At 68.2% G+C, this 51,519-nt stretch carries 36 protein-coding genes and 1 pseudogene; 23 read left to right on the forward strand and 14 right to left on the reverse strand.

Annotation, left to right across the window (positions count from 1 at the left end; translation table 11 throughout):
* The coding region (locus EDC25_RS11925; protein ID WP_425599499.1) for a DUF6998 domain-containing protein at positions 1-593 on the forward strand (593 nt) is incomplete at its 5' end.
* Between the two features lie 146 nt (positions 594-739).
* On the opposite strand, the pseudogene EDC25_RS11930 reads toward EDC25_RS11925, so the two are convergent.
* Positions 740-1,231 (reverse strand): annotated as a pseudogene (locus tag EDC25_RS11930) (NAD(P)H-dependent oxidoreductase); the annotation flags it as partial.
* 98 nt (positions 1,232-1,329) lie between these two features.
* Here EDC25_RS11930 and EDC25_RS11935 point away from each other — a divergent pair.
* From EDC25_RS11935 to arsB, 3 genes are read left to right on the forward strand one after another with little or no spacing between them, the layout of a single operon-like run.
* Positions 1,330-1,662 (forward strand): ArsR/SmtB family transcription factor, encoded by a 333-nt coding sequence (locus EDC25_RS11935; protein WP_123522991.1) that lies wholly within the window; start codon positions 1,330-1,332, stop codon positions 1,660-1,662.
* A gap of 35 nt (positions 1,663-1,697) precedes the next feature.
* A complete protein-coding gene (locus tag EDC25_RS11940; RefSeq protein ID WP_123522990.1) occupies positions 1,698-2,216 on the forward strand; it encodes an arsenate reductase ArsC in 519 nt (172 codons plus the stop codon).
* Positions 2,217-2,229: 13 nt separating this feature from the next.
* On the forward strand, positions 2,230-3,282 hold the full coding sequence (gene arsB, locus EDC25_RS11945; protein WP_123522993.1) for an ACR3 family arsenite efflux transporter: 1,053 nt from the start codon (positions 2,230-2,232) through the stop codon (positions 3,280-3,282).
* Between the two features lie 492 nt (positions 3,283-3,774).
* On the opposite strand, the gene EDC25_RS11950 is transcribed toward arsB, so the two are convergent.
* Both EDC25_RS11950 and rsgA read right to left on the reverse strand, forming a co-directional pair.
* Positions 3,775-5,025, reverse strand: a complete 1,251-nt coding sequence (locus EDC25_RS11950) for a peptidase MATCAP family protein (RefSeq protein ID WP_123522989.1) — start codon at positions 5,023-5,025, stop codon at positions 3,775-3,777.
* The gene (gene rsgA / locus EDC25_RS11955) at positions 5,022-6,089 is read right to left on the reverse strand and encodes a ribosome small subunit-dependent GTPase A (RefSeq protein WP_123522988.1); all 1,068 of its coding nucleotides are present in this window, start codon (positions 6,087-6,089) and stop codon (positions 5,022-5,024) included. Before rsgA ends, EDC25_RS11950 begins: the two co-directional genes overlap by 4 nt.
* Positions 6,090-6,282: 193 nt before the next feature.
* Here rsgA and EDC25_RS11960 point away from each other — a divergent pair, with 193 nt between their 5' ends.
* Both EDC25_RS11960 and EDC25_RS11965 read left to right on the forward strand, forming a co-directional pair.
* Entirely contained in the window at positions 6,283-7,518 is a 1,236-nt protein-coding gene (locus tag EDC25_RS11960) for an aminotransferase class I/II-fold pyridoxal phosphate-dependent enzyme (protein ID WP_123522987.1), read from the forward strand.
* A gap of 5 nt (positions 7,519-7,523) precedes the next feature.
* On the forward strand, positions 7,524-8,111 hold the full coding sequence (locus EDC25_RS11965; protein ID WP_123522986.1) for an SGNH/GDSL hydrolase family protein: 588 nt from the start codon (positions 7,524-7,526) through the stop codon (positions 8,109-8,111).
* A 121-nt stretch (positions 8,112-8,232) separates the two neighbouring features.
* On the opposite strand, the gene EDC25_RS11970 is transcribed toward EDC25_RS11965, so the two are convergent.
* From EDC25_RS11970 to EDC25_RS11980, 3 genes are all read right to left on the reverse strand, one after another.
* Positions 8,233-9,498: a heme biosynthesis HemY N-terminal domain-containing protein gene (locus EDC25_RS11970; protein WP_123522985.1), complete on the reverse strand. Its 1,266-nt coding sequence runs from the start codon at positions 9,496-9,498 to the stop codon at positions 8,233-8,235.
* Between the two features lie 2 nt (positions 9,499-9,500).
* A complete protein-coding gene (locus EDC25_RS11975) occupies positions 9,501-10,625 on the reverse strand; it encodes a coiled-coil domain-containing protein (protein ID WP_123522984.1) in 1,125 nt (374 codons plus the stop codon).
* 62 nt (positions 10,626-10,687) lie between these two features.
* Positions 10,688-11,521 carry a uroporphyrinogen-III synthase gene (locus tag EDC25_RS11980; RefSeq protein WP_123522983.1) on the reverse strand — a complete coding sequence of 278 codons (834 nt, stop codon included), beginning with the start codon at positions 11,519-11,521 and terminating at the stop codon, positions 10,688-10,690.
* Between the two features lie 40 nt (positions 11,522-11,561).
* On the opposite strand from EDC25_RS11980, the gene EDC25_RS11985 reads away from it, so the two are divergent.
* The 5 genes from EDC25_RS11985 to EDC25_RS12005 all read left to right on the forward strand — a co-directional run bounded on the left by EDC25_RS11985 (position 11,562) and on the right by EDC25_RS12005 (position 14,723).
* A complete protein-coding gene (locus EDC25_RS11985; protein ID WP_240639727.1) occupies positions 11,562-12,074 on the forward strand; it encodes a YiiD C-terminal domain-containing protein in 513 nt (170 codons plus the stop codon).
* 61 nt (positions 12,075-12,135) lie between these two features.
* A complete protein-coding gene (locus EDC25_RS11990) occupies positions 12,136-12,552 on the forward strand; it encodes a hypothetical protein (protein ID WP_123522982.1) in 417 nt (138 codons plus the stop codon).
* 75 nt (positions 12,553-12,627) lie between these two features.
* Positions 12,628-13,059: a rhodanese-like domain-containing protein gene (locus EDC25_RS11995; protein WP_123522981.1), complete on the forward strand. Its 432-nt coding sequence runs from the start codon at positions 12,628-12,630 to the stop codon at positions 13,057-13,059.
* Positions 13,060-13,204: 145 nt separating this feature from the next.
* Complete coding sequence (gene secB, locus EDC25_RS12000) at positions 13,205-13,705, forward strand: protein-export chaperone SecB (protein ID WP_123522980.1); 501 nt, start codon at positions 13,205-13,207, stop codon at positions 13,703-13,705.
* A gap of 10 nt (positions 13,706-13,715) precedes the next feature.
* Complete coding sequence (locus EDC25_RS12005) at positions 13,716-14,723, forward strand: NAD(P)H-dependent glycerol-3-phosphate dehydrogenase (protein WP_123522979.1); 1,008 nt, start codon at positions 13,716-13,718, stop codon at positions 14,721-14,723.
* Positions 14,724-14,828: 105 nt separating this feature from the next.
* Here the strand turns inward: EDC25_RS12005 and EDC25_RS12010 are convergent, their stop codons facing one another.
* Together EDC25_RS12010 and trmL are read right to left on the reverse strand one after the other, a co-directional pair.
* Entirely contained in the window at positions 14,829-15,542 is a 714-nt protein-coding gene (locus EDC25_RS12010; RefSeq protein WP_123522978.1) for an outer membrane beta-barrel protein, read from the reverse strand.
* Positions 15,543-15,632: 90 nt separating this feature from the next.
* Positions 15,633-16,097 carry a tRNA (uridine(34)/cytosine(34)/5-carboxymethylaminomethyluridine(34)-2'-O)-methyltransferase TrmL gene (gene trmL, locus EDC25_RS12015; protein ID WP_123522977.1) on the reverse strand — a complete coding sequence of 155 codons (465 nt, stop codon included), beginning with the start codon at positions 16,095-16,097 and terminating at the stop codon, positions 15,633-15,635.
* A gap of 164 nt (positions 16,098-16,261) precedes the next feature.
* Between trmL and EDC25_RS12020 the strand changes: the two genes are divergently transcribed.
* Positions 16,262-18,022: a hypothetical protein gene (locus tag EDC25_RS12020; RefSeq protein WP_123522976.1), complete on the forward strand. Its 1,761-nt coding sequence runs from the start codon at positions 16,262-16,264 to the stop codon at positions 18,020-18,022.
* Between the two features lie 21 nt (positions 18,023-18,043).
* Here EDC25_RS12020 and EDC25_RS12025 read toward each other — a convergent pair whose 3' ends face one another.
* Positions 18,044-18,739: an SDR family oxidoreductase gene (locus EDC25_RS12025; protein WP_123522975.1), complete on the reverse strand. Its 696-nt coding sequence runs from the start codon at positions 18,737-18,739 to the stop codon at positions 18,044-18,046.
* Between the two features lie 126 nt (positions 18,740-18,865).
* Between EDC25_RS12025 and EDC25_RS12030 the strand changes: the two genes are divergently transcribed.
* The 4 genes from EDC25_RS12030 (at position 18,866) to EDC25_RS12045 (ending at position 28,229) form a co-directional block, all read left to right on the forward strand.
* Complete coding sequence (locus EDC25_RS12030; RefSeq protein ID WP_240639726.1) at positions 18,866-21,673, forward strand: M16 family metallopeptidase; 2,808 nt, start codon at positions 18,866-18,868, stop codon at positions 21,671-21,673.
* A gap of 104 nt (positions 21,674-21,777) precedes the next feature.
* Positions 21,778-23,577 (forward strand): DUF1800 domain-containing protein, encoded by a 1,800-nt coding sequence (locus EDC25_RS12035; protein WP_164484178.1) that lies wholly within the window; start codon positions 21,778-21,780, stop codon positions 23,575-23,577.
* 10 nt (positions 23,578-23,587) lie between these two features.
* Positions 23,588-24,937, forward strand: coding sequence for a DUF1501 domain-containing protein (locus EDC25_RS12040; protein WP_164484176.1), 1,350 nt, complete (start codon positions 23,588-23,590; stop codon positions 24,935-24,937).
* 259 nt (positions 24,938-25,196) lie between these two features.
* A complete protein-coding gene (locus EDC25_RS12045) occupies positions 25,197-28,229 on the forward strand; it encodes a ligand-binding sensor domain-containing diguanylate cyclase (RefSeq protein WP_123522971.1) in 3,033 nt (1,010 codons plus the stop codon).
* Between the two features lie 84 nt (positions 28,230-28,313).
* Here the strand turns inward: EDC25_RS12045 and EDC25_RS12050 are convergent, their stop codons facing one another.
* Positions 28,314-28,697, reverse strand: a complete 384-nt coding sequence (locus EDC25_RS12050) for an HU family DNA-binding protein (RefSeq protein WP_123522970.1) — start codon at positions 28,695-28,697, stop codon at positions 28,314-28,316.
* Between the two features lie 243 nt (positions 28,698-28,940).
* Here EDC25_RS12050 and EDC25_RS12055 point away from each other — a divergent pair, with 243 nt between their 5' ends.
* The 3 genes from EDC25_RS12055 to EDC25_RS12065 all read left to right on the forward strand — a co-directional run bounded on the left by EDC25_RS12055 (position 28,941) and on the right by EDC25_RS12065 (position 33,499).
* Positions 28,941-29,078, forward strand: coding sequence for a DUF3096 domain-containing protein (locus tag EDC25_RS12055; protein ID WP_123522969.1), 138 nt, complete (start codon positions 28,941-28,943; stop codon positions 29,076-29,078).
* Positions 29,079-29,124: 46 nt separating this feature from the next.
* Positions 29,125-31,905 carry a bifunctional [glutamate--ammonia ligase]-adenylyl-L-tyrosine phosphorylase/[glutamate--ammonia-ligase] adenylyltransferase gene (gene glnE / locus EDC25_RS12060; protein WP_123522968.1) on the forward strand — a complete coding sequence of 927 codons (2,781 nt, stop codon included), beginning with the start codon at positions 29,125-29,127 and terminating at the stop codon, positions 31,903-31,905.
* Between the two features lie 112 nt (positions 31,906-32,017).
* Positions 32,018-33,499, forward strand: a complete 1,482-nt coding sequence (locus EDC25_RS12065) for a sigma-54-dependent transcriptional regulator (RefSeq protein WP_123522967.1) — start codon at positions 32,018-32,020, stop codon at positions 33,497-33,499.
* Positions 33,500-34,944: 1,445 nt separating this feature from the next.
* Here the strand turns inward: EDC25_RS12065 and prmC are convergent.
* From prmC to purD, 3 genes are all read right to left on the reverse strand, one after another.
* Entirely contained in the window at positions 34,945-35,799 is an 855-nt protein-coding gene (gene prmC / locus EDC25_RS12070; RefSeq protein ID WP_123522966.1) for a peptide chain release factor N(5)-glutamine methyltransferase, read from the reverse strand.
* A gap of 21 nt (positions 35,800-35,820) precedes the next feature.
* Entirely contained in the window at positions 35,821-37,533 is a 1,713-nt protein-coding gene (locus tag EDC25_RS12075) for a bifunctional sulfate adenylyltransferase/adenylylsulfate kinase (RefSeq protein ID WP_123522965.1), read from the reverse strand.
* A 140-nt stretch (positions 37,534-37,673) separates the two neighbouring features.
* Positions 37,674-38,981 carry a phosphoribosylamine--glycine ligase gene (purD, locus tag EDC25_RS12080; protein ID WP_123522964.1) on the reverse strand — a complete coding sequence of 436 codons (1,308 nt, stop codon included), beginning with the start codon at positions 38,979-38,981 and terminating at the stop codon, positions 37,674-37,676.
* 656 nt (positions 38,982-39,637) lie between these two features.
* Between purD and EDC25_RS12085 the strand changes: the two genes are divergently transcribed.
* From EDC25_RS12085 to EDC25_RS12100, 4 genes are all read left to right on the forward strand, one after another.
* Entirely contained in the window at positions 39,638-41,935 is a 2,298-nt protein-coding gene (locus EDC25_RS12085) for an NADP-dependent malic enzyme (protein ID WP_123522962.1), read from the forward strand.
* Between the two features lie 586 nt (positions 41,936-42,521).
* Positions 42,522-47,735, forward strand: a complete 5,214-nt coding sequence (locus tag EDC25_RS12090; protein WP_164484174.1) for a choice-of-anchor Q domain-containing protein — start codon at positions 42,522-42,524, stop codon at positions 47,733-47,735.
* 143 nt (positions 47,736-47,878) lie between these two features.
* On the forward strand, positions 47,879-48,070 hold the full coding sequence (locus tag EDC25_RS12095) for a hypothetical protein (RefSeq protein ID WP_123522960.1): 192 nt from the start codon (positions 47,879-47,881) through the stop codon (positions 48,068-48,070).
* 439 nt (positions 48,071-48,509) lie between these two features.
* Positions 48,510-50,330, forward strand: a complete 1,821-nt coding sequence (locus EDC25_RS12100) for a DUF885 domain-containing protein (RefSeq protein WP_123522959.1) — start codon at positions 48,510-48,512, stop codon at positions 50,328-50,330.
* A gap of 37 nt (positions 50,331-50,367) precedes the next feature.
* Here the strand turns inward: EDC25_RS12100 and EDC25_RS12105 are convergent, their stop codons facing one another.
* Entirely contained in the window at positions 50,368-51,411 is a 1,044-nt protein-coding gene (locus tag EDC25_RS12105) for a TraB/GumN family protein (RefSeq protein ID WP_123522958.1), read from the reverse strand.
* Between the last annotated feature and the right edge of the window lie 108 nt (positions 51,412-51,519).

The raw sequence follows: 51,519 nt of genomic DNA on the forward strand, positions 1-51,519 counted from the left end.
CCTCTCGTGATCCTGTGTCCGGAGACTATGCTCCTGTCTGGCTCTTCGAAGCCGTGTGGCGACGCGGGGGGAGTCCATTCGATCATTCAAGCCGACGCCGCTTCGCGGCGCGGCTTAATTCAGGCGTTAGGCCGCACAACATGATCACCGCAGACCGAATCCAAAAGCTGCATGACAAGTATCTTGAGCTGATCAGGCTTGAGACGCTGGAGTTTGGCGTAAAGCCAACTGAAGTCCGTCATTTGATCGGCCGCTTAGGCGAATTTCATTGCGCGCTACAAGTTGGTGGCAAGCTCGCACACTTGGCCAATCAACATGGCTTTGATGTTGTTTGTAGCAATGACCGTCGCATCAGCGTAAAGACCACAGCTCAAGTTTCTGGCTTCGTTTCGATCTCTAAATCAACATTGGATAGAGTCGACGACCTGATGGTGGTTCAATTTCTAGATGGCAATATTTCCACCGTTTATTTCGGCCCAGTTGGAGCTGCGGTAGCGATTTCCCGTTTCTACGAGCCGTCTGGTTGCTACGAGCTAGACATAAGCAAGGCTCGTAGACTAACGGCGGCGAGAACTGCGCAGACGGACAGGTAGTGCACCATCCAGTCTGTACTTTGGTCTGAGCACGTGAAGCGCGGCAGGCCACCCGCTACCTTTCGTTGATTCTTTGACGAGAAGACGAAGGAGTAACGAATGACCTGCCATCAACAGGATACCGAGAGCCCGTCTGCTGTGGAACTGATTTGTCCGGTTTCGTCAAACTCCTGCCACGCCTTGGGGACCGACGACTGGTTGGGGATCGTCACCATTCGCATCCACCGTCCCAGCAATCGCAAGGTGTTGACCACGTTGAATGATTGCGACCCGCCGCACACCTGCACGACCGCGAGCGTCCGTCCCTGGGTGGGACGCACGCCACCCTCTTCAAGGGGAAGCCAGTCGATCTAGTTCTTGAAGACGCCTGTGATCGCGCCGTGCCGTTCCGGCGACACCCAGACCTGACCTTCCGACCACTGCGACCAGTGGCGCAACTGCTGCACCTTCGGGTGGTCTTTGCCGACGCTGTCAAGCAGCGGAAGGCCGTGTGGATCAAAGACCCGCGTCTCGGCACCGAGGTGGCGCAGGATGCGCTCGGCCTCCAGGGCCAACTTGCGGCTGTAGGACTGCGGTCTCAAGGAGCCGTACAACAGCAGGATGCGCGGAGGTGGCGCGACTGGGTCCGCGCCAAGCATTTCATGATGGGGACCGGGCAGCAGGTCAGCGGAAATATGGGGGAGCCCCGCGAGCGAGGTGGCTTGATCTTCACATTTAATTTGACTATTCTAGTTTAATGGAAACGAATGAGGCAATCGCTGCCCTGACCGCCCTGGGCCACAGCACCCGGCTGGCCATCTTCCGGTTGCTGGTCGAGGCGGGACCCGGCGGCCGCATGGCTGGGGCCATTGCCCAGTCGTTGGCGGTTCCAGGCGCCACCCTTTCTTTCCACCTGAAGGAACTGGTCCACGCCGGCTTGATCACAGGCGAAAGCCGGGGCCGCAACATCTGTTACCGCGCCGATTTCAACGCGATGAGCGAACTGGTGTCCTACCTCACCCACAATTGCTGCGCCGGCGCGATGGACGACAGTTGTCCCCCGGCTTCAGCGACGACTTGTGGGTGCTGATTCCCCCATGCACCCAAATTTCCGGAAGTCGTTCCATGAAACGTCGTATTCTATTTTTGTGCACCGCCAACTCCGCGCGTAGCATATTGGCAGAAGCAACGCTCCGGGCCTGGGGCGGAGATCGTCTCGAGGTGTTCAGTGCCGGCAGCCGCCCGGCGGGCGTGATCAATCCCCACGCTCTCGCCCAGCTGGAGGCAGAGGGCTTCGACACGGAAGGCCTGCGAAGCAAGTCCTGGGACGAGTTCACGACTGTGGATGCACCACGGATGGACGTGGTGGTGACCGTGTGCGATTCCGCCGCAAACGAGACCTGCCCCATCGTCCTGGGCGATTTCGTGCGTACGCATTGGGGGCTTCCCGATCCCGCCGCGGTGGATGGCGATGCCGGGGCACAACGGGAGGCGTTTCGTCAGGTCCATCACATGGTCAAAGCGCGGCTGCAGGCCCTCCTCAACGTGCCCGCTGCGGCCTGGGACGACCGGCCAACGCTGAAAGTGCAGCTCGACCGCATTGGTTGCGCCCATTCCGGCGAGAGCACGACGGGCGATGTCTGAGGCTGCGCCGGGCATGGGACTGTTCGAACGCTACCTCACCATCTGGGTGGGCCTGTGCATCGTCGCAGGCACTGTCCTGGGTTACGCCATACCGGATGCTTTCGAAGTCCTCGGCCGCACGGAAGTGGCGAAGGTCAATCTCCCGGTCGCGGTTTTGATCTGGATGATGATCATCCCCATGCTGTTGAAAGTGGATTTCAGCGCCATGGGTCAAGTCGGCCGCCATTGGCGCGGCATGGGCGTCACCCTGTTCGTCAACTGGGCTGTAAAGCCGTTTTCCATGGCGCTGCTGGGTTATGTGTTCCTGCGGCATGCCTTCGCCGACTTTCTCCCGCCCGATGAGATCGACTCGTACATGGCGGGCCTGATCCTGCTCGCGGCCGCGCCTTGCACCGCGATGGTTTTCGTATGGAGCAACCTGTGTCGCGGTGATCCGAATTTCACGCTCAGCCAGGTCGCGCTCAACGACGCCATCATGGTGGTGGGTTTCGCACCGCTGGTCGGCCTGTTGTTGGGACTCTCGTCGATTGCAGTGCCTTGGGACACGCTGGCGTTGTCGGTCGGCCTGTACATCATTGTCCCGGTTGCCATAGCGGTCGTTGTGCGTCGCCGGCTGCTTGCACGTGGCGGCCAGGGCAGGCTGGAGCGGGTGCTGAAGGCACGCCTGGGACCCGTCTCGATGGCAGCCCTGCTCGCGACGTTGGTACTGCTTTTCGGTTTCCAGGGAAGGCAGATTGTCAGCCAACCGCTGATTATCCTGATCCTCGCAGTGCCGATTCTCATCCAGGTCTATTTCAATTCCGGCCTGGCCTACCTGCTCAACCGCAGACTGGGTGTTGCGCATTGTGTGGCCGGACCCTCCGCCCTGATCGGTGCAAGCAACTTCTTCGAGCTGGCGGTTGCCACGGCGGTCGCTCTGTTCGGTGTGCAATCAGGCGCAGCACTGGCCACGGTCGTGGGCGTGTTGATCGAGGTGCCGGTGATGCTGTCCGTAGTGGGAATAGTCAACCGCACTCGTCAATGGTACGAACGAACACCCCAGCGTGCGCAAGAACCATGCGCGTGATCGTATCCAGGGGATACGGTCAGGGATCGTCTGTCACCAGCCAGGGTCGGGACTCGCGCCGACATTCGTCAGCGGCGGTCCCCGGAAAACCAGTGCCGACATGCGGAGAGGCGCAGCGGCAGCCGGAGATTCCTGTGTTGTGCCCGGCGAATGCCGAGGAAAAAGAAGGTGGTCGCCGGTGCGACCCATGGATGGACCCCAATCAAGCCCCCGGGCGAAACGGGCGGCGGTGGATCGGGATATGAACGTCCGGTAGCAGCTGCCGGCCCGTGTTCCGACCACGCAGCATCCAGTCATCCTGATGTTCAGGATTTCCTTTCGGCGCGGGTCGCCCGGGGCAGGGAAAGGTTCGGGCCGGATGCGGGCAGCCAGGCAAGTTCCAGTGCTCATCTGCAGCAGCGCCCGGCCGGTCCGGAATCTGCGACCGGAATTGGCCGGGCCGACTCCGGCGCGACTCTCGAGCCGCCGCCAGGCACTCCCCTCGCGGCCGGCTCACACGCCGAGGACGATGTCCTCGGCCTGCAGGGTGTCGAGGCGGATGCGGTTGGCGAACAGCGAGAAGGCGAGCAGGCCGGCGAGGTTGCCGCTGCGTTCGGCCCAGTGCGGCAGGTAGGTCGGTGGCACCAGCCAGCCGGCCTCGAAGAACGGTTCCAGCGCCAGCACGTCGTGCAGCGCCAGCTTGCCGGCGAAGATCCAGCGCAGCAGGTTCAGGCGGCGATGCTTGAGCGCCCAGCGGAAGAAGGTGTGAACCGACAGCAGGCCGTGCAGATAGACGGTGTCCTTGCAGAAGGCGCCGCCGCCGGTGACCGGCACGCCGCGGAACACGCGCATGCTCGACGCGAAGCTGTCGACCTTGCTCTGCCCGGCGTCGCGGAAGAAGCGGTAGACCTCGACGAAGTCGGCGCCCTGGATGGCGCGGTCGATGGCCAGGATGCGCAGCGAGATGCGCTTCATGCGCCGGATGTCGATGCAGCCGGTGATCTGTTCGGCGAACGTGGCCAGTCCTTCCTGGGTGGCGGTGACGCGCGGCGAACTTTGCGCCAGGCTGCGGAAGTGTGGCTGCTCGCGCCCGTTGATCGCCGTCAGCGAATGCACCAGGACCTCGTGTTCGAGCAGCTGGCGGACATCGGCGGCGGAGAAATGACTGCCGGAGCGCAGGCGCACGCGGGTGGCGCCGGCGGCCGCCTTGGCGACCAGTTCCGGATCGAGCTGCACCTGGATGCGGTGGTGGTCGAAGACGGCATCGATGGCCGCCTGCATGCGATCGCGCGCGATCTCGGCGGGAATGACGGCGGCGCTGTCGGCGTCGTCGAGTTCGGCGTCGAGCTCGTCGGCCAGCACGATGAAGTGGCCGGCGGCATCGACGTTGGTCCAGTGGCTGCCGGGCAGCGGTTCGCCGGGCGTGCCGTACAGTCGCGCCGACAGCGAGCCGACGACCGGACTGCCCAGCGATTCGATGATCTCGGCAGCGAGGTGGTAGGCGCCGGCACTGCGGCGCAGGTAGTCGCCGACAGGATGGGTCGCGTCGGCGGCCAGTGCGATGGCATCGAGTTCGCGACGCGTGTCCGACAGGTCGATGCGCGGGTATTCGACGACGGGCAGCGTCGGCGTGGCGTCGTCGGCGCCGGCGAGGAAGGCGTTCTGCACCGAAGCCGGCCAGCTGGCCGCGGAGAGCAGGCGGATCGGCCTGGCGGCGGCAACCAGGCGCGCATCGAGGGCGGCGTAGTGTTCGAGATCGCTCACCGTCGTCCGTGCTTGTCGATGAGGCGATGGTTGAGCGCCCGCGTGAGCTGGCGCTCTTCGGCGCGGCGCAGCAGGGCATCGCGCTGCTGCGCCGCGCGCTCGCGTTCGCTTTCGAGCTTGCGGAAGTGGTCGTAGCGGTCGCGGTCGAGCGCGCCGGATTCCAGCGCGGCCTGGATCGCGCAGCCCGGTTCGGCCTGGTGCTTGCAGTCGCGGAAGCGGCAGTCGGCGGCGAGTTTCTCCAGCTCCGCGGCGAAGCCGTCGTCCTCGACCACTTCCTCGCCGGTCAGCTTCAGTTCGCGCATGCCGGGCGAGTCGATCAGGCAGCCGCCGCTGGGCAGCTTCAGCAGGGAACGCGATGTCGTGGTGTGGCGGCCGCGGCTGTCGTGTTCGCGCACGGCGCTGGTCTTCTGCCGCACCGTGCCCATGAGCGTGTTGGTCAGCGTCGACTTGCCGGCACCGGACGAGCCCAGCAGCACGCCGGTGCGGCCGGGGCCGAGCCGCGCCGTGATCGGGGCGATGGCATCGGCATCCTTGCAGTTGATCGCCAGCACCGGAATGTCCGGATGCGCCGATTCGATCTGCGCGCGCAGTGCGCCGGTGTTTTCGCAGCGGTCGGCCTTGCTGAGCACGATCACCGGCTCGATGCCGGTGCCGGCGATCAGCGCCAGGTAACGCTGCAGGCGGCGCGGGTTGAAATCGCCGTCCAGGCCCATCACGACGACGGCGAGGTCGAGGTTGGTGGCGAGGATCTGCTGCTGGTAGCGCTCGCCGGCGGCGCCGCGCTTGAGCAGGTTGCGCCGCGGCAGCAGGCGGACCAGCGCGGCCGGCGTGTGCGCAGGGTCGATGATCGTCCAGTCGCCGACCGCCGGCCGGGTCGAGACGCCGTGGCTGTCGGCGACCATGCCGCGCGGAGAATGCGCCCGGCGCGATGCCAGTCCGTCATGGACGTCGAAGCCGTTGCGGTGCTGCCCGGTGATGCGGACCAGCTGCTGGCCGGCCTCCAGGTCGGGGAACGGCTGCCCCGGTGGCCAGCCGATCGATCCAAGGTCGTGCGGCGTCGGCATCACCGGCGGTTCATGACGGTCGATGGGGGCACGGGCGGGCCTGGGCACGGAACATGGGTCAAGTGTAAGGCGATCGCCGGCCGGCGGGCAGCCGGGGTCTGGCTTCTATGCTGCGCCGGGTCGATGTCGCGGCCGTGTCGCCGCGGGGAAACGCCGCTAGACTGCGCCGATCCTGTTCCCAGCCACCGCCGACATGCCGCGACCCGTCCGCCCCAGCCGCCGACTCGACCTCGTCACCTACGACATCCGCGGCCCGCTCAGCCGGCGTGCGCGCGAGCTGGAGGCGGAAGGGCGCAACATCCTGCGGCTGAACATCGGCAACCCGGCCGCCTTCGGCTTCCGCGTGCCCGATGTGCTGCGCGAGGCGGTCGAGCGCGGCGTCGCCGACAGCGAGGCCTACTGCCACCAGCAGGGCCTGCCGCAGGCGCGCGCGGCCATCGCCGATCGCGAACGCGCCCGCGGTGCGCAGTCGGTGTCGCCGGAATCGGTGTTCATCGGCAACGGCGTCAGCGAACTGATCGACCTGGGCCTGCGCGCGCTGCTCGATCCGGGCGACGAGGTGCTGGTACCGGCGCCGGACTATCCGTTGTGGAGCGCGGCCGTGCGCCTCAACGATGGCGTGCCGGTGTATTACGACTGCGCGGTGGAAAACGGCTTCCTGCCCGATCCGCAGCGGCTGGAGTCGCGCATCGGTCCGCGCACGCGCGCGCTGGTGCTGATCAATCCGAACAATCCGACCGGTGCCGTTTATCCGCGCGGGCTTCTGGAACAACTGGTCGGGATCGCGCGCCGCCACGACCTGCTGCTGATGGCGGACGAGATCTACGACAACATCCTCTACGACGGCGCGGCGTTCACGCCGCTGGCCGAGCTGGCCGGTGCGACGCCCTGCCTCAGCTTCGGTGGGCTGTCGAAGGTCTTCCGCGCCTGCGGTTACCGGGTCGGCTGGATGAGCGTGTCCGGCAAGCCGGAATCGACGGCGATCCTGCGCGAGCGCCTGGAACTGCTGTCGGCACTGCGCCTGTGCGCCAACGTCGCCGGCCAGTACGCGATCGAGCCGGCACTGGCCGGTGAATCGAGCATCCTGGAACTGACCGCGCCGGGCGGCCGCCTGTACGAGACCCGGCGCATGCTGGTCGACCATTGCGCGCGCAGCGGGCACCTGTCGCTGGTGGCGCCGGCCGGTGCGCTGTATGCATTCCCGCGCATCGAGGTGCCGGGCATCGACGACCACACCTTCGCGCTGGCGCTGCTGGAACAGGAGTCGGTGCTGGTCGTGCCCGGACGCGGATTCAACATCGACCGTCCCGACCACCTGCGCCTGACGCTGTTGCCGGATGCCCCGGTGATGGCCGAAGTGGTTGAACGCATCGAGCGGCAGATCGCACGCATGGCCGGCGACGTGCCGGCGCCGGCGATGGTGGCCTGACGACGATGACCACCTTCCTGGCCCTCGGTGACTCGTACACCATCGGCGAGGGTGTCGATACCGCGCACACCTGGCCGCACCTGCTCGCGCAGGCCTGTGCCTGGGCTGCGCCGGAGGTGATCGCGCGCACCGGCTGGACCGCGGACGAGCTGCTGGTCGCGCTTGACGAGGCATCGCCGACCGGGCCGTTCGACATCGTCAGCGTGCTCGTCGGCGTCAACGACCAGTACCGCGACCGCGAAGTGGCCGAACACCTGCCGTACTTCAACCGCCTGCTGACCCGCGCGGTGGCGCTGGCCGACGGCGATCCGCAGCGCGTGTTCGTGGTGTCGATCCCGGACTGGGGCGCGACGCCGTTCGGCCACAACGATGACCGCGGCCCGCCCGCCATCGCCGGGTCGATCGACGCCTACAACGCCGCACAGGTCGAACTGTGTGCGCTGCGCGCCATCACGCATGTCGACATCACGCCGTTGACGCGGCGGCTCGCCGGCGACGACGCCATGCTGGTGGGCGACCGGCTGCACCCGTCCGCTGCGCAGTACGCGCGCTGGGTCGAGCTGATCGCCGCCGCCATCGCCGCGCTGCGCTGAGGCGCGGCGCGCACGCGCCGGTCGAGGCGCCAAGGACTGTCTGCATACAAGCGGCGCGCGTCCCTGCCAGCGCCTGCGCTGTCCGGATGCGCGGGTATGCGCATCCGGCAGGTCCGCGGTTTCAGTGCGCGGCGACGTCGTCCGGCAACTGCGGGAAACCGTGCTCGCCACGCTTCTCGGAGGCGGCGAACAGGCCGAGGTGGCTGGCGCGTGCGCCCCCCGCCGGCAGCGGCAGCGGTGCTTCGCCGCGGCGGCTGCGCAGGACGTTGCCGAGGGCGACGCGTGCCCTTTCGGACTGGTTCTGCCGTTCGGCGATGTCCGCCATCAGTTCCCAGGCTTCGGCATCGCTGTCCAGCGCCAGCGCATGGCCGACGAATTCCTCGGCCTGGCTGGTTTCGCCCAGCGCCAGGTGCAGGCGCGCCAGCGTCAGGTTCAGGCCAACGCTGTCCTTGTGGCCGCTGAGCCAGGCTTCCGCCTGCTTGAGCCGGCGGGCCGGGCTGGACTGGCGGATGCGGCCGTACTGGCGGATCAGGTCCTCGCTCCACTCCAGCTTGAGTTGCGTCTCGATCAGCGCCGAGGCATCGACATCGGCAAGTTCGACCGCGCGCTGCACGTAGGCGGACACCACGGAGTCGGTGCGCTTCTGGCCCCGCGGCAGCGCTTCCCAGACGCGCGTCAGTTGCGCGCCATCGGAGGCTTCGGCCAGCGCCTGCAGGATGGTGGCCAGTTCCAGCTTGGCGTAGGCCAGCCCGTCGAGCAGCTGGCAGCGGTGCAGTTCCGGCAGCAGCGCCAACGCTTCCTCGGCGCGGCGGCTCTGGCGCAAGGCTTCATGGCGTAGCAGCAATCCGTTCGGCGGCAGCGGCGAGAGCCCCTCCAGCAGCGACAGCGCGTGCGCCGGCTGTTCGTTGGCGAGCGCTTCGCGCGCGCGTTCCAGCTGCACCAGTCGATGGCCCTCGGCATCGTCGTCGAGCGCGGCGAGGTAGGCGTGTGCCTGCGCTTCATTGCCGCGCGTGTGCGCGGCCTGCGCCGCCTCCAGCAGGGCCGGGATGCGGAAGTCGCTGTCCTCGGCGGCGCGCACGAACAGCTTCTCGGCCTTGGCCCACTGTCCTTCGCGCAGGCGCAGTTCCGCCTGGGCAAAGGCGTGCCGCGAGCGCGCGCGACGACGACCGGCGAGCCAGCGCAGCGGCGCGCGCAACAGCCACCATACGAGCCAGATGGCCGCGAACAGCAGCGCCACCAGGCCGACGGCGGTGATCACCGTGGTCTCGATCACGTAGCCGCGGATGCGCAGCTGCACCACGCCCGGGTCCGCGGCCAGCCATTGCCATCCCAGTGCGCCGATCACCAGGACCGCGACGATCACGACGATGCGCAGGAACCATTTCATGCTCACGTCGAGCTCTCCTGTTCGATGCCGGCACGGTCGGCCGGGGGCATTGGATCGGGGGCGGGCAGCAGCACCGCAGGGGCACTGTCGTCCAGGCGCTGGCGCAGGAGGGCGATGTCCGGCGGCGCCGAAGTCCAGTCGATCGCCAGCAGCGGATCCAGCCGCGCCAGCAGCGCCTGCACATCGGTACCTTCGCAGCAGGCGGCGAGTGCGGCGCGGGCGGCGGTGAGGTGCACCTTCACGGCGGCACCGTCATGGCCGAGCGCGGACAGTCGCGCGCGCTGCAGCGCCGATGCGACGCCTTCGCGTCCCGCCGGCATCGCCGCAGCGATCTCGTCTTCCCGGCGGATGCTGATGAGGTTGTCGAAGCGGTCGAACTGGCGATCCCACCAGCCGCGGCCGTCATCGCGGCGCGGTGTCGGCGCCTTCGTTTCGATGATCGCGCCGGCGAACGCTTCGCTGATGCCTTCGATCTCCGCCTGCACGGCATGCCATGGCGGACGCTGCAGGGCTTCCACCTGCCGGCGGGTATCGCCAATGGCGGCGCGCAGGCCGGCGAAGCGCTGTTCGTGGGCCAGTGCCTGTTCCGCCAGGCCCAGTGCGGTGGCGGCACCGTTGCGGTCGTCGGACAGGCGCAGGCGGCTTTCGGCCAGGATCAGCAACTGCCGTGCGTCCTGTTCGCCTGAGCGCTGGCTGGATGCGCCATCGCGCGCGAGATCGGCGATCAATGCTTCGGCGCGCGCGCTGCGGTCGGCGAGGGCGAGCAGGTCTTCCTGCAGCCGCTGGCGCAGCCGCTCGCTTTCGGCGAGCTGGTCGCGCAGCGTGCCTGCCAGTTCGTTGTAGCGCGCGCCGCGGCGTTCGTTTTCGGTGATGCGGGTGTCGAGCGCATCGAGGCGCTGCAACAGGTCGGCCTCGGCGTTTTCCTCGCCACGGGAGGCGATGTGCGCCTGCCACAGCGCGACGCCCGAGGCGGCCAGTGCCAGCACGGACAGGATCAGGGCCGGTCCGCCGCGGCGGGTCGGTGCAGCTCCGGAATCACGGAAGCCCGGGTCACCGCCTGCTTCCAGGGCGGGGATGGCGGGCGTCACGTCGTCGGCCGGGAGGGTGTCGTCGTCGCGATCGCTCATGTGCGTATGCTAACCCGATAATGTGGACGCGGCTCGCGCCATGCGGTCCACTGCCGCCGCGCTCACGCTGGCGCACGAACGGCCGCGGCCCGGGCGTGGACGGCCTCGAGCAGATCCTCCGGCCGCGCCGATGTGGCGGTGGTGACATCGGTGAAACCGGCTTCGCGTGCCTGCGTCGCCAGCCGGCCGCTGGCCACCACCATGGCCGAGCGGGACGCCAGTCGTTGCCGACGCCGCGTATCCAGCTGCGCCAGCAGCGCGTCCAGCAGCGCGCCGCTGCTGGCGACCAGCAGCGGACAGTCGGTGCCGCACAGCCGCGCCAGTTCGCGCCGCGGCAGCGGCTGCGACACGCGTGCATAGACATGCAGCAGCGTGACCTTCGCCCCCCGTTCGCGAAGCGAGGGCGCCAGCAGGCCGCGTCCATCGGGCGCGCCGACGATCACCACGTGGCCCTCCAGTGGTTCGCCCAGTGCCGGCAATGCCAGCAGGCCTTCGCTGTCGTAGCGCTGGTCGGGGACCGTCGGCGCGATGCCGAGGTGCAGCAGTTCCGCGGCCGTACCCGGGCCCGGCGCGAAGACGCGGCCCGCCGCGCCGGCGCGTGCGAGGGAACCCGCCGGCGCGAACAGCGCCAGGCCGGCGCGATCGTCCTGTCGTGCGGCGATCCTCACCGCGGCAGGACTGGTGAACAGCCAGTGGCTGGCATCACCCAGGTCTTCGATCCGCCGCCCGACGTCCGGCGCGGGGCAGGCGACCAGGCGCTGCGGTGCCAGGTTGAAGGCGTCGGCGCCGGCGGCGCGCAAGGCCGCGAGCAACCGGCGCGTGCCGCGATCGCGCGGGCGCACCGTGAAGACCTGCATGCCTGCCAGTGGTTGCCCGTGGTCGCCTGTCGTATCCATTGCCGCGCATTATCGCAGCCGTGCGCGCTTGACCACGACGATGCTGCGCCGCACAGTCGCCGCCTTCGACAACTGGACGGTAGCGCCCATGACCCTGGACGAACTGAAGTCGCACCTGCTGGCCGACATCCCGCTGGCGCGCGCGATGGCGCTGGACCTCGCCGGCTGGGACGGCCGCACCTTCGTGGTGACGGCGCCGCTGGAACCCAACCGCAACGACAAGGGCTGCGCATTCGGCGGCAGCCTGGCCAGCCTGATGACGCTGGCCGGCTGGGGCGCCAGCGTGCTGCGGCTGGGCGAGCGGGCGGAAGGCGCGGAGGTGTACGTGCAGGACAGCCATATCCGTTACCTGGCGCCGGTGTGGCAGGACATCGTCATCCATGCCTTCAGCGACGACGAGGCGCCGGAAGCCTTCGCGGCCGCCTATCTCGACCGCGGTCGCGCCCGCACGCACGTGCAGGCGGAGTGCCGGCTCGTCGACGGCACCGTCGCGGCATCGCTGAGTGCGCGCTTCGTCGCCATCGATCCGAAGCGGCCGCGCCCGGCGTCCTGATCGCGGTCATCGCCACCATCTGCCAGAATCCGGCCCAGTGTCCAAACGGGGGAGAGCGTCCATGTCCAAGATCGTCCGCATCGCCGTCGTCGCGCTGTCGGCGCTGCTGAGCGCCTGTGGCGGCGTCGGCAGCGAGAAGAACAAGATGGAGGAGACGCTGTACCTCTACGCCGGCGCGGTGCGCTGGGGCGAAGTCGAACAGATCATCGCCTTCCACGATCCCAAGGTGCTGGAGGAATCGCCGCCCACGGAGCTGGAACTGGAGCGCTGGCGGCAGCTGCGTGTCACCGGCTACCGCTCTCGCGCGCGCGAACCGCAGCCCGACGGCAGCATCGTCCAGTTCGCGCAGATCGAGTTCATGAACCGGCACACCCTGACCACGTCGTCGCTGGTCGATCGCGAGGTCTGGCGCTACGACGAGGATGCCAAGCGCTGGTGGCTGGTTTCCGGGCTGCCGAACCTCGATACGCGCCAGTAGGCGCTGTCGGCGCCGTGCCCTGCGCCGCTTTTCCAGTGGCGCGGCCGGCGCGCAACCGGGATAATCGCCGGTCTTATGGATCGTTTCCCTGAATTTGTCTCCCAGAACCTGTTTCTGGTGATGGCCTTCGTCGGCCTGACCGTGTTCCTGATCGGCAGCGTGGTGTCGCGTTTCCTGCGTGGTTACAAGGAAGTGACGCCGGCGCAGCTGACCATGCTCATCAACCGCGAGAATGCCCTTGTCGTCGATCTCAGCCCGCTGGCCGATTTCGAAAAGGCGCACATTCCCGGCAGCCGCCACGTCCTGCCCAGCCAGTTCGACCCGGAAAACAAGGAACTGGCCAAGGTCAAGGATCGCCCGGTGGTCGTGGTGTGCCGGAACGGAATGTCCTCCGGCAGTGCCGCGCAGCGACTGGTGAAAGCCGGTTTCACCCGCGCCTATGCGCTGGCCGGTGGCGTCGCGCAGTGGCAGGCGGCCGAGCTGCCGCTGGTGCGCGGCAAGGCCTGAATCGTCGCCGGAGCCCTGCGGTTCCGCGATCGTTGGATCCGGCGACGTGGCCTTGATTACCGCCCCGGCCACGCCCAGATCGAAGGGTGTGGGATAATCCCGCGTCCGCAATCCGGTTTTCACGTTCCTTCAGGAGTTATCCCCGATGTCCAACGACAACCCGGCCGCCAACGGCCAGGCCGAAGCGCAGCAGGCCGCGCAGCTGTCCATCCAGAAGATCTATCTCAAGGATGCCTCGTTCGAGGTGCCCGGCTCGCCGCAGGTGTTCCAGGAGCAGGGCCAGCCTCAGTTCAAGCTTGAGCTGAGCCAGCGCGTGCAGCAGATCGGCGACACCGCCTTCGAGGTCGTGCTGGGCGTCAACCTGACCTGCGAACTGGCCGAGAAGGTCGTGTTCCTGGCCGAGATCAAGCAGGCCGGCATCTTCGTGCTGGAAGGCTTCGACGACGCGACCCGCCAGGCCGTGCTCGGCACCTACTGCCCGCAGGCGCTGTTCCCGTATGCCCGCAGCACGATAAGCGAGCTGGTGCTGGCCGGCGGCTTCCCCCCGTTCGTCCTGCAGCCGATCAACTTCGATCAGCTGTACGCCGAGCAGATGCGTCGCCGCGCCGCCGAAGGGCAGGGCGAAGGCCTGGTCGGCCACGCCTGACGATCACGACATGGCCGCGCAGCGACCGATTGCCGTTCTCGGCGCCGGTTCCTGGGGCACCGCCCTGGCGGCCTTGTTGGCAAGAAACGGTGTCGCGACCCGGTTGTGGGGTCGCGACACTGCACAGATGGCGGCGATGGCCGCCAGCGGACGCAACGCCCGCTACCTGCCGGACCTCGATCTGCCGGCATCGCTCACCTACAGCGATGACCTCGCCGCGGCGGTTGCCGACGCGCGCATCGTCCTGGTCGTCACTCCCAGCCATGCCTTCGGCGACCTGCTCGCGCGCATCGCGCCGATGCTCCCCGCCGACGCCGGCGTGGTCTGGGCGAGCAAGGGTTTCGAGCCCGGCACCGGTCGCTTCCTGCATGAAGTCGCAGCGGAGCTGCTCGGCGACCGCCATGCGCAGGCGGTGCTGACCGGACCGTCGTTCGCCCGCGAAGTGGTGCAGGGCCTGCCGACCGCCGTCACCATCCATTCCCCGGACGCCGCCTTTGCCACCGCGGTGGCGCGCGATTTCCATTCACCGACGTTCCGCGCCTACACCGGTACCGACATGCTCGGCGCTGGCCTCGGCGGCGCGATGAAGAACGTGCTGGCCGTGGCGGTCGGCGTATCCGACGGCATGGGCATGGGGCTGAACGCACGCGCCGGCCTCATCACCCGCGGCCTGGCCGAAGTGCTGCGCCTCAACAGGGCGCTGGGTGGACAGCCGGAAACCATCATGGGCCTGGCCGGACTCGGCGACCTGGTGCTGACGTGCACCGGTGACCTCTCACGCAACCGCCGCCTGGGCCTGGCACTCGGACACGGTGTCCCGCTGGACGAGGCGGTGCGCGAGATCGGCCAGGTCGTTGAAAGCCTGCAGACGGCCGAGGAAGTCATGCGCCTGGCGCGGCGCCACGACGTCGAGCTGCCGATCAGCGCGCTGGTCGAAAAGGCGTTGCGCGGTGAGATCACGCCGACCGAAGGCGTGCGCCTGCTGCTCTCGCGCGAGCAGAAACCCGAATTCCGCTGAGCGGCGCCCCGCTGGGCGGCTGAACGGCTGGTGCGCAATGCGCGCGCCTTGCCGCCCGAACCGGCGCCGGCACCGCTCGGCGAACGATGCCAGCGCGTATTCCGCTCAGTAGCTCAGGCGCGCGCCCACGAAGAGTTTGTTGTAGTCGCCGCTGAGTTCACCTTCACCGACGATGCCCCAGCCGTTGCCGAAGCGGTACTGCGCATACAGCACCGCCGACGTCGTCGAGTCGTCACGCAGCATCGGCGGGAACGCCTGCTCGTTACCGGCCACGGTGACCTTGGGATCGTCCAGGGCGACATGGCGGATCGATGCGCCCGCTTCGAAGCGCGGCGTGAAGGCCGCACGGACGCCCAGCTCGCCACTGAAGCCGTCCGTCGAGTCGATCTTGCCCGAGTCCACCGGTACCAGCGCGACGGTATTGATGCTGAAGTCGGCACTGCCGAGGCGTTCGTAGGCGACGCGGAAGAACAGGTCCGTGTTCGCCGCGACCGGCAGGTTGTAGCCGATGCCGACATTGAAGTGGTCGACGTCGTCGTCCAGGATCGCCAGTGCAGTGCCGCCCGTTGCGGGAACGACGTAGCGGCCTTCAATGGCGGTGCGGTTCCAGCCCAGGAAGACGTGCCAGTTGTCGTTGATTTCACCCGAGCCTCGGATCGCGGCGCCGGTGCCATTGTCGAGCGCACTGTTGTCCGGCGAGACGTGCTGCAGGCCGATGTCGAAATAGGACCAGCTCACGCCCGGGTTGTTGAAGGGCTGCTGCGCGAGGGCGCTGCCGGCGGAAAGGGCAAGGGTGAGGCAAAGGGTGGTGCGCATCATGTTGCGGGTCCTCGACAGTTCAGAACGCGGCCATTGTAGGGAGCGACCCAGCGCTTGCGCGGATCGGCCGGCAGGATTTTTACGCCAGGTTCATTGCCCGCCCGGGAAGCCCAGCTGCCGCCAGGCCTCGTACACCGCGACCGCCACCGAATTGGAAAGATTGAGGCTGCGGTTGCCAGGCACCAGTGGCAGGCGCAGCCGCTGGTCCGGGGGCAGGCCATCGAGGAGGTCCTCGGGCAGGCCACGGGTTTCCGGTCCGAACAGGAAGGCATCGCCGGCGGCGAACCGCGGCTGGTCATGGCGCTGCTGCCCGCGCGTGCTGAAGGCGAACAGGCGCGCCGGCGCGACCTCGTGCAGGAACGCGTCCAGGCTGTCATGGACACGCACCGGGGCGTATTCGTGGTAATCCAGCCCGGCGCGGCGCAGGCGGGCGTCGTCGAGCTCGAAACCCAGCGGCGCGACCAGGTGCAGGCGCGAGCCGGTGTTGGCGCACAGACGGATCACGTTGCCGGTATTGGGTGGAATCTCCGGCTGGAACAGGACGACGTCGAACATGCGTGGCGGTGGTCCGTGAAAGGTCGAAGCCGCGCTGACTGAACGTTGCCCGGCGGCGGCCATTGTATCCGGCAGGTTTCATCCGTCTGTTGCGTATGGGAGGCATGGCAGAACGCATCCGCGCCCTGCGATACCATCGATCCACGACTCCCAGAGGACAGTTCATGAACATCAGGTCGCCGCTTCGCCTCCTTCCCCTGGCCGCCGTCGTGGCGGCAGGCCCCGTGTTCGCGGAGCAGGCGCCGCGGGCGCAATGGGAAGCGCTTCGCCCGGAACTGCAGGTCAAGGCGTTCGCCGCGGAGCGCTGGACCCAGGCTGCCGCCACGTCGATCAACGCCGACGCGCGGATCGAACTGCTGCGCCTGCCCGAGGAGCGCATCGAAGCGGTCAAACGCGCCAATGCCGCGCCCGGCATCAAGCGCCTGCGCATCGGCGTCGAGCGTGACCTGGGCAGCGAAGTCGCCACCGGCAGTGCGTCTGCCCTGGTGTGGCGACCGGTCGCCGGTGGCTGGCAGGCCAGCGTCGAGGTGGAAGCGCCGGGCGCGGCGGCCCTGCGCGTGGCGGTCGACGTGGCCGGCCTGCCCGATGGCGCCTGGTTGCGATCCGAAGGCGACTTCGCCGGCCAGCAGGACGGCGCCGACGTCGAGCGCATGCGCGACCAGCGGGATGCGCAGGGTCGTTTCTGGACATCGACCACGACCGGCGAGCGCCAGCGCATAGAGTGGTTCGTGCCGGCCAGCACCGACGGCCTGCCGCCATCCGGCGCATCGATCGCGGGCGTGTCGCACCTGATCGTCGATCCGCACCGGGCCGGCTTCGAACTGAAGGCGCTGGGTGATTCCGGCTCCTGCAATATCGACGTGGTCTGCCGCACGAACTCGCTGGGCAATCTCTTCGTCGCCGCCAAGAACGCGGTTGCACGCATGGTCTTCCAGGATGGTGGCAGCTACACCTGCACCGGCACGCTGCTCAACGACCTCGACAACAGCACGCAGCGCAAGTGGTTCTACAGCGCCCACCACTGCATCGACTCGCAGGCGGTGGCGAGCACGCTGGAAACCTACTGGCAGTACGAAACGCCGACCTGCAACGTCGACAACAGTGGCCAGAACATCCGCGTCACCGGCGGTGCCGACTACCGGCACTCTTCCTCGAGCACCGACGCGCTGCTGCTGGAACTGCGCGGCAACCTGCCTGCCAATGCGGCGTTCGCCGGCTGGGACGCCGGTCCCCTGAGCGCCAATGACCCGGTGACGGCCATCCACCATCCCAGCGGCGACATCAAGAAAGTGACTTTCGGCCGTTACCTGCGCACGCAGGAGAACACTTCCGTCGGCGGCCAGCTGGTCACCTCGGCCTGGCGCACGACCTGGACGGAAGGCACCACCGAGGGCGGCAGCAGCGGTTCCGGTCTGTTCACCCGTGACAACGCCAGCTACTACCTGCGTGGCGGCCTGATCGGCGGCGCCGCTACCTGCGGGAATTCCGGTGGCTCTGAAGGATCCGGCAACTACGACTACTACTCGCGCCTGGACCGCGTGTATCCGTCCATCCAGCAGTTCATCGGCAGCACCGGCGGCGGTGGCGGCAACAACGGCGCCACGCGCGACTACACCGGCCAGTGGTACAACGCCAACCAGGCCCGCCGCGGCCTCAGCCTGTTCCGCCTGGACGGTGGCGGCCTGTTCTCGCTGTGGTTCCGCTATGACAGCCAGAACCGGGCGCAGTGGTACCAGCTGGAAGACATCTGGACCGGGCAGGACCGCCTCGGCGGCCGCGTCGCGCGCTTCACGCAGAATTCCGGCACGCCGACGTTCACCGGCACCTACACGCTGGTCTTCAACTCGGCGACCACCGCGACCTTCACCTACACCAACGTCGATGGCGACAGCGGCACCGTCACGCTGACCAAGGGCACGCCCTGATCGCGCGGCGGCCGGACGCCGTCACCACGGTGTCCGGCTGCCGTCATGGCCGAGCAGGCTGGCCTGGTCTTCCGGACCGGCCTGCTCGAACTGCCCGATCATTCCCGCCACCGACTCGCTGGCGTCCAGCGGTGCGCCTTCGCCACCCATGTCGGTGCGTACCCAGCCGGGACGCAGCGCGAAACACAGCACGCCCCGCGGATTGAGCGCCTGCGCGAGCAGCCGCGTCCACATGTTCAGCGCCGCCTTCGATGCGTTGTAACTGGGTGAGTTGAAGCCCTCGACGCCGCTGATGGAGCCGAGTCCCGAACTGATGTTGGCGATGCGCGCGCTTTCACCCTTCGCCAGCAGGTCGGTACAGGCCTGCGCCAGCAGCACCGGACCGATGGCGTTGGTCTGGTAGCTGCGCGCCATGGCGTCCGCATCGAGTTGGCCGTAGCGTTCGCCGCGAACCAGGATGCCGGCGTTGTTGATGAGCCGGTCGAGCCGGTCCGTGAGCAGCGCCAGCTCGTTGCGCAAGGCCTGGATGCTGGCCGGACGGCTGACATCCAGCGGCAGCAGTTTCAGCTTCGACGGCTGCTCCGCGGCGAGGTGGTTCAGTGTGAGCGCCTGGCCGGGCTGGCGGCAGGCGGCGTATACGGTGGCGCCGCGTGCGAGGTACTGGCGCGTGAACTCCAGGCCCAGGCCGCGATTGGCGCCGGTGACGAGTACCTGCATGACGGACTCCCGGCAGTGGCCCCTGCAGTCTAGCTGCAGGCGGCCTGTCCGCCGGCGTAGTGCGGCGCCGCCGCGACGGGGCGGCTATCCTTTCCGGTCCGCCTCCATGAGATGCAGACCCTCCCAATGCGAACATTGATCCTGTTTGGCGCCATGGTCGCCAGCCTCGCCCGGGCCGACACGGCCATCGACATTCCCTACCAGACCTTCAGCCTCGACAACGGGCTGCGCGTCGTCGTGCATACCGACCGCAAGGCACCGGTCGTCGCCATCAACATCTGGTACCACGTCGGTTCCAAGGACGAGCAGCCGGGCCGCACCGGCTTCGCGCACCTGTTCGAGCACCTGATGTTCCAGGGCACGGAAAACTACAACGACGAGTTCTTCAAGCCGTTCGAAATGGTCGGCGCTACCGACATGAACGGCACGACCAGCTTCGACCGCACCAACTACTTCGCCAACGTGCCGACCACGGCGTTGGACCTCGGCCTGTGGATGGCGTCCGAGCAGATGGGTCATTTCCTCGGCAGCGTCGACCAGGCGCGGCTGGACGAACAGCGCTCGGTGGTGCAGAACGAGAAGCGCCAGAGCGAGAACCAGCCCTACGGCATGGTGTGGCAGCACCTGTTGTCCTCGCTGTTCCCGGCCGGGCACCGCTATGCGCACCTGCCCATCGGTTCGATGGCCGACCTGGATGCGGCGACGCTGGATGACGTGCGCTGGTGGTTCCGTTCCTGGTATGGGCCGAACAACGCCGTCCTGGTGCTGGCCGGGGACATCGACCTGGAAACCGCGCGCACCAAGGTCACGCGCTATTTCGGCGACATTCCCGCCGGCCCGACGATGGCGCAGCCACCGGTCGACGTGCCGGCGCGCAAGGCCTCGACGCGCGCGACGCTGCCCGACCGCGTCGCCCAGACGCGCCTGTACCGCGCCTGGGTGACACCCCAGTTCGGCAGTCGCGATGAGACCCATCTCAAGCTGATCGGCGAGATCCTCGGCGGCAGTGCCGCCTCGCGCCTGGACCGCCGCCTCGTCCACCAGGAAAAGCTGGTCGACATGGTTTCGGCATTCTCTGGCGCCGACCAGCTGGCGGGGACTTTCATCATCGTCGCCGACATCAAGCGCGGCGTGGATCCGGCGCGCGTGGAAGCGGCAATCGACGAGGAGATCGAACGCCTGCGCCGGCGCGGGCCGGATCGCGCGGAACTGGATCGCGCACGCACCAGCATTCGCGCCACCTTCGTGCGCGCGATCGAGCATGTCGGCGGTTTCTCCGGCAAGGCCGACGTGCTGGCGCAGTGCACCGTGCTGACCGGCGATCCCGGCTGCTTCCGGCAGGCGCTGGCGCGGGTCCAGGGCGCGAGCAGTCGCGACCTGCGCAATGCGGCGCGCCAGTGGCTGGCTGCTGGCAGCCACACCGTTCTGGTCGAGCCCGGCGAACGTCCGGCGCAGGCCGAGGACGTCGTCAGTGGCGATCCGGGCGAACTGCCGGAGGTGGCTGCCGCCGATCCGCGCTATCGCACCGTCGCCAGCGACGTCGACCGCAGTGCCGGCCCGCCGAAGGTAGAGGTATTCCCCGACCTGGCATTCCCGACCCTGCAGCGCAGCCGCCTCGACAACGGGCTGGCCGTGGTGCTCGCGCGCCGCGAAGGCCTGCCGCTGGTGCAGATGAGCCTGGAAATCGAAGGCGGCTACAGCGCCGATGCCGGACGCAAGCCGGGGACCGCCAGCTTCACCATGAACATGCTGCCGGAAAGCGCCGGCGGTCGATCCGCCCTGGAACTGGCAGCCGCGGCGGAAAGCCTCGGTGCGCGAATCGGCAGCGGTGCTTCGCTCGACGCCGGCAACATCAGCCTGTCGGTGCTGCACGAAAACCTGGCGCCGGCGCTGACCCTCTATGCCGACGTGATCCGGCGCCCGGGCTTTTTCGTCACCGACATCGAGCGCGTGCGCGCGCAGTGGCTCGCCGGCATCGCCCAGGAAAAGACCCAGCCGGGCAGCCTGGCGATGCGCCTGTTGCCACCGTTGCTGTACGGGCGCGACCACCCCTACGGCATCCCGTTCACCGGCAGCGGCGACGAGGCGTCCATCGTCGCGCTGCAGCAGGATGACCTGATCGCGTTCCACCGCGACTGGGTGCGCCCGGACAACGCCACGCTGATCGTGGTCGGGGATATCGCAATGGACGAACTGCTGCCGCTGCTGGAGAAGCACCTGGGGGACTGGAAGGCGCCGGAAACGCCGCGGCCGCTGCTGCATCGAGGCACGGTGCCGCGACCGTCGGCGGCGCGCGTGTTCCTCGTGGACCAGCCCGGCGCGGTGCAGGCGAACATCCTCGTCGGCCAGGTGGTGCCGTCCACGGCCGATCCCTCGTCGCTGGCGTTCGACATCGGCAACGGCGTCATCGGCGGCACCTTCACCTCGCGCCTGAACATGAACCTGCGCGAGGACAAGGCCTGGTCCTACGGCGTCAGCACCGGCGCCAGCAATGCGCTCGGGCAGCGGCCCTGGATCGGCTATGCGCCGGTGCAGATCGACCGCACCGCCGAGGCCATCACCGAGATCCGTCGCGAGATCGCCGAGTTCACCGGCACCCGTCCACCTTCAAGCGGCGAAATCGCACACATCCGCACCAACCGCGTGCACCGGCTGCCGGGATCCTTCGAGACCGGCACCGCCGTTCTCGGCGCCATTGCCGCCATCGTTCGCTATGGGCGCCCGGACGACTACGTCACCTCGCTGCGCCGGCAGATCCTCGACACCAGCGACGACCAGGTCAGGGCCGCCATGTCGGTGATCGACGCGGAGGCGTTGACCTGGGTGGTCGTCGGCGACCTGGCCACCATCGAGGCGCCGGTCCGCGCCCTGGAACTGGGCGAGGTCACGGTGCTGGATGCCGACGGCCGGCCGAAAACCGCCACCGCGGAATGAGGGCCGGGCGGTTCCGGGGACGGCCCCGGAACCGCCATCGCCGTCACGGTCCGTCCCGCCGCGACTCGAGTACCATCGGGCGCTCCTGTGGGGGGAATCCAACGATGGACGGATCAAGCGTTTCAGGCGTCGCCACTTCGCGACGGCAGTTTCTTTCCGGCACGCAGGCATCGCAGGCCAAGGCGATGCGCCAGGTGCTGACACCGCCCTTCGCGGTGTATGTCCTCAACCGCCTCGGCTACGGCCCACGCCGCGGCACGCCTTTCAGCGTCGAGGCCTTCAACGCGCTGGGTGCCAACGACGACGCGCGCCTGACGGCGTTCGTCGACCAGCAGCTCAATCCCTCGACCAACCCGGCCGGTGACGTCACCGATCCCGACGTCGCCGCGCGTCTGGCGCACGAGAACTACACCACGCTCGGCAAGACCTTCGAGCAGCTGTGGCAGGACCACGAAGTCAACGGCAATCCGAGCGGCGGTCCGTATACGCGCGACCTGCCGATCCGCGAGATCGAACGCGCCGTGTTCGTGCGCGCGACCTACTCGCGCTGGGGCCTGTTCGAGCAGATGGCGGACTTCTGGCACAACCACTTCAACATCTACGGCTATGACCGCTACGCGGCGCCGACGTGGGTGAGCTGGGACCGCGACGTCATCCGTCGCAACGCGCTCGGCAACTTCCGCAGCATGCTGCAGGCGACGTTCGACTCGCCGGCGATGCTGTATTACCTCGACAACTACATCAACCGCGCGCCGAGCTTCAACGAGAACTACGCGCGCGAGATCATCGAGCTGCACACGCTGGGCTCGATCAACTACCTCGGCGCGAACCTGCAGCAGCATGAGGTGCCGGACATTCCCGCCGGCCAGCCCGGCGCGGGGTGGCCGGTCGGCTATGTCGATGCCGATGTCTATGAACTGGCGCGCGCGTTCACCGGCTGGACCTTCCATCGCGGTGCCAGCGGCGGGCCGAACACCGGCGTCGCCTACATGATCCCGGCCCAGCACGACATCGGGCAGAAAAACGTGCTCGGCCAGTTCGTCGCTGCGAACACGCCGTACGCCACCGAGCACCAGCTGTTCCTCGACCGCCTTGCCTACCATCCGGGCACGGCGCGCCATATCGCCCTGAAGCTGGCGCGGCGCTTCGTCAGCGACGCTCCGCCGCAGGAGCTGGTGGACCATGTCGCCAACGTGTTCTGGCAGAACCGCATGGCGCCGGACCAGATCCGCCTCACGCTGCGTGCGCTGCTGCTGCACGATGCCGGTCCCGGTTCGTTCCGCGATATCGGCAACTTCGGCAACAAGGTGAAGAAGCCGTTCGAGGCGGTGGTCGGCGCCTTGCGCGCGGTGAGCGCCGACTTCACCATCCGCCGCGACGACAGCGAGAGCAATTCCTTCATGGACCGCTTCCGTAGAAGCGGCCACCGGCCGTTCGACTGGCGGCCACCCGACGGTTTTCCCGACGACCGCAACTACTGGCTGGGCGGCGGTGCCTTCGTGCACGCCTGGCGCACGGTGGACTGGGTGCTGGACGAGAACACCGGCAGCAACCAGGGTGATCCGCTGGCGCCGGTGCTGGCGATCACGCAGAACGAGTTCAGCAATTCACCGGCGGAACACACGCCCAACAAACTGGCGAACTTCTGGCTGCGGCGTGCGCTGGGCTGGGCGCCGGATCCGGTCAACGGCTGGGCGGGCACGCCGCTGCACACGGCGATCCGCGATTTCATGGCGCGCAACACGGACACGGTGAGCCTGTTCAATCCCGATGTCGGCATCGGCAACGGTCCTTCCGGCAACACTGCCGGCCTGGGAACCGATGGCAGCCCGAACTACTGGCACAGCCGCCTTCGGGGCATGGTCGGCTGCATCCTGTTCAGTCCGCAGTTCATGGCCCGCTGAGGAGGACGACATGTCACAGATCACGCGTCGCGCCTTCATCAAGGGTTCCACCCTCTGCCTGACCGCACTGGGTGGCATGCGCCTGGGCCTGCATGCGCGGCGCGCGCATGCCGACTGGCAGACCGGCAATTTCTTCGTCTATGTCTACCTGCGGGGTGGCATCGACGGATTGAACATGGTGTGTCCGATCGATGGTCCGGACCGGGCGCACTACGAGATGCACCGCCCGAACATCCACCTGCGCACCACGGGTGCGACCGCGGCGCTGCCGCTGGGCAACACGCATTACGGACTGAACTTCGCCGCCACCGGGCTGCACGAGCTGTATGGCCAGGGCAGGCTTGCGATCGTGCATGGCACCGGGTTCCCGGTGGCGCAGATCACCCGTTCGCATTTCGATGCCCAGGACTACATGGAGCACGGCACGCCGGGCAGCAACACCATCGGCACCGGTTGGCTGGCGCGACACCTGCAGGCCACCGGGCAGGTGCCCGACAGCGCGATGATTCCCTCCCTGAGCGTCGCCGCCAACGCGCCGACCAGCCTGCTCGGCCGTCGCGACAACATGGTCCTGGACGATCCCAACAGCTTCCATCCCAACGCCAACAACGGCAATGTCGATGGCCAGCCGCGCTACAAGCTGTCGACGACCATGACGCTGCGCCAGCTCTACCAGGGCAACGACGACCTGCATCATGCCGGCACCGGCGCCGTGGACACCATCGAGCTGGTCGATACGCTGGGCATTTCCAGCTACACGCCGGCACCGGGCGCCAACTACCCGTCCACCGGCGTCGCGGCGACGCTCGGCAACCAGGCCAAGCTGATCGCCAACATCGCCAAGCGCGGACTGGGACTGCAGGTCGCCACGCTGGACTACGGCGGCTGGGACAGCCACGAGAACCAGGGCGACGGCACCCAGGGCGACCTCAACCAGAACCAGTACGCGAACCGCCTTGCCGGGCTGTCGGCGACGCTGCACGCGCTGTACACCGACCTCGCCGCGGCCGGGCTGCACAACCGCATGGTGCTGGTGGTGCACAGCGAATTCGGGCGCCGCGTGCGCGAGAACGCCAACCGCGGCACCGACCACGGCAGTGGCAACCCGATGCTGGTGCTGGGTGGCCGCGTGCGTGGCGGCCAGCTGTTCGGCACCTTCGGGGGCCTCGGGCCCGGCCAGCTGTACCAGAACGAGGACGTCGCCTCGACGACCGACTTCCGGCGCGTGCTGTCGGAAGTGGTGGCCGGCCACCTGGGCAATCCCGACCTGGCGTCGGTATTTCCGGGCTATGACTATCCCGGTCCGCTCGGACTGCTGCCGGGCGATCCGCTCTTCGCCAACGGATTCGACCCGGCCTGACCGCGCGCCACGGCGCCGGTTCATCACCGGCGTCGCGACCGCCCGCGCAAGGTGGATCCGGCGCCGTGCCGCGACGTCGCCGGAAGCCATGTCCGTGCGCGCTCCGCGCCACATCGCGCATGGGCACGGCGCATCCGCCGCGCGGGCTTGCGTCATCGCCGTGCTGCCGGTAAACAGGACGCTGGCAGGTGTGCTCCGGCTGCCGGCCGGGTGCGTCGTCGCCGGCGCGGGGCACCGATCGGGTGAGGGCGGTGCAGGGATGGACAAGGGGTTGCCAGGAAGGTCGCGTCACGCCTTTTTCGACAGGCGTTGCACGCTGCTGCGCCCGCTGCTGTGCCTCCTTGCGCTGCTGGCGGTTCCGGCCCATGCGGACCTCGGCGATTCCGCGCGCATTCCGCTGCATCGCTGGTCGTGGCAGACATGGAGCAGCGAAGCCGGCCTGCCGCAGATTTCCGGCAAGGCGCTGGCGCTGGATCACGAAGGCGTCATGTGGGTCGGCACCGAGAACGGCCTGGCGCGCTTCGACGGCAGCCGCTTCGAGGTCTTCACGCCGGGCAACACGCCGCAGCTGTCTTCCGCCTGGATCACGCGGTTGATGGTGGACCGCGAAGGTCGCGTCTGGATCGGCAACCTGCGCAATGTCGCCGTGTACGCCGACGGACGTTTCATCGGCAGCGACGAGCTCGGTGAAGTCTCCGCGCTGGCGCAGACCGGCGACGGTGAAGTGCTGGTCGGTGCCGGTCGGCTGTACCACGCAGGGGTCGACGGCGGACAACTGCTGCTGCAGGCGGAGGACACCGTGGGCGCGGTCAGCGCGCTGCTTGCCGCGCCCGCGCGCGGGCTGTGGATCGCCGAACGCGCCGGCTGGCTTCGCCATCGCGACGACAGCGGCGAGACCCTGCGACCGCTGCCGGCGGAACTGGCGCGGGTCACGGCCCTGGCGTGGTACGACGACACCCTGTGGCTGGGCGGCGAGGGCGGGCTTTACCGCTTCGACGGCGACCGCTTCCAGCCGGTGAACTTTGCTGCGGCGTCGCAGCCGGTGCAGGCGATGGCCATCGATCCCCGCGGCTGCCTGTGGATCGCCAGCCATGGCGATGTCTATCGCCGCCACAGCCACGGCGGCATGGAAACCGTGGCCAGCCAGGCGGCACACGCGTTTCCCTGGGTGATGGCGTTCCTGCCGACCGAAGACGGGATCTGGATGGGCAGCCTGTACCACGGCCTGCGCTACTACTGGCTGCCACCGGTGCAGCGACTCGGCCACGAAGAAGGTCTCCAGGATCCGAGCCTGTGGGCGGTGATCGCCGATGGCGACGGAATCCTGATCGGCACCGATGCCGGGGTGGCGCGCTGGGACGGCAGGCGGTTCAGGGAAGTGCTTCCGCCATCGGCGCTGCCGCATCCCGCCGCGTACAGCGTCCTTCGCGACCGCAACGGTCGCATCTGGGCGGGTACGCGGTCAGGGCTGGCCCGCTTCGATCCGGCGACCGGAAGCACGACCGGATTCGAACGTACGCGTGGCACGCAGATCAACGGGCTGCACGAGGACGACGATGGCCGTATCTGGATCGCCAGTGCAACCGGGCTGTTCCGCCATCCGGGCGGCGATGCCGGTGACATCGAGGAAGTGAACGCCAACGGCCTCCTCTCCGGTATGCGCATCCGCGCCATCGAGCGCGGCAGCGACGGGGAACTCTGGCTTGCAACCGAAAGTGGCCTGTTCGTGCTCAACGGCACGCATGCCGAACCGGTCACCGGTACCGGCATCGACGGTGCATTCGTCACCAGCGTTCGCGTGCTCGCGGACGGCAAGGTGGTCGTCGGCACCTACGACCGCGGCATCGCCGTGCGCGGGCGGGACGGGCTGTGGTCACAGCACAGCATCGCCACCGGCCTGCCCTCCGACACCGTGTTCAGCATGCACGCGCTCGGTGACGGCGTGCTGGTGAGTTATTCCAGTGGCGCCTATGGCTGGCATGTGCCGGACACCGGCCAGGCGACGCCGGCGTACCGCATGTTCGTGTACGACTTCGGCGACCGTCCTGGACGCTCGCGCATCCGCTGCTGCAATGGCGGCGGCAACGACAAGGGCACCATCCATCTCGGGGCGTTCTGGCTGCCGACGCTCAACGGACTGGTGCGCGTGCCGCTGGATATCCAGCCGATGCCGACACCGGTCGTCGATGTGCTGGACATCAACGGCCGCAAGGCCGACGCGGATGACGTGCGCCTGGCCGTGGGCGAACGGCAGCTGGCGGTCCACTTCCGCAGCATCGACTACCGCTACGGCTTCCTGCAGCAGTTCCGCTATCGCCTGCAGGGTGTCGACGCGGGCTGGATCGAAACGCCGTCGCGCGACCCGATCACCTATGCCCAGGTCCCACCGGGTCGTTTCCGCTTCGAGATGCAGGCCCGCCTGCCCTTCCGTCCCTGGGGCAAGATGGCGGCCGTGCAGATCGACGTGCCGCCAAGGTTCGTGGAAACGTGGACGTTCCGGACCCTGATGGCGATCGCCGCCATGGTGCTGCTGGCCGTGCTCATGCGCTGGCGCGAACGCAGGTTGCGCCAGCAGAAGGAGCGGCTCGAAGCGCTCATCGCCACGCGCACCGGCGAACTGGCGCAGGCCAACCGCCGCCTCGGCGAGCTCAACCAGGTCCTCAACGAGGCCAGCCTCAGCGATCCGCTGACCGGACTGGGCAACCGGCGCCACCTGCTCAATGTCGTCGCTGCGAAGCAGGAGGACGTCAGGCGGGCGTGGCAGGACGGCGCCACGTCGCCGGTGCTGGGTCTGATGGTGATCGACATCGACCACTTCAAGCAGATCAACGATGCCCTGGGGCACCTCGCCGGCGATACGGTGCTGAGCCGGATCGCGCGCTTGCTCGGTCGCCTCGTCGGTGAAGAGGACGGGCTGGCGCGCTGGGGCGGCGAGGAGTTCGTGGTGGTGACCTGCGTCGATCGCGTCGAAGACCTGCTCGACTATGCCGAGTGCCTGCGTCGCGCTGTGGAGGCCGAAGCCATCGAAGTGACGCCACAGCGGCAGGTCACCGCGTCGATCGGCGTTGCCGCATGGCCGACGGCAGCGACGCAGCTGGATCGCCATGACTGGACGGTCAGCCTGGGCCTGGCGGATTTCGCGCTCTATCGCGCAAAGGTGTCAGGTCGCAATCGCAGCGCACTGATCAAGGTGACCGGCGTGGCGCCGGAGGCGTGGCCCGAACGTCCGGATGCCGGAACGGTGCGCGAGTGGCTGGAGACGGGGCGGGCGGAACTCCATCTGCGGCCCTGAGGCGGGTCGCTTGCGCAGGCGCGCAGGTGGACAGGTGGAATCGGAATCGGCACGCCGGATCGCGTGCCGATTCCGCAGGACGACTCAGGACGCGGCGTCCTTCAGCTTCTTCAGCGGGCGGATCTTCACCTTCACCGAAGCCGGCTTCGCAGCGAACCACTGCTCTTCCTTGGTGAACGGGTTGATGCCCTTGCGGCGCGGCTTGGCCGGCACATTGACGGCGGTGATCTTCAGCAGGCCCGGCAGCGTGAAAGAGCCGGCGCCCTTCTTGTTGACCGAAGCGGCAACGGCCGATTCCAGCGACGCCATCACGGCACGCACGTCACGCGGGGCAACGCCGGAATTCTCGGCGATGTGGGCGACCAGGCCGGACTTGTTCAGCGCTTCCTTGATCGGCTTCGGCGCGGCCGGCTTGGCGGCGGCCTTCGGTGCAGCTTTCTTTTTTGCAGCTTTCTTCGTGCTTGCCATAGTTATTCCAATGCTTCTCGTAAGGGGAATTGCCTGGAGGGGTCTCTCGGCAGGTGGAATGTAGGGCAACGCAGGGGCGCAGCCAAGCCTTTTTTACCTGTTTTTCCGCGGTCGCGCCATGTTCGTCGCCGCGTGTTCCCGGGTGTTCCGCGGCGGTGTCGGCGTCGGGGCGTCGGCGGCACCCTTGCGGATCGGCCGGGCTGCGGGCAAGGTGGCGGCGAATTGCCCACGGAGCCCGCCTTCATGACCATCCACTTCGAACTGACCGCCCTGATCGCCCTGATCGCCGGCATCCTCATCCTCATCAGGCCGCGCCTGCTGAATTACGTCGTGGCCCTGTACCTGATCGTGATCGGTGTCCTCGGCCTGATCGGACGCTGATGGCCGTCGCCGCGGCGCCCGCGGCGGCGTCCGGCGGGAGGATTACATGATCGACGGGGGATGGCTGTCGGCGCGGCTGGACGCGCTGGCGGTCGATGCTACGCATCCGGCATGGCTGCCACGCCTGCTGCTGGCCAGCGATTTCGCCTTCGATACCCTGCGCCAGGTGCCCGGCGTGCTGGCGTCCCTGGAGGACCGCGTCCGCGATCCGCGGCCGCCGATGGCGCGCTGGCAGCCCGGCGAGGGCGGCATGCAGCGCGAGCTTCGCTGGTTCCGCCGCGCCGAGGGCGTGCGCCTGATCGCCCGCGACCTGCTGGATCTGGACCGTGTCGCGGAGACGCTGGCCGGCAGCAGCCGCCTTGCCGATGCCTGCATCGCGCTGGCACTGGACGATGCCGTGCAGCGGGTCTCGGCCCGGCATGGCGCCATCCGCGACGACTGCGGCTACGTGCTGCCGCCGGTGGTGTTCGCGCTCGGCAAGCTCGGTGGCGGCGAACTGAATTTCTCTTCCGACGTCGATCTGGTCTTCGCCTACAGTGGCGGTGGCCACGACAGCGACAGCGACGGCGATGCGGCGCTGGCGCCGGATGCCTGGCATGCGCGCGTCGTCCGCCACTTCGCGCAGCGCCTGGGCGAAACCGACGTTGACGGTTTCAGCCATCGCGTCGACCTGCGCCTGCGTCCGTTCGGACAGTCCGGCAAGCCCAGCCTGTCGTTCCCGGCGATGGAACAGTATTTCCAGCGCGAAGGCCGCGACTGGGAACGCTACGCCTGGCTGAAGGCGCGTGCCGTCGCCGGTGACGTCGCGGCCGGCGAACAGTTCCTGGCCTCGTTGCGGCCGTTCATCTATCGCCGCTACCTCGACTACAACGCCATCGACGCGCTGCGCGAGATGAAGGCGCAGATCGACCTGGAAGTGCAGCGCCAGGATCTCGCCGACGACATCAAGCTCGGGCGCGGTGGGATCCGCGAAGTCGAGTTCCTGGTGCAGGTCGTGCAGCTGGTCCGTGGCGGACGCGAGGCGGGCCTGCGCCAGCGCGGCCTGCTCGACGGCCTGGCGGCGTGCATGCAGGCGGGCTATGTCGGCGAGGCCGCGGGTGTCGCGCTGCGCGATGCCTATCTGTTCCTGCGCCGGCTGGAAAACCGCCTGCAGATGCTGCGTGACGCCCAGACCCAGGCGCTGCCACTTGATGCCACCGACCAGTGGCGCATCGCGACGACGCTGGGGTACGAGGACTGGTCCGGGCTGCGTGCCGAACTGGACCGCCATCGAGACCGCGTCGCCGAGGAGTTCTCGCACGTGCTGGCGCCGCGTACGCGGGCGCGCGCCGCCGATTCGATGCTGACGCTGTGGCGCGCGTTGGCGCAGGGCAGCGCCGACGCCGTGCAGGTCGAGGCGGCCGGCATCGAGGTCGGCCAGGCGCTGATGGAAAGGCTGCGTGCGCTGGCCGGCAGCCCCGGCGTCCAGGCGCTTTCAGCGCGCGCACGCACGCGACTGGACCGGCTGATGGCGGCGCTGCTCGATCGCCTGCGCGGCCGCCAGGCGCAGGACGACGAGGCGGCGCTGGCGATCATCGACCTGCTGCAGATCCTGTTGCGCCGGTCCAATTACCTCGCCCTGCTCGAACAGCAGCCGGCGGCCCTGGACCGGCTGTTCGAACTGGCGCGCGGCAGTCGCTGGCTGGTGCAGCGCCTCGTGGACCAGCCGCTGCTGCTCGATGATGTCTTCGATCCGCGTGCACCGGCGCCACCGGATTGCGCCGAGATCGCGCAGCTGCTCGCGACCGTGGCTGGCGCCGACGACCCCGAGGCGGTGCTGACAGCGCTGGGCGAGGTGCGCACCAGCCTGCGCTTCCGTCTTGGCCTGGCGACCATCGACAACCGCCTGCCGGCACCGGCGATCGCCGAACGCCTGGCGGCGATCGCGCAGGAAGTGCTGCATCGCGTCCTTGATCTCGCGCTCGTCGACGTCGTGCGTCGCCACGGCTGGCCGGCGGGCGCCGGTCCTGGGCGCAGCGGCCTGGCGCTGATCGGCTACGGCAGCCTGGGGGCGCGCGAGCTGGGATTCGCGTCCGACCTCGACCTGGTGTTCGTGTTCGACGGTGCGCTGGGCGAAGCCGAAACAGACGGCCCGTCGCCGGTCGAAGGGCAGCGCTTCTATGCGCGTGTCGTGCAGAAACTGCTCGCCTACCTGGCGGTGCCGTTGCCCGGCGGTCGCCTCTACGAGGTCGATGCACGCCTGCGGCCGGATGGCGCCAAGGGGCTGCTGGTCACCAGCCTCGATGCCTACGCCGCCTACCAGCGCGAGCGCGCGTGGACCTGGGAACAGCAGGCGCTGGTGCGCGCACGCTTCATCGCCGGCGACGCCATGCTCGGCGCCGCGTTCACGGCGACGCGCGCGCAGTGGCTGGCGCAGCCGCGTGAGCCGGAACCGCTGCGGCAGGCCGTCGCCGACATGCGCGGGCGGCTGCGCCGGGAACTGGACCGCTCTCGCGGCGACCGTTTCGATCTCAAGCAGGGCCGCGGTGGGCTGGTCGACCTGGAGTTCCTGCTGCAGTATCTGGTGCTCGCGCATTCGGCGACGCATGCCGCCTTGCTGGACTCCGGCGCCAGCGGCGACCTGATCGCCATCCTCGCCGACGCCGGTGTGCTGGCGGGCGAAGAAGGCGCCGCACTGTCCGCCGCGCACGCCAGCCTGCTGGCGGCGGCTTTGCGCCAGACGCTGGATGCGCGGCCGCGAACGGTCGTGCCCGATGCCGGCATAGAGGCGGCGCGGCGGGCGATCACCCGGGCCTGCGCGCACGCGTTCGGAGAAGGTGCGCCATGAACCGGTTTGCAGGCCGTGGTTCCCTCCAGCCGGGCCTGCGGCGTGCCCGGCTCGACGCATTCCCCGCCGGCCGGCTCGCACAACCGCGTCGGCGCGGTTACCCTACGTGGCCATGACGACACCCGCAGCACTGGTGGTTGAGGACGAAGTCGATCTGCGCGAGCTGATCGAGCTGTCGCTGGCCGGCATGGACCTGGACGTGGTCGGTGTCGGCACGCTGGCCGAAGCCCAGGAGCAGATCGGCAAACGGTCCTTCGCCCTGTGCCTGACCGACCTCAGGTTGCCCGATGGCATGAGCCTGCCGCTGGTCGAGCGCATCGGCCGCGAGCATCCGCATACGCCGGTGGCGGTGCTGACCGCCTACGGCAACGTCGAGACGGCGGTGTCGGCCCTGAAGGCCGGCGCCTTCGATTTCGTCAGCAAGCCGGTCGACATCGCCCAGCTGCGTCGCCTGGTCGAGACGGCGCTGCGCATGGCGGCCAACGGTCCGCGTGCACCGGACGCGACCACGCGCATGATCGGCTCCTCGCCGGCGATGCAGCAGGCGCGTGCCACCATCGCCAAGCTGGCGCGCAGCCAGGCGCCGGTGTACATCAGTGGCGAATCCGGCAGCGGCAAGGAACTGGCGGCGCGGCTGATCCACGACATGTCGCCGCGGGCCAGCGGACCGTTCGTGCCGGTCAACTGCGGCGCCATTCCCGCCGAACTCCTGGAAAGCGAATTCTTCGGCCACAAGCGTGGCAGTTTCACCGGCGCCAATGCCGACAAGATCGGCCTTTTCCAGGCTGCGCACGGTGGCACGCTGATGCTGGACGAAGTGGCGGACCTGCCGTTGCCGATGCAGGTGAAATTGCTGCGCGCGATCCAGGAAAAAGCGATCCGCCCGATCGGCGCGCAGGCCGAACAGCCGGTCGACGTGCGCCTGATCAGCGCCACGCACAAGAACCTGCACGAACTGGTCGAGCGCGGCGCGTTCCGCCAGGACCTGTACTACCGCATCAACGTCATCGAACTGCCGATGCCGCCGCTGCGTGAGCGCCGCGAGGACATTCCCAAGCTCGCCGCGCACATCCTCGCCAAGCTTGACCAGCAAGGTCGCGTGCGCCTCACCGAGGAAGCCGGCAAGGCGCTGCTCGAGTATCCGTTTCCCGGCAACATCCGCGAGCTGGAGAACATCCTCGAGCGCGCGATGGCCCTGTGCGACGGCAGCGCCATCGGCGTCGACGACCTGCAGCTGCCGGTGATGCGCGCGACGCCGACCTTCGAGGAGCGTGCGCCGGAACGTGTGCCCATGATGCCGCCGGCGCATGGTGGCTACGCGCATGACCCCGCGCTCGGCGCCGGCTACGGCAGCGGTGGCGGTGCCTACGCGCCGGGCATGCCGATGCCGGGTGCGCCGGCAGCCGCGCCGCCGGTCGCCGATCCCGCACCCAGCCGCGATGCGCCGCTCGAGGACTACATCGAACAGCTCGAACGCGACCGCATCCTCAAGGCGCTGGAAGCCAATCGCTACAACAAGACCAAGACCGCGCAGGCGCTCGGCATCACCTTCCGCGCGCTGCGCTACCGCCTGAAGAAACTCGGCATCGAATAACGGCTGACCCGGGTCGCGACGGCTGTCGGCCTTTCCCTGGTTCGCCAGCAGCCCGGGTCTGGGCTTGATCTGGCGTTGGAGTGGAAGGGCACTGGACACCCGCCTGCGCGGGTGTGACGGAGAGGGGGCGGTTGATTTTACGCAGGCGTCGGGTCGAGTCTCACCGCAACGCCGGCAGTGGACTTCCAGGCCCGGGCACGGCGCACCGCTCATTCTTCTGATGTAGCGCTGGTTCACCGTAACGGTATCGGGATCAACGAAGCGGTATCGCGACCAGCCGCTGTACCTCGAAGCGGGACACCGTCATGCCCGCGCAGGCGGGCAGGCGAGGAGTGCAAAGGTGCCGGACACCCGTTCGCGCGGTTCTCGCCTCAGTGTGGTGCGGAACAACACTGGACACCCGCCTGCGCGGGTGTGACGGAGAGGGGGCGGTGGATTTTCCGCAGGTGTCGTGTCGAGTCTCACCGCATCGCCGGCAGAGGACTTCCAGGCCCGGGCACGGCGCACCGCTCATTCTTCTGATGTAGCGCTGGTTCACCGTAACGGTACCGGGATCAACGAAGCGGTATCGCGACCGGCCGCTGTACCTCGAAGCGGGACACCGTCATGCCCGCGCAGGCGGGCATCCAGCGGCGAGGAGTGGAAAGGTGCCGGGCCCCCGTCTGCGCGGATCTCGCCTCCGTGTGGCGCGGAACAACACTGGACACCCGCCTGCGCGGGTGTGACGGAGAGGGGGCGGTGGATTTTCCGCAGGCGTCGGGTCGAGTCTCACCGCAACGCCGGCAGAGGACTTCCAGGCCCGGGCACGGCGCACCGCTCATTCTTCTGATGTAGCGCTGGTTCACCGTAACGGTACCGGGATCAACGAAGCGGTATCGCGACCGGCCGCTGTACCTCGATGCGGGACACCGTCATGCCCGCGCAGGCGGGCAGGCGAGGAGTGGAAAGGTGCCGGACACCCGTTCGCGCGGATCTCGCCTCCGTGTGGCGCGGAACAACACTGGACACCCGCCTGCGCGGGTGTGACGGAGAGGGGGCGGTGGATTTTCCGCAGGCGTCGGGTCGAGTCTCACCGCAACGCCGGCAGTGGACTTCCAGGCCCGGGCACGGCGCACCGCTCATTCTTCTGATGTAGCGCTGGTTCACCGTAACGGTATCGGGATCAACGAAGCGGTATCGCGACCGGCCGCTGTACCTCGAAGCGGAACACCGTCATGGCCGCGCAGGCGGGCATCCAGCGGCGAGGAGTGGAAAGGTGCCGGACCCCCGTCTGCGCGGATCTCGCCTCCGTGTGGCGCGGAGTGGAACGGTACTGGACACCCGTCCGCGCGGATGACCTCGACGTGGCTGTGGCGTGGACAACACAGGACATCCACGCCTGCGCGGGTGTGTCGGTGAGGTGGCGAGGAACAACACTGGATGCCGCCTGCGCGGTGCGCCGCGAGTCAGGGACGGGTGCGCGCGTAGCTGACGCGCTCGTGGCCGCCGAGGTCGCGGGTGCTGGCGGCGTCGACCAGTCCGGCCGCCCGCATCAGGCCGCGAACCGCCGCGCCCTGGCTGAAGCCGTGTTCCAGCAGCAGCCAGCCGCCGGGGACCAGATGCGCGGCGGCACCGGCGACGAGCACGCGGATCGCGTCGAGGCCGTCGCGGCCGGAGACCAGCGCGGACGCAGGTTCGAAGCGCAGGTCGCCTTCGCCGAGATGGGGGTCGTTGCTGGCGATGTAGGGCGGATTGCTGGCGATGGCATCGAAGCGTGTCTCGCCGGCCAGTGCCTGGTACCAGTCGCCAGGACGGAACACCACCTGCGACAGTCCCAGGCGCTCGGCATTGCCGCGCGCGACCGCGAGCGCGGCGCTGCTGGCGTCGCTGGCCAAGACGTAAGCCTGCGGGCGTTCCCGGGCAACGGACAGCGCGACGGCACCCGAGCCGGTGCCGAGATCGGCAAGGCGCGCGCCTGATCGCTGCGGCAGGCGCCGCAACACTTCCTCGACCAGCGTTTCGGTGTCGGCGCGCGGAATCAGCACGTCCGGCGTCACCTTCAGCGGCAGCGACCAGAACTCGCGCTCGCCGGTGAGGTAGGCAATGGGTTCGCCCTGCGCGCGACGCTGCAGCCAGTCCATGAAGCGCGGCAGCCAGCCCGATTCCGCCAGCGCATCGTCATGCGCACGCAACCAGGCGCGACTGCGACCGCTGGCGGCGGACAGCAGCACCTCGACATCCGCCGCGCCGTCAGCGCCTGGCAGCCGCTGGCGTCCCAGCCGTCGAAGCTCGGCTATCGTGACGGGCGTGGTGCCGGTCATGGCGCAGGCGCGGCGGGCGGCTCAGCGCAGCCAGCCGCGCGCGTCGAGCCAGTCGACGATGGCCAGCGCCTGCGTGCGCGGGTCGCCGCCGCCGGCGTCGATGCGCAGCTCGGGATTTTCCGGCGCCTCATAGGGATCCGAGATGCCGGTGAACTGCTTGATCTCGCCGCGGCGGGCCGCCGCATACAAACCCTTGCGGTCGCGTGATTCGCAGACTTCCAGGCTGGTGGCGACATGCACTTCGCAGAAACCGCCGTGCGCTTCACTCATGCGCCGCGCCTGCGCGCGTGGTCCGGCGAAGGGTGCGATCGGCGCGCAGACGGCGATGCCGCCGTGGCGGACGATTTCACCCGCCACCCAGCCGATGCGCGTGATGTTGGCGTCACGGTCCTCGCGCGAGAAGCCCAGGCCCTTGGACAGGTGCTTGCGCACCTCGTCACCGTCAAGCAGCGTCACCGGTCGGCTGGAACGCTCCAGCATGAGGCTGATCAGCGCCTGCGCCAGCGTCGACTTGCCGGCGCCGGACAGACCGGTGAAGAACACGGTGAATCCCGGTGGACGGCCGGCAGGGTGGCGCTCGCGCAGCACCTTTACGATGTCCGGGAAGGTGAACCATTCCGGGATCGCTTCCCCGGTATGCAGGCGACGGCGCAGCTCGGTGCCGGAGATGTCGCGGATCACGTCGGCGGCGGTTGCTTCGTCGGCGCCGATATAGGTGTCGCGATTTTCGGCGTAGACCATGGCCTGGAATGGCACCATCTCGATGCCCAGTTCATCGGCATGGCGCGCCAGCAGTTCCTGCGCGTCGTAGGGACCATAGAACGGCTTGCCGTGGCTGTCATTGCCAGGCCCGGCGTGGTCGCGACCGACGATGAAGTGCGTGCAGCCGTGGTTCTTGCGGATGATGGCATGCCACACCGCTTCGCGCGGGCCGCCCATGCGCATGGCCAGCGGCAGCAGGCTCAGCATCGCCAGGCCGTCGGGATAATGCGGCAGCAGCGCCTGGTAGCAGCGCACGCGTGTGTAGTGGTCGACATCGCCGGGTTTGGTCATGCCCACCACGGGATGGATCAACAGCTTCGCGCCGGTGCGTCCGGCGGCGCGCAGCGTCAGTTCGCGATGCGCGCGATGCAGCGGATTGCGGGTCTGGAACGCGACCACGCGCGACCAGCCTTCGGCCTTGAACTTCCCGCGCAGCGAGCGCGGTGTGTCGCGCAGGCCGACGAAATCGTAATGGCCGGGCAGCTGGATGCCCTCCAGCGTGCCGCCGACATAGAACGGATGGCTGCGGTCGAGCAGCTGCGCCACCGCCGGGTGGGCGCGGTCGGTGGTGCCGAAGACGGCCTGCGCTTCCGCCTCGCGTTCCGGCTGCCAGATGTCGCCGACGGTGAGGATCGCCAGCGGCGTATTGTCGGTATCGCGCAGTGCGATGCGTGCGCCCGGCTGCAGGCGGCCGGCGAAGTCTTCGCTGACGTCCAGCGTGATCGGCATCGGCCACAGCGTGCCGTCGGCCAGGCGCATGGCGCGCAGCACCGACTCGTAGTCGGCCCGGCCGAGGAAGCCGGCAAGCGGCGAAAAGCCGCCGTTGAGCAGCAGTTCCAGGTCGCAGCGCTGGCGTTCGGTCAGGTCCCAGGCCGGCAGCGACGCGGCTTCGAGGCGGAGCTGGTCGGCGCGTTCGGGCGACGCCAGCAGTTCACACAGGCGGCCGCCGTGCGGCGCCGGAAGGTCGGTCATGGGAATGTCCGGTCAGGCGAAAATGTGTGCGGCTAGTTTAGCTGCAGGCGTCCTGCGGCCACGGCCGGGCGGCGCGGCCGCGTTTCGATGGCAGACAGGCACCACCGTGCGGCGCCCGTGCCTGTGTTCGTGTGGGGCGGTCAGCGGCGCGCCAGCAGCTCGCGGTGCTCGCGGGCGATGGCGCGCCAGCCGATGTCGCGGCGCAGCTGTTTGCCGGGGAAGTGGATGCGGTCGGCGATGGCCAGCGCGTGGTCGCGGGCGGCGAGCACGGTGTCGCCGAGGGCGCAGACAGTGAGCACGCGGCCTCCGGCGGTGACGGCATTGCCCAGGCCGTCCGGGCGCGTGCCGGCGTGGAAGACCTTGCCCTGGCGCAGGTTGTCGGTGACATCGAGGCCGCCGATGACATCGCCGGTGTCGACGGTGCCGGGATAGCCGCCGGCCGCCAGCACGACGCCGACGGCCTTGCGCGGATCCCAGTCCGCCTGCACGCCGGCGAGGCGATGGTCGAGCGCGGCGTTGAGCAGTTCGACCAGATCGCTGCGCAGTCGCATCATGATCGGTTGCGTTTCCGGATCGCCGAAGCGCACGTTGAATTCCAGCACCTTCGGCGTGCCGTCGCGCATCACCATGACGCCGGCATAGAGGAAGCCGGTGAAACGGCGGCCTTCGGCGGCGAGCCCGGCCAGCGTCGGCCGGATGACCTCGTTCTCGATGCGTTCGGCGATCTCCGGCGTGACCACCGGCGCCGGCGAGTAGGCGCCCATGCCGCCGGTGTTCGGCCCGGTATCGGCCTCGCACAGCCGCTTGTGGTCCTGCGAGCTGGCCATGGCGACGAACGCCTCACCGTCGGCGACGACGATGTAGCTGGCTTCCTCGCCATCGAGGAATTCCTCGACGACAACGCGCGCGCCGGCCTCGCCGAGCACGCCTTCGAAACAGTCGTGCAGCGCGTCTTCGGCCTGCAGCAGCGTGGTGGCGACGGTGACGCCCTTGCCGGCCGCCAGTCCGTCCGCCTTCACGACGATGGGCACGCCGCGCTCGCGCACATAGGCCAGCGCCGGTTCCAGCGCATCGAAGATCGCGTAGTCGGCAGTGGGAATCCTGTGGCGGGCCAGGAAGTCCTTGCTGAAGGCCTTCGAGGCTTCCAGCTCGGCTGCGGCGGCGTCGGGACCGAAACAGCGCAGTCCGGCGGCGCGGAAACGATCGACGATGCCGGCGGCCAGCGGTGCTTCCGGCCCGACCACCGTCAGGTCGACGCCTTCTTCCCGCGCCAGCGCCAGCAGGCCGTCGAGATCGGTCGCCGCCACGGCGGCATTGCGCAGTCCGGGTTCGCGCGCGGTGCCGGCATTGCCGGGCGCGACGATGACGTCGTCCACCTGGGGCGACTGCGCCAGTTTCCAGGCCAGCGCATGTTCGCGGCCACCGCCGCCTACGACCAACACCTTCATCGGCTTCGTCCTCGCGCCCGATGGCGCATGCGGAAAACAGGGGCCTGCAGCGTGCGGCGCGACGCGCCGGTATTTTCGGCGCAGCGCCGGCCGGCGGCCACAACTTCGCCATTGTACGCCGCGAGGTCGCCGCTGCCGCCCTTCGACGATGCGGGCGCGTGGCCAGCGGCTCGCCCTGCGAACGCGGGCCCCGTTCCGGCGCGGGCGCGAGCCGCAGCCGGCGGACGTCGGCTGCGGGTCATGGATTCGCCGAGCTCACCTGTGACCGCCAGGGGCGGGGTCGACAGCCGACCGCTGGCGTATCCGCCTTCGAGATGGTGGACATCCTCGTCTGAGCTCCCACCGGGCCATTGCAGGCGCGACCGTGCCGCCCGGTCCGGTCGCCATCGCCGGCGCAGACGGGTGCGACCAGTGCAGGACATCGGGGCGGGCCGAGCGGGCCGGAACGCAAGCCGATGCAACGCCGATGTCCGTCCGTCGTGGCGCGATGGCCTCGGAAACGTGACCGGTCGCAACGCATCGCATCGAACGCAACAGCCAGGTCAGGGCGGGAACGTACGCCTGCGGCGTAGAGGCGTCGGGCTCGAAGTGACCCGCATGGTATAGTCCAGCGCCCAACGCCGACCGCCGTCGGCTACAAGCAAACGACTGATTCCATGGACAAAGCCGAGCAGCTCAAGCAGGCCGCACTGGACTATCACCGGGCCGATCCGCCGGGCAAGATCCGGGTCGCGCCGACCAAGGCACTGGTCAGCCAGCGCGATCTTTCGCTGGCCTATTCGCCGGGAGTCGCCGCCGCCTGCGAGGCGATCGTCGAGGACAGCAACGCCGCCTCGCAGATGACCGCCCGCGGCAACCTGGTCGCGGTGATCACCAACGGCACGGCGGTGCTTGGCCTCGGCGACATCGGTCCCCTGGCCGCCAAGCCGGTCATGGAAGGCAAGGGCGTGCTGTTCCAGAAGTTCGCCGGCATCGATGTCTTCGACATCGAGCTCGCCGAGCGCGATCCCGACAGGCTGGTCGATATCGTCGCCGCGCTGGAGCCGACCTTCGGCGGCATCAATCTCGAGGACATCAAGGCGCCGGAGTGCTTCATCGTCGAGCGCAAGCTGCGCGAACGCATGAAGATCCCGGTGTTCCACGACGACCAGCATGGCACCGCGATCATCGTCGGTGCCGCGGTCATGAACGCGCTGGAGGTGGTCGGCAAGGACATCGGCGCCGTGAAGCTGGCGACCGCCGGCGCCGGCGCGGCCGGCATCGCCTGCCTCGACATGCTGGTCGCGCTGGGCCTGAAGCCGGAAAACATCCTCGCCTTCGACCGCGGTGGCGTGCTGCACCATGAGCGGACCGACCTCGACCCCGACAAGCAGCGCTACGCACGCACCACCGATGCCCGCACGCTGGCCGAGATCGTCGCCGGCGCCGACGTGTTCCTGGGCCTTTCCGCCGGCGGCATCCTGACGCCGGACATGGTCGCGACCATGGCCGACAAACCGGTGATCCTCGCGCTGGCCAATCCGACGCCGGAGATCCTGCCGGAGCTGGCCCGGCAGGTCCGTCCCGACTGCATCATCGCCACCGGCCGCAGCGACTACCCGAACCAGGTCAACAACGCGCTCTGCTTCCCGTACATTTTCCGTGGCGCGCTGGATGTCGGCGCGACGACCATCAACGAGGCGATGAAGCTGGCCTGCGTGAAGGCCATCGCCGCACTGGCGCGACTGGAATCCTCGGACATCGCCGCCAGCGCCTACGGCGGCGAACCCTGCAGCTTCGGACCCGATTACCTGATCCCGCAGCCATTCGATCCGCGCCTTCTGGTCGAACTGGCGCCGGCGGTGGCGCAGGCCGCCATGGATTCGGGCATTGCCAGCCGTCCGATCGACGACATGGACGCCTACCGCGACAAGCTGTGGCAGTTCGTGTTCCGCACCGGGCTGATGATGAAGCCGGTGTTCACCGCCGCGAAGCGCGACCGCAAGCGCGTGATGTATGCCGAGGGCGAGGAAGAGGTCACCCTGCGCGCACTGCGCACCATTGTCGACGAGGGCCTGGCCTGGCCGATCCTGGTCGGTCGTCCGGCGGTCATCGAACGGCGCATCGAACGTCTCGGCCTGCGCCTGCGCGCAGGTCGCGACTTCGAGATGGTCAACATCGACGATGATCCGCGCTTCAACGAGTACTGGCAGCTCTACCATTCGATCATGCAGCGCAAGGGCGTGACGCCGGCGGTGGCCAAGGCCATCGTGCGCACCCGCGCCAGTGCGGTCGCCGCGCTCGCCCTGCGCAAGGGCGATGCCGATGCCATGATCTGCGGCCTGGTCGGCCGCTACCAGAAGCGCGTGCGCTACGTCACCGACATCCTTGGCCTGGACGAGGGCGTGCATGCGCCGGCGGCGGTCACCGCGGTGATCAACTCCAAGGGCACGTTCTTCTTCCTCGACACGCATGTGCAGGTCGACCCCGATGCGCAGCTGATCGCCGAAAGCACGCTGCTGGCGGCCGAGCGCATCCGCTGGTTCGGCATCGAGCCGAAGGTGGCGCTGCTGTCGCATTCCAACTTCGGCAGCCACGCCGACGCCAGCGCCTCGAAGATGCGCCAGGCGGCGGCGCTGTTGCGCGATCGGGCGCCGGACCTCCAGGTCGAAGGCGAGATGCACGGCGATGCGGCGGTGGACGAGGCGATCCGCGAGCGACTGTTCCCCAACTCGGTGTTGAAGGGTTCGGCCAACCTGTTCGTGATGCCGAACCTGGATGCCGCGAACATCGCGCTCAACCTGGTGCGCAGCCTCACGGACGGCGTGGTTATCGGGCCGATGCTGCTCGGCGTGCGCGGGGCCGCCCATGTACTGACGCCGTCGGCCACCGTGCGCCGCATCGTCAACATGACCGCGCTGGCCGCGGTCGATGCGCAGCAGCGCGTCAGCCAGCAACGCGCGCTGGATCTTTGAGTGGTGGGCGACAGGCTGCACGGGGCGGCGCCCTGAGCGGCCGCCCGCCAGCGGGCTGGGGCCAGGCCGGCCGATTCCCGGCCCCCGGTTCCTGTAAACCTGCGGGCGTCTGACGTATAGTCGCCACGGCATAGTCGCCAGCCTGCCGAGGGGAGTTGGGGGAGAGGCGGTCAGGTGGAACGGTCTGCGCCTCGCGCGCAACGGACCCGCATGACGCCAGACATGGGAGTGTCTGGCGGCGGTTCGCATCCAGGTCGTCCACTCGCAAGACCGACGTGCAACGTTGATACCGGGCCAGCCTTCAGCGGCAGTGCCCCGGGCTCCTGGCAGCCATTGCATGGATGCTGGCGTTCACGGCCTTGTGCCTGAAAGGCACAGGCCACTTCCCGCGAATGGGAATGCGCAAGTCATCAGTTCCGCCACCGCGGACGGCCGCTCAGGCCGTTGTCGCCCCGCTGCACGGATCCGCGCCGTGCCAAACCCCTGGACAGACGCCGCTTCCGGCCCCCGGATGCTGTGTGCTCCTGCTGCGCCGAGCGGCAACGTCGATCATCAATGTGACCGGGTTACAAGGAGGTTTCCTGCCATGAAAGTGATGTCCGAAGTCCGGGCCGGCCACGGCCTGTCATTCCTCTGGCCATGGTTCCTGATCGTGCTGGGGCTGTGCCTGGCTTTGTCCGGTGGGCGCAGCGCGAACGCGCAGTCGGTGGTCGACGAATTCCGCGTCGACAGCAATGGGCCGGTGAACGTGGTTCTCGCGCAGCCGGATGGCCAGTTGCTGGTCGGCGGCCAGTTCACGACATGGAACGGGCAGGTCCTGGGCAGCCTGGGGCGCCTGATTCCGGATGGCAGCCGCGACGCCACATTCGCCCCTGGCATTGTCGGGGAGGTGTACAGCGTCGCCCTGCAGCCGGATGGCAAGGTGCTGGCGGCGGGCGCCTTTACCCAGGTTGCGGGTGTGGCGCAGGCGGGACTGGTCCGGCTCGATGCCGATGGCAGCCTGGATGCCACCTTCATGCCGGTCGTCAACGGACCCGTCCATGTGGTGGTGATCCAGACTGATGGCGGTGTGCTGGTCGGTGGCGATTTCTCGCAGGTGAACGGCGTGGCGCGAGCGAACCTGGCGCGTCTCCATCCGGACGGCACGCTGGATCCCGCGTTCATGCCCGATGCCAACGGACGCGTGCTGGCGATGCTGGTACTTGCCGATGGTCGCATCGTTGTCGGCGGCGAGTTCACCCAGATCGGCGGTGAACCGCGAAGCCGCGTGGCGCGCCTGCATCCCAATGGCAGTGCCGACGCCACCTTTGCCGCCGATGCCGACCAGCCTGTGTTGGCCATGGCACTGCAAATCGATGGCGGGCTTGTCCTTGCGGGCGAATTCACCGAGCTGGGCGGTGTGCCCCGTGCCCGGCTGGCACGGCTGCACAGCGATGGCAGTGTCGATGCCGCTTTCTCGACGGGTGCTGATCAGGCAGTCCGAACGGTGAGTGAGCTGGCCGATGGCAAGCTGGTCGTGGGCGGCGATTTCACCCAGGTGGCGGGGCAGGTGCGCAATCGCATGGCGCGTCTGAACCACGATGGCAGCCTCGACGCCAGTTTCAGTCCGTCGTTCAACGCTGCGGTGCGGGCAACGACAGTTCAAGCCGATGGCAAGGTCGTCGTGGGCGGCCTGTTCACGCAGTCAGGCGGGCAGTCCAGACCGCACCTGTTGCGCCTGGCGGCTTCAGGCGGCGTTGAGCAGACATTCCAGGTCGGCACGGACAGACGGGTCAGCAGCCTCGCCGTCCTGCCCGGTGGCCGAGTGCTGATGGGTGGCGAGTTCTCTGTGGTGGCCGGCCAAGCGCAAACGGGCATTGCGCGACTGAATCCGGAGGGCGGGCTCGACACAACGTTCAGTACTTCGGTCAGCGGCAGGGTCAATGCGCTGGCGGTGCAGCCCAACGGTAAGGTTCTGATCGGCGGCTCCTTCATGTCAGTGGGCGGTATCCCGCGCCTCAACCTCGCGCGATTGAATGCGGATGGCAGTGTGGATCCGAGTTTTGTCGCCGACGCCTACGGCGGCGAGGTGTTTGACGTGGCCTTGCAGCCAAACGGCAAAGTAATCGTGGTCGGCCTGTTCACCACCATCAACGGCCAACATCAGCGCGGTATAGCGCGACTGAATCCGGATGGGAGTCTGGAACCGGGTTTCTGGAACTGGAACATCGAGGGCAGCATCCACGCCGTGGCTGTGCTAGAGGATGGCGCGATTCTGATCGGTGGCAGCTTTTACAAAATCCATTACACGTTTATTAATGGTCTTGCGCGAATCAAGCCTGATGGTAGTTTTGACTTCGAATACGATCCGAAACTGAACAGCGGAGCCTATGCTTTCGCCAGGCAACCGGATGGCAAAGTTCTGGTCGGCGGCCTGTTCTCCAGCGCCTTTGGCCAGTCCCGACAGGCATTGTTGCGTTTGAACGCGAACGGCAGTCTGGACACCTCGTTCACCAGTCCATTGAGCAGCGGACAGGTCGAGGCCATCGCCCTTCAAATGGACGGGAAGGTGCTGGTCGGCGGCTCTTTCGCTGGAGTGGGTGGGCAGGCCCGAACCAATCTCGTCCGACTCCACCCGGATGGCAGCCTGGACAGTTCGTTTGCGGCCGATACAAACGGAATGGTGCGGGACATCGCCCTGCAGACCGATGGAAAGGTGGTGCTGGGTGGTGAATTCACCACGGTGCAGGGCGTGCCGCGTTCGCGGATCGCTCGCCTGAGCATCCCGGATGCAGCCGTTCAGCGTATTGATGAGACGTTCGACCGCTGGCAGCTGCGCTGGATGCGGGCCGGCGCCGGCCCTGAGCTGGAAAAGGTGTGGTTTGAGCGCTCCGACAATGGTGCCCAGTACAGCTTCCTGGCGGACGCCGTTCGCATCGACGGCGGCTGGTCGGCACCGTTGCCGGCACGGTTGCCCAAGGAGCAGAGCCTATGGCTGCGCGCGCGCGGCAGCGTCGCCGGTTCAATGCATCAGTCCGTGCGGATGTACCACCACCCACTGCTGCACAAGGTGACCGTCCGCTCCCAAGGCGGAGGCACTGCGGGACCCGCGCAGCAGACCGTCAACGACGGCGCGCCGGTGACGTTCACCGCGATTCCGGATGCCTGGCACAACGTATCGGTCACCGGTGATACCTGTTCGCCGGTGGCCAATGGCGACGGCAGCTGGAGCGTGTCCGCCGTCACCGATGACTGCGTGATCAGCGTCCAATTCAGTCCGTTTCAGTACACCGTGAGCGTCAGCACGGAGGGCAACGGCACCGCATTGCCGGTGTCGCAACAGGTCGATCACGGCAACCAGGCCGTGTTCTCGCTGCCGCCGGCGACGGGCCACTACGTCGCATCGGCGACCGGTGACACCTGCACCGTGAGTGCGATCGGCAACAATCAATGGCAGACCTCGGACATCACCGAAGACTGCGCCATCGCCGTGACGTTCCTGCGGCGGCAGTACACCGTCACTGCCCAGTTCACCGGCAATGGTTCCGTGTCGCCGCTGGTCCAGACCATTGCCCATGGTGACCCTGCCGTCTTCACCCTGCTGCCGGACCCCAACCATCGGGTGTTATCGGCTGTCGGCGACACCTGCGCGTTGGTCGACAACGGAGACGGCACATGGGTCACTGGCGGCATCGCCGCCGACTGCGCGATCTCCATCAGCTTCGATATCAACCGGTACACACTGAGTGCGACGGTTACGGGTCCGGGAACGGTTTCGCCGACCGTGCAAACGGTTCCTCACGGCGGGTCGGCGTCGCTGTCCACGATGACCACTCCCGGACACCAGCTCGTCGCCTTCTCTGGCGACACCTGCACCCCGGTATCAACCGGCACCTCCACCTGGGCCGTGTCGAACGTGATCGACGACTGTGGCCTCGTGGCCGTATTCGACGTCGCGCGTTACACGGTCACCGGTCTGGCCATCGGTCAGGGTGTGGTCGATCCCGGCTCGCAGACGGTGCTTCATGGCGGTGAGGCAACCCTGACGGTTGCGGCAGCACAGGGCCATCACCTGGTCTCGGTCATCGGCGACACCTGCACACCGGTCGATCAGGGCGGCGGCAGCTGGAAGGCTGCGACTATCACCGCCGCCTGCACCATCACCGCGACCTTCGCCGCCGACCCGATCACCGTGACCGCCGTCTCAACCGGCCCCGGCAGCGTTTCGCCAGGCACGCAAGTGGTGGACTTTGGCAGCACGGCGCTGATCACCGTGCTGCCGGACAGCGGCTATCAGGCAGCCGCGGTGAAGGGCGATACCTGCAGCCTGTCCGACCAGGGCGACGGGCTATGGAGGACCTCGGTACTGACCGGAGACTGTGCAATCACCGTCACCTTCGCCCTCAGCACCTATCCGGTCACGGTGGACATCATTGGCGAGGGCGCGGTGACGCCCACATCGCAGGCGGTGCCGCATGGCGGAACCGCCACGCTCGCGGTGACGCCGGCCGCCGGGCACTATCTGGCAACGCTGAGCGGTGACACCTGCAGCGTTCAGGCCAGCGGCAGTGGCAGCTGGGGCACCGGCGCGCTGACCGCGGCCTGCCATCTCACGGCGACCTTCCATGCCGCGCGGACCGATGGCTGCTTCGTGCGCGCCACCGCCACCGGCGCCGCGGACGGCACGTCCTGGCATGACGCCTATGTGTCGCTGCAGCCCGCCCTGGCGGATCCTGGCTGCCACCGCATCCACATTGCCGCCGGCCACTTCCGTCCAGTGGACCCGGTGGACGCGGACGCTGTCACACCGGGCGAGCGGGCCGCGACGTTCCTTGTCGACCGCAGTACCCAGCTGCTCGGCGGCTATCCGCCCGCCGGCGGCACGGCTGCCGAGCGTGACCCGGGCCGCTTCCCGACCGTTCTTTCCGGCGACCTGGACAGCAACGACCTCGGCGAGTCAGGCATCACGGGGCATTTCACCGACATTCGTGGCGACAACAGTTTCCATGTCGTCACCATCGATGCGCCCGGCGGCGTGGTGGCGCTGGATGGTCTGGTGATCAGCGGTGGTCTGGCCGATGAACGCAGTGGCGGGCGCGACTTCGGGGCCGGCATCCATCAGCACGCGGGAAGCAGCGCGCTGTCGCGTGCGCGGCTGCTTGGGCATCAGGCCTATCGCGGCGGCGCCGTCTTTGTGGCAGCGGGTGACCTCACGCTGATCGAGTCCGAGGTGGCCGGCAATTACGCGGCCGAATACGGTGGCGCCGCGTTCGCGGGTGCCGGCGACGGTCAGCCCGCGGCGCTGGCGCTGGAACAGGTCACGGTCTCTGCCAACGCCGCCGGCGTGCAGGGCGGCGGCGTGTTCACCGGCGCCGGCAGTCTGCTGAGCCTGGACTACGTCACCGTGACCGGCAACGAGGCACCTGCAGGTGCCGGGCTCCATCATGCCGGCGAGCAGGCGATGCTGACCGCCAGCGTGTTGGCCCTCAACACGGGCGGCGACTGCGAGTGGGTGTCGGGCGACCTGCTGGTGGAATTCAGCCTGGTCGGTGACGGCGGTTGTGACGTGCTGCCCGGGGCGAATGGCAACCTGGTCGGCGAACCGGACCTGCAGAGCCTGGGCGGCTACGGCGGTCCGACCCGCACGCATCTGCCGCGTGCGGACAGCCCGCTGATCGACGCCGTGCCCTGTAGTCCGGCGACCGGTTTCACCGACCAGCGCGGCGTGATTCGACCCCAGGGCGATGCCTGCGACATGGGCGCCGTGGAGCGGGAGGCCGTGCCTGGCGACCGCATCTTCGCCCATGGATTCCAATCGTGACACCGCGTGCCCTCCGGACGAGGCCGGGCCGCATGCCGACGTGCATGCGGCATGGCCATTGCCGGCAGGGGCGCTGACCGTTAGCCTCACCCGACGCATGCCTTCTCCCCCACATTCTGTTGTTGCCTGCCCGAGAGCCGCTCATGTCCGCCACGTTTCGTTTCATCGCTGTCCTGACCACCGTGCTGCTTGCCGGCCTGGCTCTGCTGGTGGTTTTCGACCTGCTGCCGCTGGAGCGGCTGGGCGCCTACGCCGCGCGCATCGTCATCGCCGGCGTGATCCTGGTGTTGGCCGCCGGCCTGCTGTCGATGCTGTCGCGATCGCGCGGTCCGTGATCGTCGCCACACACTGATTGCCGGCTGATTCACGCCGGCCGCGTGCGCTGCATCGCGGCCGCTTTGACCGTGGCCGGGAGTCTGGCCCACGACCGCGGCTGAGAACGTTGTCGAATACGTGCCGGAGTGCGCAGCCGGCGGCGATCGGAGGCTTTTCCGGCCCGATTTGTGGCAAGAAACTGAACAGGTGACTCGTGCGCCCCATTCAGCTAGAATTAACGCTTTCCCCCCGCCGGCGCCCGGCGCCGCGGGCGGTCGAACCTGCATTCCTAGTAGTCAAAGCAAGCCCCGATTCGAGCCGCGGTGTTTCCAAGCACGCCGCGGCTTCTTTTATTCCGGGCTTCGTCCTGCCGCCTGTGGCGGTGTAGTGGCCGGTTGCGCACTGGCCGCAGCACCGGGCCTGGCCTAGGCTGCCGGCTTCTCCAATGGAGTGGCCAAGATGCGCGGATTCCTGTCGATCCTGATTGCCTGCACGCTGCTTGCCGGATGCGGCGACGGCGAGCGTGCCGCGCCCGCAGCCGGCGAAACGGCGGCGCCAGCGCCGGCGGCCACCGCTGCGGCGCTGGCCGCCGAGCTGGCGCAGCTGTATGAGCAGCACTTCGAGGAATCGCTGGAGCTGAACCCGATGCGTTCCACCTTCCTCGGTGAGCGCCGCTACAACGACCGCTTCGAGAACATGCTGTCGCCGGAACACCGCGCCCGCCAGCAGGCCAGCGCGCAACGCTGGCTGGAACGTGTGCAAGCCATCGATCCATCGTCTCTGGAAGGGCAGGACCGGCTCAGCTACGACATGTTCGTGCGCGATCGCCAGCGCGAACTGGAGGGATTCCGCTTCCCCGGCCACCTGCAACCGGTCAACCAGTTCTACAACATCACCTCGATGTTCGCGACGCTGGGTTCGGGCATGAATGCGCAGCCGTTCCGCAACGTCGAGGACTACGACAACTGGCTCAAGCGCGCCGGCCACTTCCCCGAACTGGTGGACCAGGCCATCGCCAACATGCGCGAAGGCATGGCCAGCGGCATCGTGCAGCCGCGCGTGCTGATGGAAAAGGCGCTGCCGCAGATCACCGCGCATGTCGTCGACAACGTCGAGGACAGCATCTTCTGGAAGCCGGTGCAGGCGATGCCCGACGATATCCAGGGCGCCGACCGCGAGCGCCTGCAAGCGCAATACCGGGCGCTGGTCAGCGATACCCTGGTGCCCGGCTACCGCAAGCTGGCGCAGTTCATCGAAACCGAATACATGCCGGCCACCCGCGAGACCGTTGGCATGGCGGCCCTGCCCAATGGCCGCGACTGGTACGCCTACCAGGTGCGCAGCATCACCACTACCGACCTGACGCCGGAGCAGATCCACCAGATCGGCCAGGACGAGGTGAAGCGGATACTGGCTCAGATGGATGCCGTGCGCGAACGCGTCGGCTTCCAGGGCAGCCGCGAGGAATTCTTCAAGTTCACCGGCAGCGACCCGCAGTTCTTCTTCGCCACCGAGCGCGAGCTGCTCGACGGCTACGAAGCCATGCGCGGCACGATCGGGCCGACGCTGGACCGCCTGTTCGAAACCAAGCCGAAGGCGCCGTTCGAGATCCGCGCGGTCGAAGCGTTCCGTGCCGCGTCGGCGTCGGCGGCCTCGTACCAGCGCCCGAGCGACGACGGCTCGCGTCCGGGCGTGTTCTTCGTCAATACCGCGCACCTCGAGGCGCGGCCGAAGTGGGCGATGACGGCCCTGTACCTGCACGAAGCCGAGCCCGGCCACCACTACCAGCTGGCGACGCAGCAGGAGCTGGCCGAGCTGCCGCGTTTCCGTCGCTTCGGCGGCTACACCGCCTACACCGAAGGCTGGGGCCTTTACGCCGAATCGCTCGGCGAGGAGCTCGGCGCCTACGAGGATCCCTACCAGTATTACGGCCGCCTCGCCGCCGAGCTGTGGCGTGCGATCCGCCTGGTCAGCGACACCGGCCTGCATGCCCTGGGCTGGACGCGCGAGCAGACGCTGGCGTTCATGCGCGCCAATTCACCGGAGCCGGAAGAGCGCATGGTCGCCGAGGCCGAGCGTTTCATGGCCATCCCCGGCCAGGCGCTGGCCTACAAGATCGGTGAGCTGAAGATCCGCGAGCTGCGCACCCGCGCCGAAAAGGCGCTGGGGGAACGCTTCGACGTCCGCGCCTTCCACACGCAGGTGCTGGAAGACGGTGCGCTGCCGCTGGACGTGCTGGAGGCGAAGATCGACCGCTGGATCGCCAGCCAGCAGTCCTGACGACTGACGGCCGCCGCGCAGGAATGCCGCGGCGGCTTCATTCCGGTTCCACGATGTCGTAGCCGGCCTCGCGCAGGGCCTGCAGCATTCCGTTTTCGCCCAGCAGCGTCGTCATCGACAAGTAGGCGAAGGTATCGGCATGGGTGGCGAGTGCCGCTTCAGCCGCCGCCAGCCACGCGGCACGCATCTTCTTCTCGATGTCCGCCATGCCGGTCTCGGCCAGCGCCTGCGCATTGCCCAGCGCTTCGGCACAGGCGCCCAGGTGGTTCGGTGCCGGCAGCGACTGCAGCGCCTCGATATCACCGATGGCCCAGGCATTGGCACGCTGGCGCATGGCGCCCAGGTCCGTCTCCAGCCGTGACAGCGTCAGCTCGAAACAGGCGAGGTCATCAAGTGTCTCGCCGGAGAACTCGCGAAGGATCTGTCGGGGTGCGTCAAGTTCCAGCGTGATGCGCGGCCGGATTTCTTCCAGCGCCAGTCGCCGGGCCGCCCTGAGTAGGGTTTCGCTGGCGACCGGCTTCCGGTCCAGGCCGATGGCATCCAGTGCCCTGGCATACAGCTCCTGCGCCGCGAACAGTGGCCGGAAGCGTTCCACCTTGCGGTTGCGCGGCATGTAGCGCGCTTTCAGCGGCAGCCAGCGTGCATGCAGGTCCGGCGGCAGGACGTCCTGCAGGCGTGCATTGTCCGGATTGCGCCGCACGCGCAGCGCCGCCGGCAAGAGCATCATGCCGCGTACCATGCCGATGTCCGTATCGACCAAAGGCGGCCGCAGCAGGGCCTGGCACTGTTCCAGTATCGCCAGGACCGGCTCGGCATGCCATTGCATCCGGCGCGGCAAGGGCGACTGGGTGCCGAGGATCCACAGCGAACGACCGTCGCGATGCACGCGCCACATGCCCGGCCCGAACTGCACGCCTTCGGCCAGGACCTCGACCGTGTCGAGGACCGTCATGTCGACATCCGCCGTCGTCGCTGGCCGCGGCGGCGATCCGGTGATTTCCGCCATCGCCGCAGGCGCGCCCATCAGCGCGAAGCCGGCGAGCAGGCCTGCCGCACGCAGGGTCCAGGCTCTTTTCCGCATCGTCACTTCCCATTTACTGATCAGTCAGAAATATAGGCGACACTTGGATGCCCGAAGAACGAGCGCACCAGGTCGGGCCGGAGCTTGATGTCGGACAGTTGCGCATGG

This window comes from Pseudofulvimonas gallinarii (genome assembly GCF_004343305.1).
Lineage (GTDB): Bacteria > Pseudomonadota > Gammaproteobacteria > Xanthomonadales > UBA2363 > Pseudofulvimonas > Pseudofulvimonas gallinarii.

Coding starts and splice junctions, on each gene's coding strand:
- EDC25_RS11935 (WP_123522991.1), top strand. CDS start 1,330: ATGGAAACGAATGAGGCAATCGCTGCCCTGACCGCCCTGGGCCACAGC.
- EDC25_RS11940 (WP_123522990.1), top strand. CDS start 1,698: ATGAAACGTCGTATTCTATTTTTGTGCACCGCCAACTCCGCGCGTAGC.
- arsB (WP_123522993.1), top strand. CDS start 2,230: ATGGGACTGTTCGAACGCTACCTCACCATCTGGGTGGGCCTGTGCATC.
- rsgA (WP_123522988.1), bottom strand. CDS start 6,089: ATGCCGACGCCGCACGACCTTGGATCGATCGGCTGGCCACCGGGGCAG.
- EDC25_RS11960 (WP_123522987.1), top strand. CDS start 6,283: ATGCCGCGACCCGTCCGCCCCAGCCGCCGACTCGACCTCGTCACCTAC.
- EDC25_RS11965 (WP_123522986.1), top strand. CDS start 7,524: ATGACCACCTTCCTGGCCCTCGGTGACTCGTACACCATCGGCGAGGGT.
- EDC25_RS11970 (WP_123522985.1), bottom strand. CDS start 9,498: ATGAAATGGTTCCTGCGCATCGTCGTGATCGTCGCGGTCCTGGTGATC.
- EDC25_RS11975 (WP_123522984.1), bottom strand. CDS start 10,625: ATGAGCGATCGCGACGACGACACCCTCCCGGCCGACGACGTGACGCCC.
- EDC25_RS11980 (WP_123522983.1), bottom strand. CDS start 11,521: ATGGATACGACAGGCGACCACGGGCAACCACTGGCAGGCATGCAGGTC.
- EDC25_RS11985 (WP_240639727.1), top strand. CDS start 11,562: ATGCTGCGCCGCACAGTCGCCGCCTTCGACAACTGGACGGTAGCGCCC.
- EDC25_RS11990 (WP_123522982.1), top strand. CDS start 12,136: ATGTCCAAGATCGTCCGCATCGCCGTCGTCGCGCTGTCGGCGCTGCTG.
- EDC25_RS11995 (WP_123522981.1), top strand. CDS start 12,628: ATGGATCGTTTCCCTGAATTTGTCTCCCAGAACCTGTTTCTGGTGATG.
- secB (WP_123522980.1), top strand. CDS start 13,205: ATGTCCAACGACAACCCGGCCGCCAACGGCCAGGCCGAAGCGCAGCAG.
- EDC25_RS12005 (WP_123522979.1), top strand. CDS start 13,716: ATGGCCGCGCAGCGACCGATTGCCGTTCTCGGCGCCGGTTCCTGGGGC.
- EDC25_RS12010 (WP_123522978.1), bottom strand. CDS start 15,542: ATGATGCGCACCACCCTTTGCCTCACCCTTGCCCTTTCCGCCGGCAGC.
- trmL (WP_123522977.1), bottom strand. CDS start 16,097: ATGTTCGACGTCGTCCTGTTCCAGCCGGAGATTCCACCCAATACCGGC.
- EDC25_RS12020 (WP_123522976.1), top strand. CDS start 16,262: ATGAACATCAGGTCGCCGCTTCGCCTCCTTCCCCTGGCCGCCGTCGTG.
- EDC25_RS12025 (WP_123522975.1), bottom strand. CDS start 18,739: ATGCAGGTACTCGTCACCGGCGCCAATCGCGGCCTGGGCCTGGAGTTC.
- EDC25_RS12030 (WP_240639726.1), top strand. CDS start 18,866: ATGCGAACATTGATCCTGTTTGGCGCCATGGTCGCCAGCCTCGCCCGG.
- EDC25_RS12035 (WP_164484178.1), top strand. CDS start 21,778: ATGGACGGATCAAGCGTTTCAGGCGTCGCCACTTCGCGACGGCAGTTT.
- EDC25_RS12040 (WP_164484176.1), top strand. CDS start 23,588: ATGTCACAGATCACGCGTCGCGCCTTCATCAAGGGTTCCACCCTCTGC.
- EDC25_RS12045 (WP_123522971.1), top strand. CDS start 25,197: ATGGACAAGGGGTTGCCAGGAAGGTCGCGTCACGCCTTTTTCGACAGG.
- EDC25_RS12050 (WP_123522970.1), bottom strand. CDS start 28,697: ATGGCAAGCACGAAGAAAGCTGCAAAAAAGAAAGCTGCACCGAAGGCC.
- EDC25_RS12055 (WP_123522969.1), top strand. CDS start 28,941: ATGACCATCCACTTCGAACTGACCGCCCTGATCGCCCTGATCGCCGGC.
- glnE (WP_123522968.1), top strand. CDS start 29,125: ATGATCGACGGGGGATGGCTGTCGGCGCGGCTGGACGCGCTGGCGGTC.
- EDC25_RS12065 (WP_123522967.1), top strand. CDS start 32,018: ATGACGACACCCGCAGCACTGGTGGTTGAGGACGAAGTCGATCTGCGC.
- prmC (WP_123522966.1), bottom strand. CDS start 35,799: ATGACCGGCACCACGCCCGTCACGATAGCCGAGCTTCGACGGCTGGGA.
- EDC25_RS12075 (WP_123522965.1), bottom strand. CDS start 37,533: ATGACCGACCTTCCGGCGCCGCACGGCGGCCGCCTGTGTGAACTGCTG.
- purD (WP_123522964.1), bottom strand. CDS start 38,981: ATGAAGGTGTTGGTCGTAGGCGGCGGTGGCCGCGAACATGCGCTGGCC.
- EDC25_RS12085 (WP_123522962.1), top strand. CDS start 39,638: ATGGACAAAGCCGAGCAGCTCAAGCAGGCCGCACTGGACTATCACCGG.
- EDC25_RS12090 (WP_164484174.1), top strand. CDS start 42,522: ATGAAAGTGATGTCCGAAGTCCGGGCCGGCCACGGCCTGTCATTCCTC.
- EDC25_RS12095 (WP_123522960.1), top strand. CDS start 47,879: ATGTCCGCCACGTTTCGTTTCATCGCTGTCCTGACCACCGTGCTGCTT.
- EDC25_RS12100 (WP_123522959.1), top strand. CDS start 48,510: ATGCGCGGATTCCTGTCGATCCTGATTGCCTGCACGCTGCTTGCCGGA.
- EDC25_RS12105 (WP_123522958.1), bottom strand. CDS start 51,411: ATGCGGAAAAGAGCCTGGACCCTGCGTGCGGCAGGCCTGCTCGCCGGC.